A 57671-nucleotide genomic window follows, 5' to 3' on the forward strand; every position below is an offset into this window, starting at 1 on the left:
TTATTCTTTACAAAATGACCTATTAAAGGAATCTCAAATATAGTATAATTATTTAATGAAAAGATATTATTTAGTGGGGATCGCAGGAAAGGGAGCAGGGAACCTCGTTAGAACGTAAACGAAGATAGGTTTTTGATAAAGCAGAGTGAAAGGGTGAGGGCATGAGACAACAACGAAGACGGGAGCGTCAGAAACGCCAGCGGATCATTGTGGGGGTAAGTACAGCGTTGCTGGCAATCATACTTGGAGTGATTTATCTAGTGATTCAAGTGACAAGCATCCCCGAACAGCGTCATACAGCAGAAACGACAAAGGCAACAAAGCCAATGCAAGAAACGAGTAGTTCTACCGAAACAAAGCCAGCAGTAAAAACCATCACAGTGACAGCTAGTGGCGATATGCTTTATCATACACCTGTTTATTTAAGCGCTTACGATGGGAAGCGTTATGATTTTGACAATGATTTTGAGCAAGTCAAACCGCTGATTGCATCGGCGGACCTTGCTTTAGGTGATTTTGAAGGAACCATCAATCCTAATAAACCGCTTGGCGGTTTTCCCTTATTCAACGCCCCTATCGATGCCGTTGCCAGTATCAAAGACGCGGGCTTTGATGTGATTGATCTTGCCCATAACCATATTTTAGATACAGGGATCGAAGGAATCAAAACAACGGCGGCTGCTTTTCACGACCAAGGCTTGGCAACGATTGGTGTCACGGTCGACAATAGCGGAATCCTGGTCAAAGAAGTCAACGGGATCAAAGTTGCTCTCTTGGCCTATGCCTATGGCTTCAATGGCCTTGAAGAAAGCTTAACTCAAGCAGAGTATGACACCTATTTGAAAGACTTGTCGTTAGATAAAGTGGAAGCAGAGATCAAAGAAGCGGAAAGCTTGGCGGATATCACCATCGTGATGCCTCAGTCTGGTGTCGAGTATTCTTTAGAACCAACGGAAGAACAACAAACTGTTTATCGGAAGATGATCGATTTTGGTGCTGATATTATCTTCGGCGGCCATCCGCATGTAGCAGAACCAACCGAAATCATCGAAAAGGACGGTGAAAAGAAATTTATCATTTATTCAATGGGAAACTTATTGTCGAATCAACGTTATGAAACCGTCAATAACAACTATTGGACCGAACGAGGCGTTATCCCAGAAGTTGAAATCTCCAAAGAAGGGCAGCGGACCTATTTAAGCAAGATTGCCATGCATCCGACTTGGGTCTCCAAAGAACCGATCCCTGATCGTACCTATTATGATCCAGAATACGGCGTCTTGCAGGCCTTTGATTTTCAAGTCTACCTTGCCGAAAATTATCTGCCAGATGGGCAATATGCCAAAAATGTCCCTGAAGAAAAGCGCCAGCGGATCGAAACCGCCTACCATGAAATGCTGGAGCTGTTGGATTTGAAGTGGGAGTAGTGAGGGCAAGAAAGCAATCTGGCTAACAGGTTGCTTTTTTATTGGCTATCGAAGAGTATGAACCATGAAATGAAAGTCGATCTATTTTTTAAAACATGACACCAGATCACCATTTATGAACAAAAAATGACACCTCAAGCTGATAAAAATAAGTAATAATGTCAACATAAAGTATTCAGAAATCATTTCCAACTCATTTCTGAATAAATAAGAAAGGAAAGTAGGGTGTATCATGAGAATTATCATATTGACGAAAAATATATCATATGAGATTGATTTGCAGCGGGAGCTGCAGATTTTGAGCCATGAAGTGTTCGTGGGCAGAAGTACCGAAGAGGAGGAATGGTTGATAGAAAGTGCCAAGTTATTTGACTGTTTATTTGTCAGTGAAACAATTGCTGATCCAGAATTTTTATTGCTCAATCAGACATTGGCTCCTTATTATCAACAGCGGATCGTTCGAATCTTGCCAGGGAATGACGAACAAGAAATGATACTGGAAAAAGCGGAAAATGCGACCTATCTTAATCGGTCATTTGTCGAGTTGAGAGAATTTTTGGCGGCTTTGCCACCAAATACTCGCAAGTTAGAAAAGGCATCAGTAACGAAGGAATCGTTCCCTAAATTTCTTAGTCTGCAAGAACAGATCTTTTTCAATAATCTAGCAGAAGAGCAATTTATCAACCGAGAGGACCTTTGCTGGAAAATTTGGGGCAACGGCGGCACGAATTCCCGAAAATCGCAGCTATCGATTTTGGCGAAACGAATCAATGAGAAATTAGATGAATACGACTATACTGAAAAACGCGTCCGTACCGCTTGGGGCAAAGGATATATCTTGCAATAAAAAAGCTAAAAATGGGTTTAACTTTTTATGCCTGATAAATAGGCCTTCAGGTAAATTTGCCTATCTTGTAGAAACGACTCTGTGTTCAAAGCGAGTCGTTTTTTATATAAGTATATTAGCAATAAATGAAGAAGGTTATGGAAAAATATGATAATGCTTTTTTTTAGTGATAAAATAGAGATAATCAGTAATGGAAAGAAATACTGGGTAAATGAAAAAAGCATTTGTAGAAAATTGATGGAATACCTTTTGGAGGAGGAAATATCGTGAAGCAGGTTGAATGTGTGCTATTTGATTTAGATGGAACTTTATTGGATTCAAAAGAATGTAGTGTGAAGGCGACAAAAGCAGCTTTTAAAGAGATGGGACTCAAAGTACCCAGTGAAGTAGTCATTGAACATTATATGGGGATACCGATCGAAGAATCATTTTTTAAAATGTCTGAACAGCCATTAGATCAAGAAACCGCAACGGAATTGATTCGGATTTTCCGAGCCTATTACCAAACCTATGAAGAAAGTACCTTGAAAGTATTTCCAGAAATTCCCCATGTCTTAGAAATCTTAAACAAACGAAAGGTACCTTGTTTCGTCGTTTCAAGTAAGAAGACAGCGGTTGTCAAACGAAACCTAGCTGCTCAGGACCTTGTCGCGTTCTTTGAAGAAATCATCGGCTCTGATGCGGTGACCCACTACAAACCTCATCCCGAAGGAATCAATAAAGTCGTGGCACACTATCAATTTGACCCGACAAAGACGATCATGATAGGAGATGCTATTTTTGATATCCAAATGGGAAAAGCCGCGGGTGTCAAAACGATCGCCGTTACGTGGGGCAGCCACGATCCGAAAAAGCTTTCTGAAGAAAACCCAGATGCTTTGGTAGACGCGCCACGTGAGATTTTAGATTTTCTATATGCATGATCCTTTTTTGTGCTCACAGTGTAAGAGGACGTTTTAGCCTCGCTTATATCTTGGCATGATCCAAAAAGAAAGGACAGATCGTGCTTTTACAACATGCAATTTGAGAACTTTGACCAATGATCGAAACCAGCGATCATTGGTTTTTTGTGCTGTCGTGGGAATGAAGGCGCCACAGCATTGGTTAAAAGCATTCATTTCCATTCGTTCTTTTGGTTGATCGTGTAATCATCGGAAAATCACTGCAAATAGATTCCTTTTGATCTTTCTTCTTGTTGATACAGCAATGCTGGTACGCTGGATTTTTCTCTCTTATTCCTCTGCTAGAGCAAAAAGGAATTATAAGCTTGGAGAAACAAAAAACTATAATGAGAGTAACTGATTTTCTTAGATCATGCATTGGAGGTGAGCGCAGAAAGGGATGCCACCCAAGGATTTCATGTGATTTGAAATACTAGAAGATAAAGCCTTTGTTTTATGTGAAGGGATGTAAGGGCAACTAACGAGGATGGAAATCATTACGATCAAATGAGGGATCAATGCTATCATTGAAGAAAAGCCATGGATGGAAAGGAGTGATTCTGTGTTATCAGAAAAAATAAATGACCCGAAGGATTATCTGTCTTATTCAAAGGAAGTATTGTTAAGCGCTGGGGTACTGACAGCCTATCCGAAACTTTTTACTTATTATAAGGAACTTTGTGTTGACTTCGAAGACATTTACTATGATCGAACAAAGAACTTATTTGATACCTTTCGAGCGCTTCTGGCTGTGGACGCACAGATCCAAATTCTACTGGAACTTGTGACCAATACCAAAACTGACTTATGTCAAGAGCTGGGGATGAAGGAAGAGGAAATTATCAGTATGATCAAGCATGACAAACGGTACTATTATCGCGAGCTTACGGGTCATGCAACTAACCAACTACCTAAATGGGGGTTGATTTATTTAAGTGAAGAGTAAGCTACGCAAAGGATAAGTCACCTTAAAAGTGATCAAATGAAAGCCATTTGACGATCATCAAGGATAAAGGGCATCGAGAAAAAACGAGAGCGTGTTTATGTATGAGTCAGTAAAATAGTCTAGCGAGGTTATCTTGTGATTTGTTATACTAATAGCAAGCGGCTGATGGTGACATCTTGGATTCAGCAAATATGTTCATGTGAGCGTTTTATTGATTGGGTTAGGAAAGAAGGAATGAAATGACGAAGAAAATTGTCTTTTTAGATGTAGATGGAACATTGTGCGATGATGCGGGAAACGTACCAGAAAGTGCTCGCCAAGCGATCACAGCGGCACATAAGAAGGGGCATGAGTTTTTCTTGTGTACAGGTCGTTCAAAAGCCGAAATCACAGAAGATGTACTGGCACTGCCTTTAAGTGGAATGATTGGTGCCGGCGGCGGTTATTGCGAGGTGCACGATGAGGTGATTTTGCACAAAGTTTTTGAAAAGGAAGCCTTATTAAGACTGATCGATTTCTTAAAAGCAAACCAAATCGAGTATTACTTGGAATCGAATCAAGGATTATTTGCAAGTACCAATTTACGAAATCGGTTGATTGAGATCGTCTTAGCAGGTGAGCCTGTTGAAAGTGAAGCAGGAAAACAACGCGTTCAAACTATTCAGTGGTTCCTTGATTTACTGATTGAGGACGAAGCGAAAATCGATTACGATGACGTGAACAAAGTTTCCTTCATCAATCATTCCATTCCTTATGAACAGGTTCATGACCAATACCACGAACAATTCCAAATGATTCGCAGTACAGTTCCTGTTTTTGGCAAAGACAGTGGCGAGATCGGCATCAAGAATATCCACAAGAAAACAGCCATCGATTTTCTCTTGAACCATCTAGGGATCGATAACAAAGATACCTTGGCGTTTGGTGACGGCCATAATGATGTCGAAATGTTTGAAGCCGTTGCGACAGGAATTGCGATGGGCAATGCCTGTGAACAGCTATTGGCAGTAGCTGACGAGCTGACGGCTCGTCCAGAAGACGGCGGGATTGCGCAAGCACTCCAAAAGCACGGTCTGGTGTAACCACTAAGAAGCAGATGTCTGCACAATTCTTTTGTTTCCTAGAGGAATTGATCAGGAGTTGAGCGACGTTGTTAAAGTGACCTGTAAAACCAACGATTGACAAGGAGGCTGGGTAAATGAAGGAAACGACCTTTTTTTGTTATCTTGAACAAGCTTTGAAAAACCTGAAGGCGACAGAAGCCCTGCGTTTTAATATCGAAGGCGAAGTCAAGCGGCTGATGAAGGTGTACAGTGAAGCAGAAATTTGTGAGAAAGTAAAAGAGGATCCCTTTAAAAAGTAAGGACATTTTCTTATGAAACACAGCGAATAGAACAAACACCCAACCTCGTGAAAGGCACAAAAGCGATCAATGCTTCCTTTCAGGGAGGAATACTCAGGCAACTAGTTGTTGTATCAAAAAAGACTGATTTCAATTGAATCAGTCTTTTTCGTTTTTCTCAAGCAGTCAGATAAGCCACTAAAATAGCAAACAGGTCGAACAAGACATGTGTGCCCCAACTAGTCAGGATCGAGTTGCTCTTGATGGCAGCTTGGTTAAATAGCAAGCGCGCCACCCCTTGAATGAAAAGAATATGAACCAAGGTATGGAAAACATTGCCGTTGTCATAAGTGCTGTAATGAACCAAGCCAAAGATGATCGCGGAAAGGATGCTGGCAACTGGCAAGGTACATTTACTAGAAAAAATCGCTAAAAAGAAGATGGAAAAGAGTTCTTCTCCAAGTAACATGATTGGAATAACTAGCAGAGTCAACCACTGAAAGCCTTCGTTCACAGGGTTTCCGTGAAGATCCCACTTTAGTCCGTATTGCAAAACGAGAGAAACGAGAAAGCTGATCAGGATGTTTAAAAGAAAATACTTGCTGATCGTCTTCACTGGCGCGATGGGTTTTCCAAAGAGCTGCTTGACTGCTTCTTTACCGTAAACTAGCCGTAATGCCCAATAGCTGGCAATCGACAATGAGAAGATGCTGACGATGGCAGGGGCATACAAAAGACCGACCAAACCGATACCTGCGAGGACCGTTCCTAGTAAAGCGTTGTTCCATGAGATTTGTTTTCCTATAAGTTTGTTCATTTACTTTTCTCTCCTTATTAAGCTATAGAGCATGTACTATTTAGCTGTTTTCTCTGATTCTTCTGCTGTGTGTTTTTTGTGCCGTAATATAAGCGATAAGTACAACAATGAACGTTTTGGGTGATTTTCATATCATCGCTTCATTTGCGCCAATTCTTTGTACGGTACAAAAGATAGAGTAATCGATAACGAGTTTCTGAAACAAGATGGTCGTATATTTCGGACTTTTTTATGGTTGAGCAACTAAGTGATGGAGGATGCACAAGTACTAAGTTACTTCATTAAGAAAGGAAAACTGACTTCCAGATTCGATGGAATAATCGTCAACAAAGAAACGACATCGCTATGTTCTCTTGAAATCGACTAAAAATTCCAGAATATTTCGAAAAATACCATTGCTTATTTATGGCAAAACCATTAGTATTATTAGAAAAACTGATGGTGAATCGATGATAAAGCGTGACTTTAGCAGTGAGAAAGCCGAATCAGTGGCATGAAATAGGAGTGATAAGTGTGGAAGAGTTATGGAATGTATTAAAACCAGCCGAACAAGTCGAACTGAAATTAAGAAAATTGTATACGCAGCATCATTTTTCACCTTATCACTCGAACAATTTTGAAGAGTATCGCAACTATCAGCAAAGTGATCAGTTCTTGCGTGGTTCTTCCATCATCACGTTTACAGGCACGGATGGCAGGACGATGGCGCTAAAACCCGATGTCACCTTGTCGATTGCCAAAAATACACCTTCTGGAGAAGCGCGCAGAGTGTATTATGTGGAAGATGTCTATCGACAGGATCGTCAAGCAGGGGAATACCAAAAGATCGATCAAATCGGTTTGGAGCTCATTGACCAAATCACATGGGAAGATCAACTGGAGGTTGTAAAACTGGCTTGGGAAAGTTTGGCTCAGGTGGGAAAAGGGACCTTGGATCTGTCTCATATGGGGATTTTGGATGGCATCTGCCAACGCTTCCCCGAAGCGGATCGACAAAAGGTACTGCACTGCCTGCGGGACAAGAGTTCCCATGGCATGGATGCACTGACTGAAAAGGCTGGCTTGTCAGCAACAGAAGCTGAAAAATTGGCGAAACTGGTACGTTTGTCAGGTGATTTTGAAACCAAGTATCAAAAAGCCAAGGAGCTGATGGCTGATTATCCCCAAGCACAAGCTGGTTTAACAGAACTAAAACAACTGTATCAAGCATTGCAAAAAGAACAACTGTCAGCCTCCATTCGGATAAGGCTGGATTTTTCAATTTTAAATGATGCCGATTATTACAGTGGCTTGCTGTTTCAAGGATTCATCGAAGAAGCAAGAGAGACGATTTTATATGGCGGCCGTTATGATCGCTTGATGAGTCGCCAAGGCAAAGAGCAAGGGGCGATCGGTTTTGGTATGAAGCTCAATCATGTAGGGCAAAAGTTGCCGACTGACAACGAAAGTTCAGGCTATTTGAACATTGCGCTACCTAAAGGCCGCATGGGGGATGCCGTATACGATTTATTCACGAAAGCTGGAGTCGCTGCGCAAGGCGTCTTCAAAGACAATCGCCAACTAATTTTTTGTGATGAAGAAAACAAGCTGCGCTTTTTCTTAGTCAAGCCGAGCGATGTGGCGATCTATGTGGAGCACGGAGTGGCGGATATCGGTGTCGTAGGCAAAGATATTTTAATGGAAAGCAAGGCAGAAGTTATCGAATTTCTTGATTTGCATATGGGGGTCTGCCGTTTGGCAGTAGCAGCGCGTACGGATTTCGAGGAAGATTTCTCCCGCCCGCTGCGAGTCTCCACAAAATATCCGCAGATCACCCGCCAGTTTTATCAAGGATTAGGTCGCTCGGTGGAATTGATCCAACTGCATGGATCCATTGAATTGGCTCCTTTATTAGGTCTCTCCGATGTGATCGTTGACATCGTCGAAACGGGGACGACACTAAAAGAAAATGATTTAGAAGTGATCCAAGACATCGCGCCGTCTTCAGCGCGTTTAGTGATCAACCACGCCACGTGGCGTTTCAAGCAAGAACGCATTCAAACAGTGATTGAGAAGGTGAGGGAGCAATTATGAGAATTTTTTCGACCCAAAAAGATACGATCGAAACGATTGTGGCAAGGAAACAGTCGGAAACGAAGGATGTTTCAACCGTTGTTGCCCAAATCATTGCCCGTGTTCAGCAGCAAGGAGATCAGGCGTTGTTTCAATTAATTGAAGAAATCGATCAAGTGAGCTTGACTTCCTTAACCGTCAGTCTTGAGGAAGTTGAAACGGCTGTCCAAGCCGTCTCCCCTGAGCTGCTTGAGGTGATGGAACAGGCGAAAGAAAACATTTTGGCATTTCATCAAAAGCAAGTCCAGCAAGGCTTTGTCTTGACGAAGGAAAATGGCGTTGTGATGGGACAGCGGGTCTTGCCACTAGCAAAAGTCGGGGTCTACGTTCCTGGCGGCACAGCAGCTTATCCTAGTACGGTTTTGATGGATGTCCTGCCCGCAAAAATCGCCGGGGTCAAAAAAATCGTTATGATCACACCGACGGACAGCCAAGGAAAAGTTCCAGCTGCTATCTTAGCGGCAGCTTCCGTTGCTGGAGTGGATGAAATCTACAAAGTCGGTGGTGCCCATGGCGTAGCGGCATTGGCTTATGGGACAGAAACGATTCCCAAAGTCGACAAAATCGTCGGACCAGGAAATATTTATGTCGCCACAGCGAAAAAAATGGTGTACGGCGAAGTTGATATCGATATGATCGCAGGGCCCAGCGATGTGCTGATCATCGCCGATGCCAGCGCAAATCCTCGCTGGCTGGCAGCGGATCTTTTGGCACAAGCCGAGCATGATATCTTAGCGCAAGCCATCTTAGTCACAACAGAAGCAGCCTTGATTGAAGAAGTCCAAGTAGAGCTTGACTTGCAGCTGAAGGAACTGCCCCGCAAAGACATTGCTGCTGCGGCGCTTGAGTCTAGCGGAAAGCTGATTCTGGTCAATGATTTGACCGAAGCACTTACCATTGCCAATCAAATCGCCCCAGAACACCTTGAATTAGCAGTGGCAGATCCTTTTGCTTTGTTGGGACAAGTAGAAAATGCGGGCAGTGTCTTTTTAGGACATCATACACCAGAAGTGCTGGGAGATTATTTTGCTGGGCCAAATCATACCCTACCGACGGAAGGGACCGCCCGTTTTTACTCGCCGTTATCAGTGGATGATTTTATTAAGAAAAGCAGCTACTTGTATTACCCAGAAGCAGCCATGAAGGCGACTGGTCCAGCCGTAGCGTTGTTCGCAGAAACCGAAGACTTGATCGGCCATGCCCGTTCGATCAATGTACGAAGAGAGGGAGAAAAATGACCTTTTTACATCAAAAGTATCACAAGCTGACTCCTTATACACCGGGGGAACAAGTAGACGAGCAAGCCGTTATTAAACTGAACACCAATGAAAGTCCTTATCCGCCAGCACCAAGTGTTCAAGCGGCGGTTGCCGATGCCGCCCACAAGCTAAATCGTTACTCGGATATTGCTGCTGAAGTGGTGACAACCCCTCTGGCTGCCTATCTTGGCGTTACACCAGCCCAGCTGTTTCTCGGCAATGGCAGTGACGAAGTCTTGTCCTATCTCTTTCAAGGCTTCACGGAAAACGGCATCGCCTTTCCCGATGTGACCTATGGGTTTTATCAAGTGTATAGTGCCTTGTACCAAGTCGCTGCCACCGTTGTTCCGCTGCAAGAAGATTTCTCGATTGCGTTAACGGACTACGATTCGCTCAAAGGGACCGTCATTTTTGCCAATCCCAATGCGCCGACTGGGGTTTATCAAGAACAAAGCGAAATTTGTGCCTTTCTAAAACGGCATCCCGATCGCTTAGTGATTGTCGACGAGGCCTATATCGATTTTGGCGGCACTTCAATGGTTTCTTTGATCGATCAATACCCAAATCTCTTGGTTGTGGGGACGTTTTCGAAATCTCGGCAGCTGGCAGGGGCACGCTTAGGTTTTGCGGTTGCTAATGAAAGACTGATCCAAGACTTGAATCGGTTGAAATTTAGCTTGAATCCTTACAATGTCAATAGTTTGACCCAAGCCGCTGGTGCAGCCGTTTTACAAGAACAAGCGTATGTCGATGAGAAAATCCAAGCAACGATCCACGTGCGTGAGTGGAGCAAGCAAGCCCTAGCGAAACTCGGCTTTGAGCAGACCGACAGCCAAGGAAATTTTTTGTTTGCAAGGCACCCTGCGATTGCTGGTGAAGAGTTGTATCAGGCACTGAAAGAGCAGAAAATCTTCGTCCGCTGGTTTAATCAGCCCCGCATCAAAGAGTATTTACGGATCACGGTAGGAACGAAGGACCAGATGGAACGACTGATGACGGTGCTAACAACGATCATAGAAGAGGTGAAGGAATGAGAAAAGCAGAAGCTACCCGCAATACGACGGAAACCAAGATCCACCTGCAGTTGACGATCGATGGTACTGGTCAGCAATCAATCAAGACTGGTGTGGGGTTTTTAGACCACATGCTGGAATTATTTGTCCGCCACGGTCGCTTTGATTTGACGTTGGTTTGTGATGGCGATACAGAAGTAGATGCCCATCACACAACAGAAGACGTTGCCATCGCCATTGGCCGAGCGTTTTCAGAAAGTCTTGGGGAGCGACGAGGTATCAAACGCTATGGTAGTATGCTGCTGCCGATGGACGAAGCCTTAGTCATGACAGCGATCGATATTAGCGGTCGTGGCATGGCAGTCGTAGAGTTGGCGATACCGAGCGAAAAAATCGGGCAGCAGTTTGATACGGAATTGGTTGAAGAATTTTTCATTGCTTTTGCCCGTGAATTAGGTGCTACGATCCATCTCCATCAAATCGCTGGCAAAAACAGCCACCACATTGTGGAAGCTTGTTTTAAAGGCTTTGGGCGGGCTTTAGGTGAAGCAGTAGCGATCAATCAAGCAGCCCCAGATGAGATCCCTTCAACCAAAGGGACGATCCAGTGATTCATGAGGGGAAAATGATTACGTATCTTCCACACAGAGGGATGAGATAAGGAAAGGGGCGTATTATGTTAGCAATCATCGACTATGGGGTCGGCAATTTGTTCAGCTTGTCTCGTTCGCTGGATTATTTGGGGGTTGACTGCCAAATCACGCGTTCACTAGCAGAATTAAAAGCTGCCGACCGCATTCTTTTACCCGGCGTAGGCGCTTTTGGCGATGCCCGCCAAAAGTTGGCAGAGTTGTCGCTGATCGAACCGATCCAAGAATTGGCAGCAGCTGGCAAACCCTTTTTAGGCATTTGTTTAGGGATGCAGCTGTTGTTTGATAGCAGTGAGGAGTTTGGCACACATGCGGGGCTGGGTTTGATTCCAGGACGGATCGTTTCCATGCAAAGCGCCTTTGAAGAAGCCAAACAGAATCTGAAAGTGCCGCAGATTGGTTGGAATCGGCTGACTGTCAGAAAGGAAAGTCCTCTCGTCAGCGGGCTAGGGGAACAAGACTTTGTCTACTATGTCCACAGTTATTTTGCTACTGATTGCCAAGAGTATGTCATAGCAGACAGTGACTATGGTCTAGCAATTCCCGGTATCGTGCAAAAAGACAATGTCTTCGGCACTCAGTTTCACCCAGAAAAAAGTGGGGCTGTCGGGTTGAAGATTTTAAAAGCATTTACGGAGGTGCCGCTATGAAAATTTTTCCAGCAATTGATCTGTTAGATCAAAAAGTGGTCCGTTTGTACCAAGGAGACTATGAGCAAAAAGAAGTGTTTGGGGATGATCCAGTGGCATTTGCTCGTTCATTTGAAGAAGAAGGTGCCAACTATCTGCACCTCGTCGACTTAGATGGTGCCAAAGCTGGCAAACTCCATTACTTTGATGTCGCAAAAAAAATCGTCCAGCAAACCAATCTGTTTGTCGAAGTTGGCGGCGGGATTCGTGAGGAAGAAACGATCCAGCATTGTTTGGCAGCAGGCGTTCACCGGGTGATCCTCGGCACGATTGCCCAGAAAGACCCAGCATTCACAAAAGCGATGCTCAAGAAATACGGCAATAAGATCGCGATTGGGGTCGATGCCAAGGAAGAAAAAGTGGCCGTGGAAGGCTGGCTCGAGAAAACGGCAACAGACGCGTTTACTTTTTGCCAACAATTGGTGGAATGGGGCGCGCAAACGATCATCTTTACCGAAATCTCGCGTGACGGTACAGGAGAAGGCATCAATCTGCCGCTATACGAAAAACTCAATCAATTGGATTGCGACATCGTGGCTTCTGGCGGCGTGGCTTCATTGGCAGATATTAAAGGATTAAAACAGTTGGGCATCTCTGGCGTGATCGTCGGGAAATCCTTATATAACGGCAGTCTCCAATTGGCGGATGTCTTAGCAGCAGGGGAGGCAGAAGCATGATCGCCAAACGAATCATTCCTTGCCTTGATGTGCGAGATGGGCGAGTCGTGAAAGGGGTCAATTTTGCTGGCTTAAAAGATGTCAATGATCCAGTGACTTTGGCGCGCTTTTACAATGAACAAGGCGCCGATGAGCTGGTTTTTTATGACATTACTGCTTCTGCAGAAGAACGCGGCTTATTCACGGACATTTTGCAGCGCGTGGCGTCAGAAGTGTTTATCCCCTTGACGGTGGGCGGTGGCATCAATCAAGTAGCAGATTTTGAACGAGTCTTAAACTGTGGCGCCGACAAAGTCAGCGTCAATTCGGGGGCACTTCGCCGACCAGAGTTGATCGCAGAAGGTGCGAAACGCTATGGCAGCCAGTGCGTTGTTTTATCCGTTGATATTCGCCGAGTCGGTGAGAACTGGCATGTGTTTGCCAAAGGCGGACGGGAAGATACAGGCTTAGAAGCATTGGCATGGATTCGCCAAGCTGAGCAGTTAGGTGCTGGTGAACTAGTCATCAACAGCATGGATACCGATGGCGTGAAACAGGGGTTTGATTTAGACTTGCTGAAAGCTGTCAGCGAAATCACCAAATTACCGATCGTCGCATCGGGTGGTGCTGGCAAAAGTGCCGATTTTATCGAGCTGTTTCAATTGCCAAATATTGAAGCAGGGTTGGCGGCCTCAATTTTTCACTATGGCGAGGTAAAAATCCCGGCGCTGAAAAAACAATTACAGGCCGTCGATATTCCCGTACGAATCGTATAGCGTTGGCGTTTTGATAGGCAATAGAAGGAGTGGATAACATGGTGCAAGTACGATTTGATGAACAAGGATTGGTTCCAGTGATCGTGCAGGATGTGGAAACGAATGAAGTCTTGACCTTGGCTTATATGAACCAAGAAAGTTTGACCTTGACCTTGAAAGACCGATTGATGACCTTTTATTCCCGCAGTCGCCAAGAATTGTGGCGCAAAGGAGAAACCAGCGGCAATTACCAGCATTTAGTATCATTGACCGCAGATTGTGATCAAGATGCTTTAGTCGCCAAAGTAAAAAAAGACGGACCTGCTTGCCATACAGGCACAGAAAGCTGCTTTACAGAGGTGCTTTATGGTACAGAATCCTCTCCGACCATCGATGCGTTGTATGAGCTGATAAAAGGTCGTAAAGATACGCCGCAAGAAGGCAGCTATACCAGCTACTTGTTTGAAAAAGGCAGTGAGAAAATCTTAAAAAAAATCGGCGAGGAAGCAACCGAGGTCGTAATTGGGGCGATGAAGGAAGACCGTCAAGAAACCGTTTATGAGATTGCTGATTTGGCGTATCATACATTGGTTTTAATGGCAGAAATGGGGATTGATTTAGCGGCTATTCGCCAAGAGCTTGCCAAGCGTCATGTTGTGGATAAGAAAGTCAAACAAGAACGGATGCAATAACGGTCAGGATTTTTCAGTAGAAAGAAAGTAGCTGACGATAAAAAAGAAGCCCTTCAGCCATTGCTTGAAGGGCTTCGTAACCGTGGCGATAAAGTTGATCTGCTGGTTCTTTGAATGAGCACACAAAATGGCTATTTGTTTTCCAACTCTTCGATCAATTCTTTCATTTCCTTGATTTCTTTTTCCTGTGCGTCAATGATTTTTTCTGCAAGTTCTTTTACTCTTGGATCAGACAAATCGGCATTTTTACTGGTTAAAATCGCAATCGAATGATGGGGAATCATGGCTTTCATCCAGGCCGTATCTCCCACGGCGGTTTGGCTTCTGACCATAAACAGTGAACCAAAAAAGAGTACAACACTGACAACTAAAATTCCGATATTCATTTTCTTGTTGTCATACATCTTCCACATAAATAACAGCATGATGATCGCCATCATCGCGCCCATCATAAGTGCCATAAACAGTCGGGTTTGGCTGAAAAAGATATGATCGAGGGCGTAGACATTGAAATACATCATACAAAACATAATCACCGTCGATACCCCAATCATCACCAAAAATTTCCCGTATTTCTTCATTTCTTTCCTCTCCTTTTTGTATACAAAATAAAAACAATAAAGCAATCCAAAACATCATCGTAACAGATGCTTTTTTTTGTTTATTGTTTTGTTAGAATAAATTTACTCCCTAAATCAAGTATAGCGGAGGAAGTAGAATGAGAGAAGCGATATACATTTGAACGAAAACAATGGGTTCTTAGAGTAAAAAAGCGAAAACGGGATTACTCGTCTAGGTTTATTTGTTATAATCAACCTAAGAAATGGATGGTGTATAGAATGAATCACAATGATCGCTTGACGCGTTTACGCTATGCTTTGGATATCAAGGATACCGACATGGTGAAAATTTTTGAACTTGGCGGCGCTTCTTTCACAAAAGAAGAAGTAAAACAATTGTTGAAGAAAAAAGACCCTGAGACCTATGAGATTGAATGTACCAATGAAGCCTTTGAGCGTTTCTTAAATGGTTTGATTCGCTCGCAACGAGGAACAAAGCCAGATGCTGCAGAACCTGTCTTGGAGTTGAACAATGGCAATGTAAATAATTTGATGCTGAAGAAAATAAAAATCGCCCTTTCCCTAACAACAGATGAAATGCTGGACATTTTCCAGCAAGCGGGAGTCAAAGTTTCAAAAGGTGAATTAGGCGCCATTTTACGAAAAGAAGGCCATCGCAATTACAAGCCATGTTTAGACAAATATGCCCGCAACTTTTTAAAAGGATTGACGATCGAGTATCGGGATAACTAGTAAAAAATCAATAATAGGCTGAACTTACAATGGGCCGCCCAAAGAGATGCATGTTATGTGTCTCTTTTTTTGTGTAAATTCAAAAAACAATGTAAATCAGTGATTATAACGCTAACTGAGGCCAAACTTGGAGCATGAAGGAGCAGGTGAAGTGAGCGATCTGTTTGCTTGAATAACCTGTTTGTTAAAACCTGACAAGTTTGGTCATTTCTGATACAAATGTTGACGTGTTCAGAATGATGAACCATGTAATACTATCAAAATGAACAGGAGTATCCTGTGTCTAAAAGTTGTAATTAACAAGTCGTCACCATCATCAGAAGGGGAAGTTTGTCGATAGGTGAAAGATAGGAAAGCGTATCGTATTTAAACGAATATAAAAGGAGAATGTTATGAAAAGGAAATTTTGGGGCTATTTGTCATTGGCGATCTTGTTAAGTCAGCCTGTGTTGGCACCTTTGGCACAAGTTATGGCTGATGAACAGGAAACCATTCCATCAAACAAAGAAATAACGACATTAGGAACATTAGAAAAAGTGGAGGAGACTACTGAAACAGTCGATTCTTCTCGTATAAAAGAAGAAATCAACGGTGACACCACAAGTAACTCAGAATCGCAAGAAGTGGTTAATGATGATGAGAAAAGTGGCTCGACGGAGAGTACAGAAAAAAACCTCCCTGATTCAAGTGAAGACACAGCTAGCTCGGCAACTGAATCATCAGCGGAAATGAAAGAGGTATCTAATCGCAGCGTTTCATTAGACGCTTGGATGCCAGATAAGAATTTGCAAAATGAGGTAGCGAAAGGGTTAAACAAAACAGTTGATACAATCACTCAAGAAGATATGGTGAATCTAAAACAGTTAGATTTTTCTTCTTTAGCCAAAGACACAGTAGTCGATTTTACTGGTTTAGAATACGCTAGCAACTTGCAGGCGTTATATACGACATCTATTATTGCTACGAATGTTCCCAAAATCACTATGGCGGAAAATGCAACATTGTTTACCCGTCCTAATGTACTAGCACAGATTTTTCCAAAAGGATCTTTTTCAAATATCCACATAGGAAATTATGATGCCTATTTGACAGCCCAAGAATTAATTGGGGTTGGTCAATATCTTAGTGGATGGGTAACAGATTATCTGACGGTCTATGCAAGTAGCATGACGGATTTTTCTAAGTTAGAGCTATCTCCAGAACACCATCAAAATTCCCAACTATCTATTATGACTCAGGAGAAAATACTATTAGAGCCAATGCTAGTAAAAGATGGCCAATCTGATGTTCTTTATAAAGACCGTATGATGGTTGATACCCAAGGAAATGCGTTGCTCTCTTCTTTGTCCAACAAAAAGTATTCTTATTCGATTCGGGGGATAGATAAAAATGGCTATAGCTTTCCCTTATATGAAAATGATGGGTTTGAACTGACTGAAGAAGGAATTCAATTTAAAAATATTCCCGCCAATGTTGACTATTTGTCAATCACTTCTCTTGTTCCTAATCGTTTATCCACCGAGAGAGCTGCTAGTACAGGTACCATTCAATATTTAGTGAATTATCAAGTACCTGTGAAGTATGTGAATACTGCAGAAGATGTTACGGTCAAGTATCTTGACGAAAACGGACAGACGCTTGCACCAAATGTCACTTTATCAGGGTATGTAGGCGACCCCTTTACTACGGAAGAAAAGGATATCTCAGGTTATACACTGAAAGAGATCCAAGGGGATAGGATAGGGATCTTCAGTGATGTCGCGCAAGAAGTCGTTTATGTCTATGAACGTAGTGATGCAGCGCCAGTGACGGTCAAGTATGAAGATACAGAAGGCAATGAATTGGCAACACCAACCGTATTGAATGGCAAAGTAGGTTTGCCATATGAAAGTGAAGCCAAAGCGATCCCAGGCTGGTACGTTTCTCAAACACCAACTAACGCTAACGGGACTTACAGCGAAACGGCACAAGAAGTCGTCTATGTCTATGAACGTAGCGATGCAGCGCCAGTTACCGTGAAGTATGAAGATACAGAAGGCAATGAATTGGCAACACCAACCGTATTGAATGGTAAAGTAGGGTTACCCTATACAAGTGAAGCCAAAACGATCCCAGGCTGGTTTGTAGCTCAAACGCCAAGCAATGCTAATGGGACTTATAGTGAAACAGCTCAAGAAGTCGTTTATGTCTATGAACGTAGTGATGCAGCGCCAGTTACCGTGAAGTATGAAGATACAGAAGGCAATCAACTATCTACATCGACAATATTGAACGGCAAAGTAGGTTTGCCCTATACAAGTGAAGCCAAAACAATCAATGGCTGGTACGTTTCTCAAACACCAACTAACGCCAACGGGACTTACAGCGAAACGGCACAAGAAGTAATTTATGTCTATGAACGTAGTAATGCGGCACCAGTTACGGTCAAGTATGAAGATACAGAAGGCAATGAATTAGCAGCACCAACCGTAATGAATGGCAAAATAGGTCTGCCATATGAAAGTGAAGCCAAAGCAATCCCAGGCTGGTACGTTTCTCAAACACCAACTAACGCTAATGGGACTTACAGCGAAAAGGCACAAGAAGTCGTCTATGTCTATGAGCGAAGTGATGCAGCGCCAGTTACGGTCAAGTATGAAGATAAAGAAGGGAATCAACTATCTGCACCGACAGTATTGAGTGGAAAAATAGGTTTACCATATACAAGTAAAGCTAAAGCCATCCCAGACTGGTATGTTTCCCAAATGCCAACTAACGCTAACGGGACTTATAGTGAAAATGCGCAAGAAGTTACCTATGTCTATGAACGTAGTGATGCAGCACTGGTTATCGTAAGATATGAAGACATGGAAGGAAATCAATTAGCTGAACCAACGATCCTTAGTGGAAAAGTTGGCTTGTCTTATGAAAGCAACGCCAAAGAAATATCTGGCTGGCGGGTTTCAAAGACGCCTAAAAATGCAAAAGGTACCTTCAGTGCTGCCGTCCAAGAAGTTATTTATGTTTACAGTGCTGATAAAGAGAATGAGCCGGGAGAAGATTCAGGAAAAGATACACCAGAATCAGAAAACAAGACGCCGGAAGAAGAGAACGGGAATAGCTCAGGAAATAACAGCAAGCAAACAAACAAACAAACCAAATCAAAAAATAAGTTGCCTGCAACAGGAGAACAACTTACAGGTCAACGAATCATGGGCTTTTTGGGAGTCATCACTGTTCTGTTTTCTTTCGTAGTAATTTTGAGACGAAAAAGAAAAACTGAAAATTAAAAGCTTTTCAATAGAGAGGAAAGAGTATCCAGAATTGATTATTTTCTGGATACTCTTTGTTTAACCCTATTTAATTATGAGCGAGAATATGAGATTTTTATCAGTTATCTTTCGAATGTTACGTTCTTGAATTCATCATTCAATCCATCCCGATAGGCAATAGTCAAGACTAATTTTCCTGTTGTTTTGTCATAGTCTATCACGTTTAGTTCTAGAGAGAAGTTCTTAACATTGGCATCAATATAAGAAACAATTTCTTTTTCTTCCTCACCGATTTTTATCGAAAGTGTACTTTCTCCTAATAAATTCGCCTCCTCCAGAGCTGTTTTGGCTGAGCGTATTTCAGGCTGATAGAAGACAGTGTTTGTTTGAGTTAAATAGGTTCTATTTATTCGCAACGGAACGGTGATCTTTCCAAAGTCATTTGAGACAACGATCCCAGCTTTATTACTAGGGGAGAAAAAGACAGCGAGACCTATTATAATTAGAACGAGAATACTAGCAACACTTGACCATACTATTTTTTTTGATATTTTCATTGATTTCAGTTCATTCAGCGAAGCATGAACACCTGTCCCCCCATTCTTTTTAAATAATGTAAGAAGTTAGCTTGATTATGGCGAAGATACTTTAAAAATAACTGTACTAATTTTCAACTTTATATAAGCGTAATTGATAGAAAGTAAAAGCTTTTGGAATTGTTGAAATGCTCAAAGGCTACCTAACTATTCGATTGTAAATACTCCTAAAAACCGACTCTCTTATTATCGTAGCAAAATATACGTTTTTTTACTTTTATTATTATAAAATAATTTTTTGATAAATTGCGGTTTGGACTGTTTTGTCGTCTTAAACCAGCTGTTAGAAAGAGCAATGCTCTCCAGATGCAGTAACTCGTAGTTCTAAGTAGTTGTAGCCATGCTTTTGCTTATCCTAAATGATTCAGAAGGTGATAGTTTCAGAGACAACTTCTTATAAAATGAAATAAGTAATCAATGAGTTCACACTGAATGAAAATAGATCGTGAAAGGAGTATAATTACCTTAAAAATAAAGTTAAGAGGTATTATTATGTATAAATTTCTTTTAACTAAATTAGACCAAGATGTTTATGAATTGTTTGCGCATTTTTTTGAGCAGGCGGTGGAGCGTGAAAAACTAAATGACCTTGCTGAAAAGACTAACTTATCAAAACGAAGAATCGTCTTAGTTTTTGAGCGAGCACTCGATTTGCAAAAGGCGTATCCTTATTTTGAGATTGCGTTGCATGAAGGTAGAGAGATGACGCTTTATTTTGCGCCGAATTTTCTTTTGTCTAAGCTTTATTCGGTCATGCTAGCAGAAAGCATGCCATTTCAAATTTTAGACAGACTCTTCAGTGATAAATATGTGTCGCTGGAAGAAACCGCCCAACAACATTATGTCAGCAATCGCACGGTTCAAAGAAAACTAAAGGAAGTAGAAACGATTCTTGAAAATTATCACATTCGATTGAACCTAAAAAGAAAACCGCTTTTTGTGGGCGAAGAATACCGCATTCGGCATTTTTTCCACATCATGTATTGGCAGATCTATGATGCAACGAACGCGCGTTATAGTGGATTGACGAAACAAAGTGTCAGTACATTGAAGAAAAAGTTGACAAGTTATCCCAGTTTTTATCGCGGGATTGATCAGGAGAAATTTGTGCAATTGCTGGCATTGAGTATTTATCGTTTTAAAAGAGGCTTTCCTGTAAAAGAGATTCCTCAAGAGATGAGGGAGATGAGGCATCTGACGATTTCCTTTGAAGAATTTAAAGAAGAGCTGATCAAGCCATTGCTAAGAAACAATTTGATTCTAAATGGGCTTCCAGAAACAGAATTTCTCTTCTTGTATTATATGTTTTCTGTCATGACGACGTACTTACCTGAAGAGATTCCTAGTCAGCTAACAATTGGGGCTTATTTTTCTCCTCAAGCCATCGCTGCAGCAAGGCTATTTGCGGAAAACGCTCAGAAAGTTTTTCTCGTTTCTGAAAGCAATATTGATTATTTGTTGGTCAATGCCTTGAATATTCATTCGGTTTCGCTTCTTTTTGCATCGAAAAATAAGATCGATGCCTTTGGAAAAAGCACCACGGACAAAGATTATCGCCGTGTCTTTCCTAAGATTTTTCCGCTTGTTCAGGAGATGTACCAATCGTTAGCGCAACAATCACCAATTTTTGCAACCATGTATGAAGCGAACAATCGCTTGCTTTTTCAATATAGTATGCTTCTTTCTCTGGTAGCGAAAATTGATCGTTCTACGGTTCGTATTTTTCACGAATCAAAATTCGGAAAAATCCAAGAAATCAGACAAAAGGAACGATTGAAACGCTGGTTCGGTTACACACTTTCATTTGTTTCCGAAAATCCCGATTTTGTCGTGACAGATTACCCCGTCAATCGGCAAGCTTTTATTGACCAAAACCCCAACGTCCAATTTTTTAAATGGAATAGTTTTCCAACGGGGGATCGCTGGCTTGAACTGATTGAAGCAGTTGAAAAGTTCCAGAATGAGTTTAGTCAAAAACATACGTAAAACTGTGAATTTCACAGTATGAAAAAAAGGGGGATTCTCAAAACCAGAGAATCCTCCCTTTTTATAGTGGGAAGCGAAAAGTTTTGCACAGCGTTTCTCAGATTTCCTATGTAGTTTGTCAATCGCTCAATCGGCTCTTGGGCTTGTTTACTTTTATGAAACTAAAATTGATACGATCCAACCCGAAGGTATCTAACAGGACTTTATTTGCTTCTAACAAACAAATGATTGGCGTCTCCTTTCCTAAAAAACATGTAATAATGCAGGCATAAAGATCTCGGTCAACAGAAACGTTTTACGAAAAAGCGAAGGGAAAAAAAAGTGTTCGAATCCTCTATTTAACGTAATGCTAGTGATTTCAGCCTAAAGGTCGATTTCCTTTCAATATTTCCATAGAGTACGCATCGACGTATTCGTTACAACGATAAACATATAAACAGGATTTTACATAAGATTCACCAATCAATAGAACAGGAGGGCTAAAGATGGAGTCAGCATTTAAGATCCATTCAATGGAAGAATATTTAAACTTCTACATGGAAGAAACGGAGCGGCTTTTTTTCAAGGAAGAGTTTCCAGAACTCAAAGAAAAGATTCTTGCCAATTGCTTCGAAATCAAACGAGCGATCCAAGAAATCAATCACGAGAACTTTTTTGAACAGTATGCGAGAATCAATACATTAGAAGCAGAGATTTTGATTATTTTGGAATGCAGTGAATTGCGGGGGAGTGACAATGTGGTCCCTTTTGCTGAAGCAGAAATTTTGCAAGTGGCGAAACAAGATAGCAAAACCTATTTTAAAGAAAGATGTGGACTGACATTGATCGCGCCTACGCCCCATTCATTGCATTTTTCCGTGGAGTAGTTTAAGTATCAACAAAGATCATTCGTGAGAAAAAAGTGTTGTAGGAAGTTTGAAGGGAGACTCCATTAAGGTTTGTGCAGGAGTAATTGTTTTACCAAAAGAAAAGGCTGCAGTCTTTTTATGCAACTTTGGAGGCACTGTGGAAAAAAGCTGTACCTTTGATATAAATTCATTTAACAAATAAGTGGAGGTCACAAATGAATGCAATAGAAAAAAGGATCCAGTTTATTGTCGAAGCTGACAAGCTTAAATCCATCCTTAGACAATCGACACTAATCTATGATAGAAACCAACGAGAAAATGATGCAGAGCACACCTGGCATTTGACATTATGTGCACTATTGCTTGCAGAACATGTCGCAACCGAAGGGCAAGTGGATTTGTTGCGAGTACTCAAAATGTTAATTATTCATGACATGGTAGAAATCGAAGCAGGTGATACCTATTGTTATGATGAAGCTGGGTACCTGGATAAAGTACAGCGAGAACGGGAAGCAGCTACAAGTTTATTTTCTACATTACCGAGTGAACAATATGATGAATTTATGGCTTTGTGAGAAGAGTTTGAGGAAATGGCAACCGTAGAAGCAAAATATGCATCGGCTATCGATAGGTTACAGCCTGTCTTGCAGATATACTACTTTGACGGGAATACCTGGATAGAAAATAACATTGATGTTGAACGCGAATTAAAACGAAACGAGGTCATCAAAGAAATTATGCCAGAAGTTTGGGACTATGTTAGAAAACTTATAGATGATGCCGTAAATAAAGGCTGGCTGAAGCAATAAAGAAAAAATCAATAAGCTGTTAAATATGAGCCAAAGTAGAAGAGCATCATAAAATGAACACTAAATGTACTAGAAGAGAAGGAATGGGTATGAGTATCGGGGAAGCAGGGTATATTTTTACAAAGTATTTTATCGTAACAGTGTCTATTCTTACATCAATATATGGGGGCTATTGGGTATACTATGCCTTTGTCCAAACGAAAGATGAACAAGAAAAAGCGCTTGTTTGCTACACGGCAGCAAAAGCATTCGGTGTCACTGCCCTATTGTTTTTCCTCTATTATCTTTTACAGCTGATCGTAAAAGCCGCAAATGTAAAGCAGCTGACAAGGCTTTGGCAGATTCTTCATTTTGGAAGTCGTGATGAGTTTTCTGTAGGAATGGCTCTTTCCATCATGATGGTAGTCCTAGGAGTTTTTCTTTTGGTTGAAAAACGAAACATTCATTTGCGGTAATCATTGAATTTCCTGTGTTTTGGCAAAACATAGGCATAGAAGTTTTTTTTATAAAAGTAGTGAAAAAAATGGCTCAAACGCAAAAGGAGTAAAGAAGAAAATGATAAAACGTTACGATATTAATGAGGAATGGGCGCTTTCGGGCGTGATCGAAGCAGGAAATTTTGTTTTTGTTGGCTATTGCGTGGGAAATATTGGCGAGCCGATCGAAAAGCAGATTGTAGGAGCACTGAAGCAATTAGAAGAGCGATTAAAATTGGTGGATTTGGCACTAGCAGATGTGGTAAAGATGGATGTACTTTTCAAAAATATTTTTGATATTCCGATTATGGAAAAGATTTTAAAAGAAACCTTCCATGGGAAATTTCCTGTTAGAAAATCGATTCAGACAGAATTTGCTCATTCTGGCGAGGTGGGGATTCTTTTTCAAATTGATGCGATAGCTTTTAAGGGATAGTGCGATAAAGAGAGCATTTTAGAAAAACGGAACGTTTCTTTATGGTTACCTATCGGCAAAAGTAATGGTAAGCCAGTGTTTTCTTGAATAACGGTGTTGCTTACGCTTCATTGATTAAAAAGCAGACAAAGCAAAAGGGGGCTGAGGAATCAGTCCTCTTTTTTTAATCTAACACATCTTTTTTAGAATCACAGAACTCCCATCAGTGTGGTAAGTTATTGAGAAGAAAGAGTTAAAAATAGAGTGTAGTCTGACAATAACGTGTTATTTATTGTATTTTGTATACACTTTTAGCGATCGCCCCCTTCATATTCCTTTATTTTCTTTTTATAAAATAGGACTTTTTTTGTATTTTTCAAGCCGTTTATTGTCGTGTCCTGATCCGAGAACCATGTAATAATGCAGGCATAAGGAATGAGAACAACGAACGTATTACATAGAAGTAAGAAGTAGTTGTCAACGGGCAGCTTTTTTGCATTGGGGAGAGTATCGCTGCGCTTATTCACTTAAATTGAAAGAGGGAACAGTAATGAAAAAATCAGCGAAGCAAGAACTATTGTCGCGTCTTCTTGTTAGTTCGTCAGTGTTTATTTTGGGAAGCCCAATTGTCACACAAGCAGTTGTTAGCATCCCTGCTGCGGCCGAAACAATCAGCACTTCAGAGATAGAGGAAGCAACACTGAGTACGAGTGAGAATCTTTCTGAACAGCAAGTTTCCGAACCAGCAGTAACGGAGGAAACGACCACTTCTGAAACGGGTGGCAAAGAAAAAGCAGTTGAACAAGAAACAGTCGAGACAACTCAAGTAGAAGAAACGGAACCTGATCAGCGAACAGAACAGTCTGCAGAAAATGCCAGTACAGAAGAAGACACAGAAAATAGTATGGCGGTTGATGAGAGTCAGGAAGTAAAGTCTGCGCTAGCAGAGAATATATTGTGGACGGGCATGTGGGGGACTGCGCCAGCAACCTTAGATATTGAAGGGGTTTTGACTGTAGGAGCAGGTACATTGACAACTGCGGTGGATCAAGTGATTCCATTAACGGAAGAACTTAAAAATATGGTCATAAAAAAAGTTGTTCTCACAGCGCCAGTCATTTTGCCAGCCGATGTGGCAGGTTTGTTTGAGAGTTACTCCCACTACGGCACCGTGCCCTCTCAATTGAATGAGATTGTGGGACTGACTTATCTTGATACGAGTCAAGCAACCACGATGAATAGTATGTTTTATGGTTATAGCGGATCTACATTAGATTTATCGAATTTTGATAGCACCGGTGTCATAAATTCTTTAGGTGCCGGGATGAACCAGTTTTTAGCAAATGTACGCTATCTAAGAGAATTAAAATTAGGACCAAAATTCAGTTTTGTTGGGTGGAATAATTGGCCAGGCAATTCCTATCCGGTGAACTTGGTTGACCCGAGTGGGATGTACGGATTCCATTCAAGTTATTATACCGGTTACTGGCAAAATGTAGGGATAGGTACCGTAGATGCGCCATATGGTGAACACATATTGAAGTCAGAGGAACTAGTGTTGACCTATGATGGCGCGACGATGGCTGATACCTATGTATGGCAGCCTTGGTTTATTGAAGCCGCACCAGTTACGGTCAATTACTTAGATGAAGATGGTAATGAATTATTGCCGCCTAATGTACTGACTGGCGGAAATATTGGCGATACAGTTGAAGTTGTTCCTGAAGATATTCCTCACTATATATTGAAGGAAGTCCACGGTGATGAGAAGGTTGTCTTTAGTAATGTTCCGCAAACGGTCACGTATATCTATAGTCCTAAAATAGAAAGCAATGAGGAAAGAAAAATTGTCGCACGAATCATTCACTATTTGCATGAAGACGGTACGGAAGTTGCTCCAGATCACGTAGATACAGTTGAATTTACTCGAGAAGTGACAACGAATCTAGCCACTGGCGAAGAAACATTCGGTGAATGGCAAGCAAGAGATGATGATACAACCTTTGACTTAGTCAAGAGTCCAGAGATAGCCAACTACTTTACAGATAGGGAATTTATCGATGAAGTCATGGACGTAAAGGCCGATTCAGAAGATATTGAAGAATTTGTCATGTACTCGCCAAAGATGGTGGAATCTACGGAAACCAAAGAAGTCAAGAGAATGATTCATTATGTGTATGAAGACGGCAAAGAAGCAGCCCCAGACAATGTAGACACAGTCACCTTTACACGAACAGTGACAACGAATGAAGCAACAGGTGACAAAACTTTTGGTCAATGGCAAACTAAAGATGATGATACGACGTTTGATGAAGTGTTAAGTCCAGCAATTGACAAATACAATGCAGACCAAAAAACGGTTGAGAAAGTCATTGAGTTGACTGCAGAATCAGAAGATCTTGAACTAACTGTCACTTATTCGCCAAACATGATCGAATCTACGGAAACCAAAGAAGTGAACCAAACGATCCATTATGTTTATGAGGACGGTAAAGAAGCCGCACCAGACAAAGTCGACACGGTCACCTTTACACGCACAGTGACAACGAATGAAGCAACAGGTGACAAAACTTTTGGAGAATGGCAAGCCAAAGATGATGATACGACATTTGACGAAGTGAAAAGCCCTGAAATCAAGAACTATCACGCAGACAAAACAAGCATAGATGAAGTCAAAGGTTTGACAGCCGACACCAAAGACCGCGAATTGACCGTTACTTACTCGCCAAATATGACTGAGTCAACAGAAACTAAAGAGGTCAAGCAAACGATCCATTATGTGTATGAAGATGGCAAAGAAGCCGCCCCAGACAAAGTAGACACGGTCACGTTCACACGCACAGTGACAACGAATGAAGCAACAGGAAAAAATACCTATGGTCAATGGCAAGCCAAAGATGATGACACGACGTTTGATGAAGTGTCAAGTCCTGAAATCAAGAACTATCACGCAGACAAAACAAGCATTGATAAAGTCACAGGTTTGACAGCAGAGGACAAAAATCGTGAATTGACCGTCACTTACTTACCAAACATGATCGAATCTAGAGAAGCTAAAGAGGTCAAGCAAACGATCCATTATGTTTATGAAGACGGCAAAGAAGCCGCCCCAGACAAACTAGACACGGTCACCTTTACACGGACAGTGACAACGAATGAAGCAACAGGGGAAAATACCTATGGAGAATGGCAAGCCAAAGATGATGATACGACGTTTGATGAAGTACAAAGTCCTGAAATTGACAAATACAATGCAGACCAAAAAACGGTTGATAAAGTCATTGAGTTGACTGCAGAATCAGAAGATCGCGAAGTGACTGTCACTTATTCGCCAAACATGATCGAATCTACGGAAATCAAAGAGGTCAAGCAAACGATCCATTATGTGTACGAAGACGGCAAAGAAGCCGCCCCAGACAAAGTAGACATGGTCACTTTTACACGCACAGTAACAACGAATGAAGCAACAGGTGACAAAACTTTTGGAGAATGGCAAGCCAAAACAAGCATAGATGAAGTCACAGGTTTGACAGCCGACACCAAAGACCGCGAAGTAACTGTCACTTATTCGCCAAATATGACTGAGTCTACAGAAACCAAAAAAGTGAACCAAACGATCCATTATGTTTATGAGGACGGCAAAGAAGCCGCCCCAGACAAAGTAGACACGGTCACTTTCACACGCACAGTCATTACCAATGAAGCAACAGGAAAAAATACCTATGGTGAATGGCAAGCGAAAAACAATGACACGACCTTTGATGCGGTGAAAAGCAAGAATATTGATGGCTACACGGCAGATCTTACGACGGTCAAAGAACAAACAGGATTGACTGTGGAAGATGAAGATAGGGAACTGATTGTGACGTATATAAAAAATGCAACCGATCCAACCAATCCGACAGATCCATCAAAAGAGCCAGGTAACACACCAAATGATCAGACAAAACCAGAAGCTACGACACCGTCTACTGATAAGAAACCAACGACTAAAGTACCAGAAACAACAAAAACAGCAACTAGTGAAAAAATTCTTCCGAAAACAGGTGAACAAGCAACGCCTTACGGTTTGTATGGAGGAGTGGCATTGGTTGTCGCATCACTATTAGGTCTCTTTATGAAACGCTCAAAAAGAAAGAGTGAGTAAGAAGGATCGAAGAAACGCTTGAAGAAGCTTTGATCGAGTGTTGCTTATACTAAATTAGAGGTAGGAAACTGCAAACAATTTTCGAATGTGACGATTGTTTGCAGTTTTTCTGCTTTCCTTCTGCGAATAAAAAGTGAGTGATTTATGAACAGGTACTGATCACAGAAAAAAAACTCGGTTCCCATCTTAAAGGGACCGAGTTTGTTTTTTATAAAAATTGTTTTCTATACTGATAAACCAAACTCAGCCCACTCACTATAAAAGCCAGAGCATACTTGTAAAGGAAAAACTGATTCCACATGTAATCTTTTGGAAAGAGAATGTCTAAAAAGACGATCGTTAGCAGCATCGCATTCACGGAGATGTAATAAATTTTTTGCGAATGTTCATCTTCTTTGCCAATTTTTTTAGTGTAAACATAAACCAAAGCAATGCCAAAAATCAGTAAAAGCATACCGATACCTAGCAATAGGTTCCAGTTGGCATTAGAATATTCTGCCCAAGTTTTCAGACGGTAAAATAATGCGCTGGGAATATCTGAAAGTGATTTAATGACCATATTTCCTCTCTCCTTCTGTATAAGTAAATAAATCTGTGATGTCCACTTGAAAAACGTTCGCTAGACGATAGGCTAATAAAAGCGTTGGCGTATAGTTGCCTTTTTCCATGACAAAAATCGTTTGTTTTGAAACACCTACTTTGTCCGCAAGTTCTTGCTGAGTAAGCCTAGCTAACACCCGATATTCATATACTTTATTAGCAATAGAGTCGCCAAAATCTTCCTTCAAACGATCACCTCCCAAAACCATTGTAAACCATAGTTATATAAAAGTAAAGTTTAATTATACTAAAGCTAACTATATCTATACTGAAACTGAATGAATTGCCATAAAATAGCCGCCAGAAGTGAACTGACGGCTGTTTTTTTAGATATCATCAATGTCCGCTGGTAAACTTGATGCCCAAAATCCCGACTATTAATAAAGCAACGAACACCCAAGTCAGAAGGGATAGCTGGTCTTTGAAGAACACGACCCCGACAATGATCGAACCAACTGCGCCTATCCCTGTCCAAACGGGGTAAGCAATACTTAATGGTAAGTTTTTTACCGCTAAAGCCAGGAAGCCAAAGCTGAAAATCATTCTGAGTAGTGTAGAGAGACTATACCAAAAGTGGGTAAACCCATTACTTAGCTTCATAGTCGAAGCCCATACCACTTCAAAAAAACCGCCTAAAAATAAATACATCCATGTCATATACTTTTTCCTCCTCAAAAAAAATAAGCATCCAGTAAACTCTTCAAGGACCTAATGAGTTTACCAAACACTTCTATCACCCGGTGGTGGTTTGGATATTGAATTAATGTAACAATAATAAAATCTTAGCTGAAAAGGGTGGGATTGTCAAACTCTCCCTTTTCAGCTAAGATTTTCATTTACTAACCATTGCTTGCATGCATTTCACAAAAGTTAGAATCAACAAAAGGAGCTGGATTCCCCAGCTCCTTTTATAATTGCTTTATACAGCTCAAAAAGTGGTGATAGTCACTTTTTTGCAGGATTGCTTGTTGAATATCTTCACGATCCATCAACTCTAATAAAAGACTATAGATTTCTTCGGTATCTTCATATTCGTCTTTTTGAATCGCAAAGAGAAAGACGAATTTAACCAAATCACCATTTCCCCAATCAACGCCATCAGGAATGATCGCCACTGAAACGGCTGAGCGTTTTGCCATCAATGTCATGGGGTGGGGGATAGCAAGCCACTCGTTAATATTGGTCTGATTAATTGCTTCTCGTTTTTTCACACTGTCATAAAAATCTTGGGGCACAAAATCTTTTTGATACAATTGCTGCGCCATTTTTTTTAGTAAGGTTTCTTTATCTACATGATTTTCATGAAGAAAAAATGCTTTATGAAACAATGAATAGATGCCGTCTTTTGTTTCGCTGAGCGTTTCAATAAACGGTTCGATTTTGTCAATTTCTTTATCTAGCTTGGCCATGTTGATATAAATAGAAGGAACCGAGAACTGTTCTAATGGAACGGTTGTGATCACAAAATCAATCAAAGAAAGATCATATTGTTGTAGCTCGACGTAGGAAAAGCGATCAACGACTTCGATCGTTTCTTGATAGTGCTTGATAATTTTTGCTTCAATAATACGACTCATGGCTCGACCCGTTCCGCAAACAAGGATGACGCGATGTTTATGATGATTTCTGATAGAACTCCTTTCCATAGCACCTGCGATGTGCAAAGCAATATAGCCGATCTCATCAGGAGAAAAATAAAAACCGTGTTTCAGGCTTACCGTTTCTAAATGAGTCAAACATAAATCATAAGCCTGTGGAAAAGATTTTCTGATCGTTGCCAGCAATGGATTGCTACGGCGTGCATCCATTAGATTCATGTTGATAAAGCCCTCAATATGAGATGTCAAATCTTCTATTAGCATCTTGTCTGTCTCTAACGCATAGTTTGACGTCTGTTTGATCGCAGTTAATAATTCTTCCACAATGGCTTTCGCAGTTTTCGTGGAAGACTCGCTTGCATCGCCTGTTTCAACTAAACGTGGTGCATTCATCGCAAGATAGTAAATGAAGTATTGTTTTTCTCCAGCAGTCAATTGTATATCAAATGCATGATCGATTTCTTCTAAGAAGTGACTAACAACTTTCTGGGCGTCTTCTTTGAGCGCGGGCACGTGCAAGGGAAATTCGTTGATCTGATGGCCAGCTATAAAGCGACTGATTGCTAAAGCAAAATGAGAAAGAATGTTTTTATGATAGTAGTCAGAGTCTAACAAGTCTAAGGGCGCCAGATGATTTAATGACAATTCTTGCAAGCGGGTCAGATCAATCGTATCAAACAACTCAAGTTCCATTTCCGTAAAGCCCACCAAATACTCTTGGAGATCTTTTTCAATCAACAGATCACTGATTGCTTGGCGTTTGGCGAATTCGTTACCCAAGACTTCAAAGCCAATATTTGGACGATTTACTATTTTTAATTGATAGGTCGCTAAATTGTCTCGAGCCGTTTTTAAGTATGAGTAAAAGGTGTTTTTACTAATAAATAATCGATCGAGAAAATCATCTAGGGATAAAGGGTTTTCATTCTTAAATAAAAGGAAAAGTAGATAGGTTTGTCGTTCTTCACTAGTCGTTAGGAAGGACTCTGTGGTCGACATATTTTCAGTCCACCAGTCATGAAATCGTTCTTTTGAACCAATAGACAACAAATAGCCTTGTCCTCGGATTAACTTGATGGAGGCACCCACATTTGTTAACAAATCATTCAAATTTGCAATGTCGGTCCGAACCGTTCGCTCAGAAATCGAGAAGCTTTTCGTTAACTCCTTCATTGGTAGCGGCGCCGTTTGTCTAGTTAATACTTCCATTAGATCATCTAATCGTTGATAAGCAAGTTTTGACACTTGTTTCACCTCCGTGCTCTTTCTCATCATACAATAGAAAGAATAAGAATGAAATGCTTCACCAGTACCGAAAGTTTCCAGAAGAGTTGGCAATCATTTTGGAAAACGCTTTACTAATGATTGCCGCTTGAATTGGAAATTTGTTGTGTTTACATGGTGAATCAGAAACCGTAAATTAAACGTGTACAGAAAATAAACCACACGAATTACGCTAATGGTTTCATAATAAAGGAAAGGAGCAGATGAGATGGATTTTCAGGAAAAAAATATTCTCTTGAATGTGGCTGTTACATCAAAAGAAGAACTGTTTCACGTAATTGCGCATCATGCCTATGAATCAGGGATCGTTACCAATGCAGCAGATACATGTGAGGCATTCATTGAACGGGAAGCACAATATTCAACCGGCTTACAAGAAGGCTTTGCTATTCCACATGCAAAAGCTGAACCGGTTTTGGAACCGACCGTTTTGTTTATTCGTTTAGAGCAAGCCATCGAATGGGAAACTTTCGATGATTCGGCAGTCAAAAATGTGTTTGCTTTGATGGTCCCTAAAAAAGATGAAGGAACGGTGCATCTGCAAATGCTGAGTCGTCTAGCAACCGCATTGCTTGAAGAGACATTCATCCAGCAGATTCAACAATCAGAAGACAAAGCTTATTTAGCAGAATTGATCAAAAAGGAAATGATGGGAGAGAAAATTATATGAAAATAGTAGGAATTTCCGCCTGTCCAGCTGGATTGGCACATACACCGATGGCGGCAAAAGCTTTAGAAAAAGCTGGTGCGAAACTTGGCTATGAGGTCAAGATCGAACAGCAAGGCTCATTAGGGCAAGTCAATGAGATCACTGCAGCCGAAGCAAAAGAAGCAGATTTCTTGCTTTTAGCGACTGACCAAAAAGTTGTTGGGATGGAACGGTTTGAAGGAAAACCGCAAATTCGAGTAAATATCAATACGTGTATCAAAGCACCGGAAGCGGTGCTGAAGAAATGTGTCGCTGCTGTTGAACAAAGAAACGCAAACTAAAGGAAAGAGGCAAGGATGATGAAAAGAGTTCTAGCAGATTTAAAAGGCCACTTGATGAGTGGAATTAGTTTTGTACTGCCATTGATTATTGGTGCTTCACTGGTTGTTGCCATTCCGAAAATGATTGCTCTTGGTATGGGGATCACAAGCTTAGATCCTTATGCTGACACGGAAGGCTTTAAACATGCGCTTTATTTGATTGAACAAGTAGGGTGGGCAGGAATCGGCTTGATCAATACTGTCTTGGCTGGTTTTATCGCGTACTCTGTTGGAGATAAGGCTGCGCTAGGTGCCGGCTTTATCGGTGGTGCAGTCGCTTCTAGCACCAATGCTGGGTTTTTAGGGGCAGTTATTGCTGGGTTCTTAGCAGGATACTTAGTGAAGTGGGCGAAAGAACATATCAAATTACCGGAGTCGTTTGCTGGGGTGATGCCGCTGGTAATTTTACCCTTGATTGCTACATTGTCTGTAGCAATCGTCATGGGCGCCTTACTCTCTGAGCCATTGGCGTGGATCAATACTAGTTTGGTTGAATGGATCCGAACCATGATTGAAAATGACGTTAACAAAATTTTACTGGCAGTCATCATGGGGGCAATGATTGGCTCTGACTTAGGGGGACCTGTAAACAAAGCTGCTTGGATGGCAGGAAATGTGTTACTAGCGGAAGGGGTCTTTTTGCCAGCTATCATCGTGAATGTTGCGATTTGTGCGGTACCATTTGGATATGCCTTAGCAACTTTGTTCCACAAAAATCGATTCAACAAAGAGCTACTGGATGCTGGGCGTAATAACTTTATTATGGGGTTCATCGGAATCACAGAAGGAGCAATTCCTTTTACATTAGTCAATCCATTACGGCTTGTGCCGATCAACATGTTGGGAGGAGCAATCGCTTCTGGTTTGGGGATCGCATTAGGAATGTATGACAAAATGCCGCCAGTTGGGGGAATATACGGCTTCTTCACTGTTGGAAACGGTTGGGCGTATTTGATTGGACTATTTGCAGGAGCAGCCTTCATCGGTTTTGTCGCGCCTTTATTCGTGAATTTCAATAAGCAAGAAGAACAAACAGAAGATATTGCCCTCGATGATATTGAAGTGAGCTTTGAAAATTAAGCAACAAGGCTGATTAGCTAAATAGTAGCAAAAGAAAAGGCACGAGCAGGTGATTTTTCAAGAACGCTTTAAGGCATCTGACAATGTCAAGACTTGGGGAAGAAAACGAGAGTATTTGAAGAGAATCGATTTTCAAAATTCGAAGTATTTGTGTAAGAATCAAATTATGTGTACCAGATGGTAAAAAAATTGAGAAAAATTAATAGGCACGAACGACACCCATCGTTACGTGCCTTTTCTAATCACGGGAGAGGAATGATTGAATGAACAAAACAGTACATGTCGTACCCCACAGTCATTGGGATCGCGAATGGTATTTTACGACGAGTCGCTCGAAAATCTATTTGATGCACGATCTAAAAAACGTCATTGAACAACTAGAAAAGGATGATCCTTATGAAAGTTTTATCTTAGATGGACAGGCTTCTCTGTTAGATGATTACTTGAAATGGCGTCCGCAGGACAAAGAAAGGATTCAACAACTTGTTCAACAAGGGAAGTTGATCATTGGTCCATGGTACACACAAACCGATCAATTAGTGATTTCGGGAGAAAGCATTGTTCGAAATATGTTATATGGCATGAAAATTTGTGAAGCATTCGGAACCTACATGAATGTCGGCTATGTGCCAGATTCTTTCGGACAAGCAGCTAGTATGCCGCAAATCTATCGTGAGTTTGGTATCACTGACACGATGTTTTGGCGCGGTGTCAGTGATGACGATGTTAAATGCACAGAGTACAAATGGCGTGGAGAAGATGGTTCTGTGGTCAATGTTTATCAGATCCCAAGTGGGTACTACATTGGCGGTGCCATTCCTGAGCGAGAAGTAGAATTAGCAAAGTTCTTACATCAAGAACCGTTTAAAACGACTTGGGGACGCAGTGCAACGGATCAAGTGTATTTTCCAAATGGTTTCGATCAAGCACCAGTTAGAGAAAATCTTCCAGAATTGGTTGATCGAATGAATCAACTGTATCAGGATGAGTATGTGTTACAATTTTCAACGATCGAAAAATACATTGCTGCGGTCAAAGCACGCCATCCTGAGTTGGAAGAAATCGCTGGTGAACTGATCAACGGCAAATTGATGCGAATCCACAAAACGATTTTTTCTTCACGTCCTGATTTGAAGGCGATGAACACCCAGATCCAACATTACTTAGTCAATGTCATGGAGCCTATCTTAACCATGGCTATGCAATTAGGATTTGAGTACCCCGTAGAAACAGTCATAGAGATTTGGAAGTTAATGTTTGAAAATGCGGCGCATGATTCGATTGGTTCTTGTGTTTCTGATACGACCAACGAAGATATCTATATGCGCTATAAGCAAGCGCGAGATATTTCTATGAATCTTGTCGAATTGACGTTACGACAGATTTCTACTGCAATCAACAACCCACAAGCAAAAGAAATTACTTTTACGCTTTTCAATACCTATGACACAAAACGTAATGGGGTGATCGAAGCAGAGGTTTATTTGCCGCAAAAAGAGTTTGCGATCCTTGACCAGTCAGGTCAGGCGTTACCTTATACGATTTTAGAGCTTACCGACCAAACGGAGTATGTGTTGAATCAGGGGAACATATTAGATCCAGTCAAGGAGATCTATTTGCCGGAGAAAGTCTATAAAGCAAAAATTGCCATAGAAACGACTGACGTGCCGAGTATGGGGTATACCCAGCTGACGATTGATTTAAAAGGTGATACAAGCGCACCATTGCAGGAGATTACAACCAATACGATCGAAAATGAGTACTATCAGATCACTGTCAATAGCAATGGTTCGTTGGATATTCTAGATAAAACCAATCAAGTACTTTATCAAAATCAAGGGATTATTGAAGAAAATGGCGACGATGGTGATTCATTCAATTATTCACCACCTGTGAAAGATTTTGTGATTTCATCAATTGATGCGCAACCAACGATCTCGATTCTGCAATCAGCAATCTACCAAAAGATTGATGTGGCATTCACCCTGAGGGTTCCGAAGGATTTAGCTGAACGTGCAGAAAAGAAGATCTCGGCTTCACTGCCGATCCAATTGACGATCGTGTTAAAAAAACAATCGCAACAAATTGATTTCAAATTAACGGTTGAAAATCAACAAGTGGATAGCCATCGGGTATGTGTGCTATTTGATACCGGAATTGCCTCGAAATTTTCGCTGGCTGACCAACAGTTTGGTACATTGCAGCGTCCGGTTATGTTTGAAAAAGAAATGGCCCTTTGGGAAGCCAATAAAGAGCAATGGAATGAGCAACCGATCGCCATAGAAACGTGTCAATCGTTTGTCAGTTTATTCGATGCATCCCATGGCGTAGCAGTAATGCCTCAGGGTGTACGTGAATATGAGATCGTGGGGGAAGCGTTTGATACGATTCGCTTAACGATTTTCCGAACCTATGGCTTCATGGGGAAAGAGAATCTACTGTATCGTCCAGGGCGTGCTTCAGGAGAATCAGTGATTGCGACACCAGCTGCGCAGTGTCACAAAACGATGCATTTTGATTTTTCTGTTGCTTACTTTGCGCAAGGATTTGATCAAGCAAATGTTGCGCAACGTGCCAAACAAGCAGTAACACCGATCACGCTTTATCAATCCGCAGAATTCCTGAATTCCCGATTGATTTTTACTTTAGGGCCGGTTGAACCAACCTTACCGGCAAACTATAGTCTTTTTGAGATCAATGGCAATTTGACCCTAAGTGTATTGAAAAAAGCCGAAGCTCGTCCAGGTTATATTTTGCGTCTATACAATGGGCTTTTAGATGAAGTTGGACACGCGACGATCACATTTAACCATCCAGTGAACGTAGTAGAAACAGTCGATTTAAAAGAAGCTACAAAAGAAGCACTTCTTGTGGAAAAGAATGTAGTCACTCTTGAAAAGATAGGCCATGCAAAATTTGTGACATTGTATGTAGAATAATTGCTAGTGATCGAGAGTAAGGATATTCAAGTGCAGAGTTGAAGAAAATTCATAGTGAAAAGGTCAACCTCCCGTATACATTTTAACCAGATGTGTATGGGAGGTAGGTTTTATTTTTGACTATTTTTATCAGTTTTTGTTGAGAGTCTATCAATTCACAGCAATGAAAGGCAAAGAATTTTCTCAGCCACAGCTTTTCCTAAAATTTCCCCTCCAGTTTGAGAAAAATGCAGATGATCCCCCGAATCAAATGCAGAAGCTAATCTCGTTTTATCAGAAGGATCTCTTACCATATCATTGATATCGATCGTATTTGCTTGAGTCATTATCCATTGATTAAACGCAGTTCGGATAGCTTCTTTTTCCTCGGTCCAACTCGGCTTTCCTTGGTTGTAAGAATAGTTAAAAGGGGGAAGCGTGAGGGGAACAAACGGAATGTCTGCTTTTTTTGCCAGATTTATTAGAACTTTGTATTGTTGGATCAACTCTTCTTTGATAGGTAATTCTGAAAGCGGTGAGCCAGTTCCTGGGTGAAACAAGTCATTTAACCCAATCAATGAAACAATCAAATCTGGCTTTTGATCCACGACATCTGCTTGGAACCTGTCGATTCCTGCAACACCAAAGCTGTCTTTCCAACGAGAAATCCCTGAACCAGCATGTGTCAGACGATTGCCTGATATGCCAGCATTAAAGCTTGTTGCAATCAGACCACGTTTGTTTAGATTGTCGATGACACTATCACTAAAATATCCTTGATTCGTCAAAGAGTCGCCAAAAAAAGCAATGACTTTTGCATCAACTTTCGTTTCTAGAGCAACTGAAGTAATCCCAAAAATAAAGTTATTGGTTTCTCTTATATTCGAATGGACTACTTGATCAGATAGTAAGTTTGCCGAGGAAGATACTCGATTGATCTCGTTGGAGAATAATGCCTCTATCAGAATATCGGCTCCTTTGGTTACTGAAAAATCAATGTCATCTGTCCATAAAGTGGATCCAGCTGGGACAATGAATTGTGGTCGATTATCTAAGGTAATAACATTGGATTGTTGGTTTCCCGGATTACTACTGATTTTTATCGACTCTACGTTTAAATCAAAAGAATCATAGCGGTTACAAAGTTCGAGTGCTAATCGTTGTCCAGAAAGCGGCTGCTTGATTCTTAAACGTAATTTACGTCCATTAGGAGAAAAGTTTAGTACTTGGTAATTAGAAAATACTTGATGCCAAATTATTTTTTTCATCATATATCACCTTACAGTTCATCTGCAGCTTTCATTTTATCATTGAAACCAAAAAGCCAAGTCAAAAGAAAGGATAGCAAAAATGTTCCTATATGAGAGAGTAGATAAGCATAGAAGTTTTTATCGATCCCTGCAACCGGGTTGATAAAAGAGGCAAATCCTATAACCCCACCTGCGAATCCATAGTTGACCAAGTGAAGGAAACCTGCTAGAGCACCACCAAAAATATTTGAAAGGGTCACGAGATAGAAGACTTTTTTGTATTTTAGTAGAATACCATAGATTGCAGGTTCGCCAACACCGCATATTTGTGAAAGAGTGGCAGCAAAGGCAACTTGTTTTAGTTGAGCTTTTTTTGTTTTCAATGCGATTGAGCATGTTGCACCCGCAATACCCATCATCAATACAGACGAGAAGGCATTCATCATACTAAATCCGTTAACAGTTAAATCGTTGACGATGATCGGAATCAATGGCCAATGCATGCCGAAGACCACTAAGACTGGAAAAAGTGCGCAATAGACTGCTCCGCCAATAATCGTGTTAAAGTCAAAAATGGTACTAATTCCGAATGCTAGCCCATCACTAATAATCGTTATGATTGGTCCGATGATAAGAAGAACGGCTAAGCTTAGTACCAGAACTTCAACGATTGGTGACACAATGGAAGAAATCACGAGAGGAACAATTTTCTTTAAAAACTTTTCAACATACGTTGCTAACCAAGCAGCGACCAGAATAGGGAAAACCGAAGCTGTATAATTCATAATGGGGAATTCTATGCCAAAAATAGCGACCTTCGCAGCTGTACTTGAAGCAATAGTGACTATATTTGGATGAATGAGTATCGCACCCACGACTGCCAGAACAATAGGATTCACCTTTAATTTTTGAGCTGCAGTAAAACCTAAGATGACAGGTAAAAAATAAAAAATGCCATCTGCAATCGTGCTAATCAATAGATAAGATTGCGAACTATCTTGTAATAAACCAAACGTCACCAACGAAGCTTGTAATCCTTTGATTATTCCAGCTCCTGCAAGAAGACCGATGACGGGCATCATTGAACCTGTAATTATGCCAATAAACTGATTGAAGCCATTTCGAAATAGCTGAAGAAAATCACTATTGGAATCATTTTCCACCACTCCCTCTGTAGAATCAAAGACTTGATCATTGTTTAACTGGCGCATTACTTCCTCGTAAATAGCATTTACTTTGTTTCCAACAACCACCTGATATTGTCCTTGAGCTTCTACTACGCCCATTACATCATCCAACTCTTTTATCTTAGTTGTATCGGCTTTCTCTTTGTCCACTAGATAGAAACGAACACGTGTAATGCAGTGGATCACATTTTTGATATTATTTTTTCCACCAACGTACTCAATCATGTACTCCGCTAACTGTTTGTCACTCATACTAAAACCTCCTCATTTCTTTTAACCGGTTACGCTCATTTTAAATTTGTTTAAACAAATAATCAAGCATTTGTTTAAACAAATTTAAGTTTTTTGTATAGGTAGAATGATATCATGTTATAATTAACTGAAAGAGTGAGGTGGAACTATGTTGAATAAGTTTCGGGATATATATGACACTTTGAAAAATGAAATTAATGAGGGACTCTATAACGATACAATGGTTTTACCGACCGAAATGGCGTTAATTGAGCGATTTGGTACTAGTAGAAATACAGTTCGCAGAGCGATTCAACTGCTTAATGAAGATGGATTGGTTTATAGTGTGAAAGGAAGAGGGGTAGTTATTCTTGAAAGAATCGAGATTGACAAGAAGTCTTTCAAGGTAGGAAATTTTCAAGGATTGAAGGCACTATCCGCAGATACTGAGGTCGAAAAAAAAACAATTGTGCAAGAATTTCACGAGTTGACTGTTGATGATTCATTAGCAAAAAAAATTTCATTTCCGGTTGGTGAAAGAGTATACCTTGTGAAACGATTACGCCTCATTGATGGGAAAGCGATGATGTCAGATACGAGTTATTTCAAAAAAAGTATCGTTAAGGGTCTTAATGAGAAAATCATAGCCGGATCAATCTACGACCATATCAAACAAAACTTAGATTTTAAAATCGCTGCATCAAAGTCTATAATGAAAGTTGAATCTGCAAAAGATTCTGACTTTAAAGAATTAGCTTTAGGAAAAAATAATTGTGTGGGAATATTGGAAAATGCGGTCTATAATGATATGGGAAAATTATTCGAATATACGACAATCAGGTATATTCCTAACGAATATGCACTCATTTCATTTGATCAAAATTAAAAACTGGTTTAGCTAAATAACATAAAAGATCATAGCAAAGGGATTTCTAGTACATTGTCTGTATACTTTTTTTCTATTGCACTTGTACAAATCAACTAGCTGTCATTTATTTCTAAGTTGATAAATGAATGTGAGTTATCTAAAACAAGACCGAATAAAAAGCCAAAAGACGGGAGAATACTATGAAAATTAGAGCCGCAGCATTGTCTGATCGTAAAGAACTAGCTCACTTATCGAAGGTACTAGGCTATCCAATCGAAGAAGAAGTATTGATCGAAGGTCTAAAGAGAATCTTAGCTGAGGAGGATCATCTCTTGCTTGTTGCCGAAATAAAGGGTAAAGCAGTTGGGATGATTGAAGCACAGCCGTATTCAACAGTTTATTCTGCTGGGCAATTTTTTAATGTCCTAGGTTTGGTAGTGGATGATCAAGTGCAAAAGCAAGGCGTTGGTGGGAAACTACTGTCGGCAATTGAAGAAGAAGCCCGACAGCGAGGAATGCAAGGCATTCGATTAAATTCGAATGTTAAACGCCATGCTGCTCACAGGTTTTATGAAAATCATGGCTACCACAGCAGTCATGAACAGAAACGGTTTATCAAGGAATTATAAAAATAAAAAGACGCTGAAGGAGTGACAAACGACTCTTCAGCGTCTTTTTTGTATCCACTTTAATTGATTCAATTATGGAATCAATGCCAACAACAGCCGTTTAATCTCCTCATAAACCTCTCCGGTTTCCGGCGTCACACGCTGACGATTCTGAATGATAAAAAGATCACGATAGCGGTACTCTGGATCAAGTTCCTGCCAGGGCAAGTCTTCTGGTAATGAAAGTTTCGAAATGATCGATTTGCCGATGTTTTGTTTTAGTAGGGACAAAATCACTTCGCTATTATTGGCTTTGATGATTTGCGGATGCAGGTGCTGTGCGTACAGATAGGTTTCGTTAATGTAGTACATCCCCGAGTCGTTTTCTCGCAAGACCCAAAAATCAGAAGCGAGGTTGCCTGCTAACACCAATTCATCGCGATAAACGAATTCTTTTTGGATCAATGGCGAAACGATTGATTTTTCGATCAGGCCGATATGGGCTTTGTTTGATTCGACGGCATCGATCACTTCTTGCGAATTCATGATTTTGATTTCAAAGGCAAACGTTGGAAATTCTGCAATCAGCTGTGCCATGATGCTGGGCAGTAAGTAAACGGCGGTGGTATTCGAACAAGCGAGCACACACGCTGTTTTAAAATTTTTGGTGTCTTTGGCTTGCGAAAAAATAGTGGACAAAGAGCGGAGGGACTCGACCACACGAGGATACAAAAACTCCGCTTGGCTAGTGGGTAAAATCAATTGTTTTCCTTTACGTTCAAAAAGTTTGAAGCCAAGTTCCGCCTCTAATCGTTGGATTTGCAAGGAGATCGTTGGCTGAGTTTTATAGAGCTGTTTGGCGGCAAGACTAAAGTTTCTCGTTTCATAAACAACAATGAAGGTTTTGAGCAATTCAATCATTTTGCGGACTCCTTTATTATTAATAAAATTTATAATTAGTATTTAAAAGAACAATTTTACAAATAGTTATCAGGTGATTATAGTATAAGTGTAGAGAAAAAAGAAAGCAAATTTAATTGAAATTTTCATACATTAAGAAAGGATGAGTTGATGAAAACATCGATCCAGCATTTTTTACATTCATTGCCAATCCCGATTTGTGGCTTGATTTTAGGCACTGTGTCTTTGGGGAATTTATTGTATTCAGAAGGAATGGAGACGGTTGGAAATGGGTTTTGCACCCTTGGTATTTTCATCATGGGGATCTTCCTTCTGAAAGTATGCTTTACATTTAAGCACACGATGTCAGAGTTGCAAAACCCAATCGTTGCTTCGGTGGCGCCGACCTTTACGATGGCGCTGATGGTGATTTCCACTGTTTTTGAACGGGTCATTCCCAATGCAGTGGTGAATGATCTGCTCTGGTGGGGGGCTATCGGCTTACATTTTGCTTTAATGATCTATTTTGTTGTCGTGCATATTTTGCCTGTCGACCTTTCGCTGGAATACATTTATCCAAGCTGGTTTATTACCTTCGTCGGGATTGGCGTAATTCCCAATACTTCTGCTGTCTTTTTTAAAGAGCTAGGAGAAGTGATTGTCTGGATCGCATTGGTATTGTATTTTGCGCTTTTGCCGATTATTTTAAAGCGAATCGTCCATCAAAAGCTGACGGAACGTGCGGCAGTTCCTTTGATCACGATTTTAACAGCGCCAGGTTCTCTTTGCTTAGCAGGTTACCTTTCCGTATTTGAACAAGGCTCTGCTTGGTTTGTCGCCTTTATGCTGTTATTGTCACAAACGATTTATTTCTGTGTCGTCGCTTATATGAAAAACATGCTGGCAGTCGGCTTTTACCCAAGCTATGCGGCATTTACGTTTCCTCTTGTGATTTCGGCAACTGCTATGTTCAAATCAGCGCTGTTTTTTGCGAATCACCCGCTGATATTTGGGTTTCTACAAGCCTTAACGATTATTGAAACAAGCTTTGCCGTGATTATCGTCAGCTATGTGTTAGGAAAATATGCTGTTCATTTGTATCAGCAAACCAAAGCGCTGATTGCCGGTCATAGTTATTAAGGAAACACAAAAAATCATCCATTTTTTGAGAAAATGCGTACTCTACGCAAAAAAATAGCACAAGTATTTGAAAAGAAAGGGAAGGGATCGCACATGAAAAGTACAAGCAGAAAAGTTGTCGTTGTCGGAACAGGTTTCGTTGGAACGAGCATTGCGTATTCCATGATCAATCAAGGACTGATCAATGAATTGGTCTTGATCGATGTCAATCGGGACAAAGCAGAAGGAGAAGCCCTCGATTTGTTAGACGGTATGTCATGGGGACAAGAAAACATCAAAGTTTGGGCGGGAGAGTACTCGGAATGTAAAGATGCTGATATCGTCGTTATTACTGCAGGGGTCAACCAAAAGCCAGGACAAACACGGCTTGAATTGATCGATGTGAACGCCGAAATTATGGCAAGCGTCACAAAACAAGTGATGGCTTCAGGCTTTGATGGCGTGCTTGTCATCGCTTCAAACCCAGTCGATGTCTTAACTTATCAAGCATGGCGTGTGTCAGGGTTGCCAGCCAATCGTGTCGTTGGTACGGGAACGACCCTCGATACCACAAGACTTCGAAAAGAAGTGGCGGCAAAATTAGCCATCGATCCACGGAATATTCATGGGTATATCATTGGGGAACACGGTGATTCGGAAGTCGCTGTCTGGTCCCATACAACGATCGGTGGGCAACCGATCGTAGAATTGATCAAGCAAAAGGATCGTTTGACCGTTGCCGATCTAGCGGTTCTTTCTGAACGAGTAAAAAATGCTGCCTATGAAATCATCGATCGAAAACAAGCAACTTTTTACGGGATAGGGATGAGTGTCGCAAGAATCGTTCGAGCGATCTTAAATGATGAGCAAGCGATTCTGCCGGTGTCTTCCTACCTTGATGGGGAATATGGCATCAATAATTTATTCACAGGTGTTCCTGCAGTCGTGGACCAAAACGGCGTCCGCGAAATTATTGAATTGACGCTTACCCCTGAGGAAAAACGGCAGTTTGATACTTCGTGTCATCAGTTACGAGCAGTAATTTCCACAATTGGACAAAGCAAGGTCAGCTGATCTTTAGAATACTATTAATGAAATCCTCGTGTTCGTTTTTGCCAAAGCATGGTTCGACTATTTACGGTCGGCCATGCTTTTTTTACATCTAGCCAAGAATGTTAAAAGGAAATGGCGTATTTTACGCGAAACGGCCACTATTCAACTCTCTTTTTTCTCACTCCTTTAAAAAAAACATCCTCAGTGAATGACAGAAAAAGAGTGATCGATCAACCTTACAAACTTTCCGAGTGGTGAAAAGTGACAAAGTGTCACCTTGTGTGGTATTCTTCAAAAAGTGACACTTTGTCAACATTTGGAAAACAGGAGGAAAGAGCAATGTTTCTGGCTATAAAAGAAATGCGTTATTCAAAATTAAGATATGGGCTGATCGTAGGAATCATGTTTTTGATCGCCTATGTTGTTTTTATATTGTCTGGCTTAGCTACCGGACTTAACTGGGATTTTAAAAAGGCCATCGTCGACTGGGATTCATCCGCGATCGTTTTATCAGAAGATGCGAATGACACATTTGCGGCTTCGCAATTGACGAGAGGGGATCTAGACCGTGTAGCAGGGACTCAAAAAGCCCCGATTGGTTTATATAGCAGTGTCATCACGGTCAACGATGAACAAGTCAATGTGACTGTTTTTGGTACACAAGACGATGCGTTCTTGTTACCAGAAGTCTTAGAGGGCAAGCTGTTTTCAAAAGAAAATGAGATCACGATTTCAGAAAACTTAGCAGAAGAAGGTATTAAGGTCGGGGATCAAGTGAAAATCGGGCGTTCAGATGAAACCTTCAAAGTCGTTGGGATCACCCCAGAAACGTCTTATACGGTCTCACCAGTGATCTATACTTCCCTCGATACTTGGACGAAAATGAAGTTTGCTAATCAACCATTTGCATCTGACAAGGAGCAGCCCATCAATATCATTGTGACCAAATCAAGTGATCCGAAAGTCGATAACCAAGAAGGAACCCAGCTCAAAGTGTTGGCAACGGAAGACTTTATTGAAAAGCTTCCTGGATTTTCTGCCCAAAACTTGACATTAAACGCCATGATCTACTTCTTGTTTGTTGTTGCAACGGCAATCGTGGGGATTTTCATGTATGTGATCACCCTGCAAAAAACGGCGATTTTTGGTGTGATGAAAGCCCAAGGCATTCGGACCAGCTTTATTGCCAAATCAATTATTGCGCAAGCATTTATGGTCGGTGTGATCGGGGTAGCCCTAGCCTTTGCGGCGGCATACGGCACCAGCTTGTTTTTACCAGATGCCATGCCATTTTTCTTTGAATTAAAGCAATGGCTGCTTTATAGCGGCATCTTGATTCTCGTGGCAGTTCTAGGCGGCTTATTCTCCATTCGGACGGTCACAAAAGTCGATCCAATCACGGCAATAGGAGGGTAACAAAGATGAAAGACATTTTAGTAATGAAGGATATTATAAAAAAATTTGGCAAGCAGCATACCGAAGTAACGGCATTAAAAGGACTGAATTTTCATGTTCAAGAAGGGGAGTTTGTCAGTATCATCGGCCCTTCTGGTTCAGGAAAAAGTACCTTTTTGACCATCGCTGGAGGCTTACAAAGTCCAACATCGGGAGAGATCATCATCAACCAGGTGAACTTTTCCCAATTAAATGAAAAGCAACGAGGAAAGTTGCGTTTTAAAGAGATTGGGTTTATCTTGCAAAGCTCGAATTTGATCCCTTTTCTAACGGTAAAGGAACAATTTTATTTGGTCGACAAAGTTTCAAGAAAAGCCAAGGAAAAGGAACGGATTGATGAATTGCTTGCTTCATTAGATATTCTCGATCTTCAAGACAAGTTTCCCCGCGATTTATCTGGTGGGGAACGTCAACGAGTAGCAATCGGCAGGGCGTTGTTTAATGACCCAAGCTTGATTTTGGCGGATGAACCAACTGCCAGTTTAGACACCGATCATGCGTATGAAGTCGTGAAGTTATTGGTGAAAGAAGCGCATGAGAAAAAGAAAGCGACAGTCATGGTCACTCACGACGAGCGAATGATCCAATGGAGTGATCGCATTTTCCGAATGGAAGATGGCAATCTGATCGAACAAAACGCCCCGTCAAGAGAAACTGCACAAGTCTGAGTGGAAAAGTAGAGGGATTTGTTTATAATAGAGGGAGTAGATTGCGAATGATGGAGGAGAATCCCTTGCCAAGTACAACATTTTTTCATTTAAAACAAGAGAAAAAAGAAAAAATCGATGCCGTGCTTTTAGAAGAATTCTTCAGCAAGCACATCAGTCAAGTCAAGGTCTCTGCCATCGTCGAAAAGTCGCACATTTCTAGAGGGGCGTTTTACAAGTACTTTCAAAACTTAGAAGATGCCTATGACTATGCGATCGCCGACTATTCAAACCAAATCCATTCCGCGATTTTTACGTTTATCAATCGCAACAAAAATGATTTTTTCAAAGGGATCGAAGAATACTTGGCTTGGTGCAGTCAATGGTCACCTGAAGATGATCATTGGAAAATGATCCACTTATGTACCCAAAGCAATGCCTGGACGAAGCGCGATGCGATCCCTGACGATTCGCCCATGATTCGTCAGTGGTTGGAGCTGTTGGAAGAAAATCGCTTTACGATCCATGATACGCAAGAAGCCGTCAGTTTCCTTTACTTTATTATGGCGGTCGTGATGGATAGTCTGACAGATTTTATTTCGAATGAATGGACTGCAAAAGAGCTGATCAAAGATTTTCGCTATAAGGTGCAATGGATCAAGTATGGAATCAAAGAGCACAATGAAGAAGAATGAACGCTTCGGCAAGAGGATGGACCAAATACCGCGAGCGGCGGAAAAGTTCATATATAAGGAAAGAGGTGCCCGACAACTGAAATAGTTGTCGGACACCTCTTTTTTGAGGGAATGATTATTTTTTATTTACACGTTTCGCAATGATCGGCAAGATCAAGCCAATCAAAAGAAAGGCGATTGGCGTAATGATATTTAAGGCCAATTGGAAGAACCAAGCTTGCGGATCTGCCGCATAATCAAGTTTAGGAACCATCCCTAAAATGCAGGCAAAGGCCGTGAACAAGAAGCACCATAAGCCGATCCCAAAGCCAACCTTGGTGTTTTTCACGAATTTATAATCGGAAGTAAAGCGATTGGCGTGTTTGTTGACTAGCATAAAGGCTAAGAAGACCCATAAGTAACGCAATGGCATGACAACTGAATTCAAGTTCAGCAACCAACGATACAGTTCGGTCATATTGCCGATTCCTAGTGCTGGAATGATGATCAAAATGCTGACTAGGACACCTGTCATAATATACCCATTTACTGGTGTTCCTTTTTTGTTTAGTTTTGCTAAGCCATTTGGTACAAATTCTGAATCAGCATCAGACAATAATATTTTCAATGGGGCATCAATTGAAAATGCCAACGCAGAAATTTGCGCCAACGCATTGGCGATGGAATAAAGAATGACAAAGAAGTTGCCGATTCCGTAGAAGTTTCCTAGTCGTTGAAAGGCTTCATAAGCGCCGTTGACCATCAAATCTTCTGGAATATGGTTGGCATCAAAAAGCATCCCCATAGCAATCGAGCCGAGCAAGGCACATAACGCCACCATACCGGCTAAAAAGATCATGCCTTTTGGAAATTCTTTGGCAGGATTTTTTGTGTTATTTACGTAAGGCGAGATTTTTTCACAGCCACCTACTGCAAATACCAGCATCGAGATCGTGGTTAAATAGGTAAAGTCAAATTTAGGGATATAGGTTGAAACAGATGACATGTTTGGTGTAGCAATTTCAGCACCAGTCATTGCTGGAGCAGTGACTGCTAAAAGAATAAAAAGAATCGACATCACGAACATGGCTGTTCCGGCGATGTTCCCAATCATTTTTAAGGTCGTCAATCCTTTAGAGGCAATCCATAAAAAGAATAGAAAAATAGCTAAACAAATCAACGAGACTTCCATGGAGCCCATCGTTGATACAAATGTACCATTTCCTTTAAATAACCAACTTAATGATACTAAGATTCCTTGGGGTTTTTGTGCCAAATAAGGCACGTGAACGACCCAATAAGTCCAAGCAGCAAAAAAAGCCAACCGCTTTGTTGAGGTTTCTTTGATCCATGAGGAAACCCCACCACTTGACTCTTTGAAGGTCGATCCTAACTGACCAACACTTAATGCATAGGGTACAAAATAAAGAGCCATAATTAATAGCCACGAAACAACAACAGTCAATCCTTGTTGAGCGTAGTTGTTTACAACATTTCCCAGTCCCCAAACAGAGACGAACGCCATCAGCGCAATATTATACCAGCGTAATTGTTTCTCATTCATCGCTTTCTCCTTCTTAAAATGATTTTTCTGACTGGTTAAAATAGAGCGTTTTATGAAATTTAGTGAGAAAAAAATTTCTTTCCATAAGCGCTTGATCACGATCAAGTTTCTTATGCATTTTTTCACAAATGTCAAAGGTCAAATTGAATAAAAAAATTTCATTTGCTTCTTTTATCCAGTCGTTGATTTTCCATAGTTAGGATAAACCTCTGAATTCTTTTGGTCAAGAAAAATTAAATTGTTATTTAAAAAAAATAATAAATTTCTGATGATTGAAAAAGCAAACATCATCATTCATTAATAATCTGAAAGAAATCCAACTACATTTAGTCAAGGGCATGGATGAAAGAGGGAGTGTTTCATTTAAATGAATGGACGTACAAAGATGGAAGAAACCCTTTCGAAAGGCTTTTCGCTGGTACTTTTTGGATTGATATTTAAGCAAAGAAAGTAGGAGAGTAGTCGTAGTTTTTTTGGTTTTCTAAGAAAAATTTTACGCGAACATTCTTTCAAAGAAACACGAAAACAAAGTTAGCCGAATGCTTCGTTCCATCGAAATCACTCGTTTTTTTTCGCCAACTTATAGGAGGTGGGTGTTATTCGCTCAAATACTGGCCATAAAAGCAGATAAAAGACGAAGTTTCCGCTGGCATGGAAGAAATCGAACAGTAGTCCTTGAAGGTAATAGGCAAGAAACGAAGGAAACTGATAAAGCCAAACTTCCATCAACGAAACGATCAAGCCATAAAGAAGTCCGCAAAGAAAGGCAAAGAAAGCTTGCAAGAAGCGGTTTTTCTTGATGATCGGTATTTTTCCAATCTGATGAAAAAGAACGATGGTGACAGTAAGTGCAGCCAATTGACTGATCGTCCAGGGACCCATGCCTAGATAGATATTTGTTCCGAGCAAACTTAATAAGGCAATCATCAACGCATCAGATAAACGGTAAGAAAAAGCCACTAAAAATAAAAGGGCACTCATAGGCTGAACGTTAGGGATAAAGACAAAAACTAACCGTCCAACGATACAAGCCGCAGTGATTAGTGCTAAATGAGAAATTCTTTGGATGGAGAGTATCTTGGTTTGGGGAGGAAGCATGAAAATCGCCGTCTTTCTAATTGATAATCATTCTCATTATACATGGAAAATAATAAAATTCAAGATTGAAATACACATTATATAGTACGATAATAAAAAACGAGTACAATATGTTGTGTTTTAGAAGGCGAGGGAAAGAAATGGAATACAAAAAACAAACGATTGAGAAATTGAACGAGGATATCAAGTTGTTCCAAGAAGTTTCGGCGATCACACCGGATATGACCAAAACATTTGAGGGAATCGCTCGTTTGATTATGTTGGATCGTTACTCATTCAAGGATCAAACCCATCTAACATTGCGTAAGGATGATTTGGTGATTTTGACAACGAAAGCTGATCCTAAATATCCTGCGCGAGGAATCGGTGTTGTGAAAGCAATCGATGGGGAACTAGTCTCTATCGAAGTGGAAGAGGCCTATCGCTCAGCGTTAGAAGATATTGATGAACAAGCCAATGGACTTGTTAAAAGAAGAAAAAGTGACATTGAAAAACCGTTAGAACTCTTTTTTGAGCAAGTGGCGCATCGTGTAGCCAAAGGGATTTCTGCCAACGAGTCCCATGACCAGGAGCGCTTCTTTGAGGCGTTTTACCAACAAATCGTGGCGCAAAACCTAATTCCCGCAGGCAGAGTACTTTATGGAGCAGGAACAAATTCTCAAGTTACCTACTTCAATTGCTTTGTGATGCCTTTCATCCATGATTCCCGAAAAGGGATTGCTGTTCATCGACAAGAAGTTATGGAAATCATGAGTCGAGGTGGCGGGGTTGGAACCAATGGGTCGACCTTGCGACCAAAATCAAGTGTGGTCCACGGTGTCAGTGGTCGGTCTTCTGGGGCAGTTTCTTGGTTGAATGATTTGGCAAACTTGACGAACCTTGTCGAACAAGGAGGTAGCCGCCGTGGAGCGCAGATGATTATGATGGCAGATTGGCATCCAGATATTTTTGCGTTTATTCTTTCTAAAATTCAAAATCCTGCTGTATTGCTTCACCTAAAAAAAACAATCACAAATGCGACGATCAAACAACTGATCAATGAAAAACTGCAATTTGACCCTCTGACAAAAATGGAAGAAAGAATGTTCACCTATCTAGCACAACTGCCTGAATCGTCAGATAAGGAACATAATGACATGATCCAAAAGGCAAAAGAAAAATTGCGCATAGGTGGCAGCTATACGGTGAAAGAAAGTGATTTCTTAACTGGCGCGAATATCTCAGTCTGCTTGACAGAAGAATTCATGGAAGCAGTGAAGACAGATGGGTGGTATGAGCTACGCTTTCCAGATATCGACAATTATTCAGAAGCAGAGATGGCGCAATATGATGCAAAGTGGGCGGAAGTCGGGGATGTGCGAGAATGGGCAGCTGCTGGCCATAAAGTCAAAACCTATCAAAGGATCAAAGCTCGTGAGTTATGGGAGTTGATTACTTTTTGTGCAACGTATTCTGCTGAGCCTGGTATTTTCTTTATCGATAATGTCAACAAGATGACGAATGCTACAGCATACGGACAAAAAGTCGTGGCAACCAATCCGTGCGGTGAACAGCCCCTAACCCCTTATGCCGTCTGTAACTTGGCAGCCATCAATCTCGCAAACATGGCGGATCGCCAAAAGGGCACCGTTGATTTTGCCAAACTAAAAGAAACCGTGAAAACAGCAGTTCGTTTCCAAGACAATGTTATTGACGTAACGCCTTACTTTTTTGACAAAAATGAGCAGCAGGCGAAAGGGGAAAGACGTGTTGGATTAGGGATCATGGGCTTGGCAGATTTATTGATCTACTGCGGGAAAAAATACGGATCGGCAGAAGGAAATCAATTCGTTGATCAAATTTTCGAGGCAATGGCAGTCACTGCCTATGAGGCATCCATTGAATTGGCGAAAGAAAAAGGCAGTTTTCCCTTCCTGATTGGAAAAAATGACCAAGAGACGCAAGCGTTGCGGAAGAAATTTATCGATACAGGATACATGAAAAAAATGCCAGCGCACATCCGCGAAGGCGTGCTGCGATTCGGTATTCGCAACTCTCATCTTTTGACTGTTGCGCCAACAGGATCGACAGGCACGATGACGGGAGTTTCAACTGGTTTAGAACCTTACTACTCCTTTTCTTATTTTAGAAGCGGTCGACTAGGTAAGTTTATTGAAATCAATGCGGAAATCGTTGACGAATACCTGATGGATCATCCTGAACGAACCAAAGCGGAGTTGCCGGCATGGTTCATTTCCGCTATGGAGTTGACGCCCGAAGAGCATGTCGGTGTGCAATGCACCATTCAACGCTGGGTGGATAGCTCCATTTCAAAAACGGTCAATGCACCAAAAGGATATACAGTAAGCCAAGTAGCCAAGGTTTATCGAGATCTTTATGAAGGAGGAGCCAAAGGAGGGACCGTCTATGTAGACGGCAGCCGAGATTCACAAGTACTTACCTTAGAAGCGGTTGAAAATGAGCTGACCGCACAAGTTGAACCGCTACCTGTCGTTCAAGTAGATGAACCCGTCGCCTCTGGTGAAATCTGTCCCATCTGCCATGAAGGAACCATTGAGGAAATCGGTGGCTGTAGTACCTGCACAAACTGTAAAATCCAATTAAAATGCGGGCTCTAAGAAAAAACGAGAGTGATAAAATAATTCTTATCCGCATACTGGATAGAAAAACGATTAGTATTTTGACTATTGGAGAGGAAGAAATAGATGAAAAAAGTATTTGTCGTATTCATGCTAGTGAGCACACTACTCGTCGCTACAGGATGCCAACAGGCAAGTGTAACGCCAGAAAGCACGCAGCAAAGTTCCTTGAAGCAAGAACAAGGAACAGCTACGATCGTCATCCAAAATCAAGAAGCTGTGACCTCAAAAGAAATAACGTTCCGAGAAAATGAGTCGCTGCTGGAAGTAATGAAAGAAAACTTTGCGATTAAAGAAAAAGATGGCTTTATCACCTCGATTGACGGCATCAGTCAAGATCAAAAAGCCAATCTATTTTGGGTCTATACCGTCAATGACGAAATGACCGATAAAGGGGCACAAGCGTTGTTTTTAAAGAACAATGACACCATCACATTTGATTTGAAAGCATTCTGAGTTGTTTGATTCTAAGGATCTTTATTGGTGCAAAAGAACTTGCCCATAAAGATCTTTATCTATACAGATAGACTCTTGCGTTGATTTTGGAGGCAGTTTTGCATTCAAGTTCTCTTCAAGAGTCTATTCTTGTTTTTCTATCATAGTTTGGAGTGGTGGCTTATTTTATTTTAAAATTGGAATAATAGAAATAAAGATACCATTACATACATAAGTTTTAGCCATGATGTTTCTTTCGTATTTTGGCTTTCGTTCCTATTTTTTGTAGAAAATAATTTTTTTATAGTAGAGTGGAAATGGACAAAAATTTGATTTATCCGTTAGCTTAAGTGGCTAACGCTTCTATTCTCTAATATATGTATATGGTTTTACTTACTATTTTTCTTGCGATTGTTTCCCAATCTGCTTGTTGTTCATAAAAACAATGTTATCATTGTATCATCAGATGTGGGTGGCGAACAGTGGTCTAAAACATGAGCGTTGATTACAAATAAGGTTTTTTCGTTCTCTCTGTTTATTGATCAGAAAAGGTAGGAGGAGAATAATGGTTGAGGTACTTTTGATGTGTGGCGTTAGTGGTGCAGGCAAAACCACTTACTCAAAACAAAAAGAGCAAGAAGGCTATGTAAGATTAGCAATAGATGAATTGATTTGGGAAGACTATGGCGTTTATGGTGTTGATTACCCTTCGGAGAAATATGCAAAAGTTTCTTCATTATCTTCAGTTAAATTGAAAGAGCTTACAGTAAAGGCTGTTCAAGAAGGAAAAAACGTAGTTGTCGATTCTAGTTTTTGGGCTAAAAGTCACCGAGACGCCTATAGAGAACTACTGGCAGCATATGATGTGACGATTAAAGTAATCTATCTAAAAGCTGATTATGATACTTTACGAAAACGATTAGCGATCAGAAATAAAGTCCAAACTGCAAATTCCGCTTTTCCTATTACAGAAGAAATCCTTCAACAGTTTTTTTCAGGATTCGAAGAACCGGTAAATGAAGATGAGGTAGTGATCGAGCAAAAGAATATATGAAGTAGCATCAAAACGTTTTTTACTCTTTTTCAATACAGTTAGTCTTATTACTGTGCAGGACACGAAGGACAGTCATGGCAGAAGCAAAATAGTGATTGGCAATTTCTTTTCTTGTTGCATTCTTCGATTAATAAACGGATCAAAAAGCAAGCCGCTGAAGACAAAATGACTATGACAGCTGTTAAAGACCAAGAATCAATACATGAAACCGCCCATTGGATAAATAGGACGGCAAACAGTAAGCACCTTGAGCAATCGAAACCACAAGTTAAGGCTCAAAAAACGATTACTACAAGACTTGAAGATTTGTAAGAAAAATTAAAGATATTCTTCCTCTTTATTTACGTACGTTAGAACGTACGCTATAATATACTTAAGATATTTAAAGAAAAGGAGGAGAAAACATGGAAGTAATTACACCAACAAATGCAAGAAAAAACCTTTATGGAATCATTAAACATGTTGTGGCTGACAGTCAACCTGTAGAAATTGCGAGTACAAAAGAGGAAGAAAGCGTCATTATGATTAGTAAGAGCGATTGGAACTCCTTACAAGAAACGCTCTACTTACAAAATGTGGGCGTACTTGATCGGATCAAACACTTTGAGAATGAAGAAAGTGAAGACTTAGGTGAAATTGATTGGGATACAATGTAAAGATCAAAAAGAATGCTCGCAAAGATTTGCCTAAATTGAAGAGTGTCAATCTAACTAGTAAGTTTGATGAACTGATCAAAGTCATTAAGGAAAATCCTTTTCAAACACCGCCACCTTACGAAAAATTAACAGGATTACCTTACTATTCAAGACGTCTCAATATCAAACACAGGTTGGTATACAGCGTGGAGGAAGAGAGTAAAACGATCACGATTCTCTCTGTTTGGTCACATTATGAACGTGGACTATGATATGATAAACTATTTCGACTCTTTGTCAATAAGAACTGATGAGTCGTACAAAATAAAATCTGGGTCAGAATGAATAGCATTCTGGCTCAGATTTTTTGTTATCTTACTTTGATTAATTGATTGATCAAGAAGATTCTAATTCTCGTATTCTCAAATGATTTAAATCCGTAGAATGCTCGTTTCGTGATCGGTAAATGAGTCATCGTTTGAGTAAGGAAGACCGTCGTATTGAGATGCCTTCTTCATCGCTCAAAAGTTTTTGAAGTTTTACACAGACCTCTTCGAATAAGAAATCCTCTTATCAAAAAAAATTCCTTTATTTTCAAGATGATAAGTATAAACAAAAAAATGGAACAGCATAAATGTTTTCGAAATGCTTTCGCACCAACATTTACCTGTTCCGTGGGTTTGGCACCCAATGGGCCGTGAGGGGCTCGAACCCGCGACCCGCTGATTAAGAGTTAAATAATTGATAGTTTTATTTAGTTTGAAAATGCTTTGGATATGTTGAATTTTAATAGGTATACCAAGGTTTTGAAATGTTTTTTAACACTAAAAAGCATAAACAAATATAAGTTAATAAAGAAAAAAATTAGAAGAATTCAAGAAAAACGTTGGCTTTATGGAAAACAAATCTAACAAATAAAGTGCTATAGAAAAACAATTTGAAAAGAATTATAAAAACTAAATTTAGCGAATATGAATATAGCGATGAATTGAGACAGATTATCAAATCTGTCTTTTTTTATTGCAACTAACTAAAAGGAGTGTACTTATGAGTAAAGTAAAAAAATTAATGACTACTCTCATGCTGTTTCTGACTTTGAGTGGTACGATCGTTGAACCTGTATCTGTGTTGGCAGAAACAGTGAACACGGTTGAGACACAAGAAGTACAAGAAGACACTACTGCAACTGAAGTAGTAGAATCGGCCACAGAAGAAGCAGAAACCAGCACCACTTCCTCCGATCAATCGACAAATACGAAGACTGATCAACAGGAAAAAATCGGAGAGAGTCAAAATGCAAATGATATATTGTATATAGATAATCATCTATATAAGGAGGGTCGAAAGAATGAATTATGAATCTCTTTCATTAGTATTAAAATCTCTAGCGGATCCAAATCGCATGAAAATAGTAGATGTGCTTTCTTGCGGCAGTTTATGTGCATGTGATTTACTTGAATATTTTGATTTTACACAACCTACACTCTCTCATCATATGAAAGTACTTGAAAAAGCGGGTGTTGTTTGTGTAAGTAAAAAAGGACAATGGCACCATTATTCGTTGAGGGAAGAATTTGTTGTAGAATTTATGGAATCTATTTAACAATTACTTGTAAATAATGAAGGCAACTGTGTATGTAAAGTAAAAGAAGGATCTAAAATAGGGGGAAAGTAAAAATGAAACCAAAAGGTAAATCTGAAGGGTTGGGTTTTTTTGAAAAGTATTTAACTCTGTGGGTAATATTGTGCATGATTGTCGGCGTGTTGATTGGACAATTTGCGCCAGCTATCCCTGATACATTAAGTCAATTTGAGTATTTTCAGGTCTCAATTCCAACGGCTATTTTGATATGGTTGATGATTTATCCTATGATGTTAAAAATTGATTTTACCAGTATTGTTCGTGCTGCTAAAAAACCTAAGGGATTAGTTATCACGTGCGTTACTAATTGGCTTATTAAACCGTTTACGATGTATGGCATTTCAGCACTCTTTTTTTATGTGATTTTCCAACAATTGATTCCAATAGAACTAGCAAAAGAATACGTCGCTGGTGCAGTTATTCTAGGAGCAGCACCATGTACAGCGATGGTTTTTGTGTGGAGCTACCTAACAAAAGGTGACTCTGCCTATACTTTGGTTCAAGTCGCAATCAACGATTTAATTATCCTAGTATTATTTGCACCTATTGTTGCTTTCTTGTTAGGTGTTGATAATGTAAGTGTCCCCTTAGCTACTTTATTACTGTCTACTGTTCTTTTTGTAGTTGTTCCATTGTTTTTAGGCTTCATTACTCGAGTGTTGATCATAAAAAAAAGAGGTTTAACCTATTTTGAAAATGTCTTCTTGAAGAAATTTGATTCAGTGACGATTATTGGTTTATTACTAACTCTGATCATTATCTTCTCCTTCCAAGGTGAAAGAATTATTGCTAATCCATTGCATATTTTATTGATTGCAATTCCTTTAACGATTCAAACGATTTTAATATTTACAATTGCTTATAGTTGGGCAAGATTTTGGAAGTTGCCACATAATATTGCTTCTCCTGCTGGAATGATAGGAGCAAGTAACTTTTTTGAGTTGGCAGTAGCGGTATCAATATCACTTTTTGGATTACAGTCGGGAGCAACTTTAGCAACAGTCGTAGGCGTACTTGTGGAAGTGCCAGTTATGTTACTTTTAGTTAAGGTTTCTAATAAAACAAAAGACTGGTTCATAAATCCGGAATCTTTGAGTGAAATCAAGAACGTATAAAGGATAGGTGTGGAGAAATGAAAATCATCATTATTGGATCTGTCGCTGCTGGAACAAGTGTCGCTGCAAAAGCAAGAAGAAATACGGAAGATGCAGAGATTGTTTTGTATGATAAAGATATGGATGTGTCTTACGCAGTTTGTGGGATTCCATATGCAGTGGGGGGAGAAGTGGAAAACTTTGATGAACTGACGCCTCGTAATGCTGAATGGTTTAAAAAAAGGTACGACGTAGATATTCATACCTCTCATGAAATAACTCAGGTTGACTATGATAAAAAATTGGTGCACGGAATCAATCTAATTACAAAAAAATCATTTACCAATAATTTTGATGTTTTAGTGTTGGCCACAGGATCGGTTTATAATACCCCAGAAATATTTGTTAATAGACATTTTGAGAATGTTTTTCAGGTGAAAAATATTTCGAGTGGGAAAAGTATCAAGAAGTTTGTAGATGAAAACGAGCCAAAAAAAGCAGTTGTCATTGGTGCTGGATATATTGGTTTAGAAATGGCCGAGCAGTTACAGAGACTAGGTCTTGAGGTCTCGTTACTTCAACGAAGTAAATATCCCATGTCCCATTTAGACTGGGACATGTCTTCAAGAATCATTAATGAAATGAAAAGGAAAAACATTGCCTTTTTCCCTGAAGAAACCGTCAGAAAAGTTAACGGTGATGGTAGTCTGAAGTCTATTGAAACGGCTAAAGGAACTATCTTTTCGGCAGATATTTTTGTATTAGCTACCGGAGTAAAGCCGAACACCGCATTAGCAAAATCCATGGGAATTAAATTAGGAATTACCGGAGCTATAGAAGTAAACGATAAGTTAGAAACCAATTTTCCAAATGTTTATGCTGTAGGTGATATTGCAGAAAGTTTTGATCGCATAACTAGGCGACCAATTTATCGACCTTTAGCTTCAACAGCCAATAAAATGGGAAGGATCGCAGGAGATGTTATTACAGGTGGCAATCTACGACACAAGGGAATCTTAGGA

At 40.5% G+C, this 57671-nt stretch carries 53 protein-coding genes and 1 pseudogene (1 of these 54 running past the window's edge); 42 read left to right on the forward strand and 12 right to left on the reverse strand.

What is annotated here, in order from left to right:
• The first annotated feature begins 161 nt into the window (after window positions 1-161).
• The 6 genes from IGJ44_RS03225 (at window position 162) to IGJ44_RS03250 (ending at window position 5524) form a co-directional block, all read left to right on the forward strand.
• Window positions 162-1427 (forward strand): CapA family protein, encoded by a 1266-nt coding sequence (locus IGJ44_RS03225; protein ID WP_167827219.1) that lies wholly within the window; start codon window positions 162-164, stop codon window positions 1425-1427.
• Window positions 1428-1659: 232 nt separating this feature from the next.
• Complete coding sequence (locus IGJ44_RS03230; RefSeq protein WP_005225192.1) at window positions 1660-2274, forward strand: hypothetical protein; 615 nt, start codon at window positions 1660-1662, stop codon at window positions 2272-2274.
• A gap of 266 nt (window positions 2275-2540) precedes the next feature.
• Window positions 2541-3197 carry an HAD family hydrolase gene (locus tag IGJ44_RS03235; RefSeq protein ID WP_074536366.1) on the forward strand — a complete coding sequence of 219 codons (657 nt, stop codon included), beginning with the start codon at window positions 2541-2543 and terminating at the stop codon, window positions 3195-3197.
• A gap of 580 nt (window positions 3198-3777) precedes the next feature.
• Window positions 3778-4161 carry a DUF7006 family protein gene (locus IGJ44_RS03240; protein WP_413131487.1) on the forward strand — a complete coding sequence of 128 codons (384 nt, stop codon included), beginning with the start codon at window positions 3778-3780 and terminating at the stop codon, window positions 4159-4161.
• Between the two features lie 239 nt (window positions 4162-4400).
• Entirely contained in the window at window positions 4401-5243 is an 843-nt protein-coding gene (locus IGJ44_RS03245; RefSeq protein WP_074536368.1) for a Cof-type HAD-IIB family hydrolase, read from the forward strand.
• Window positions 5244-5359: 116 nt separating this feature from the next.
• A complete protein-coding gene (locus tag IGJ44_RS03250; protein WP_164888623.1) occupies window positions 5360-5524 on the forward strand; it encodes a hypothetical protein in 165 nt (54 codons plus the stop codon).
• A 157-nt stretch (window positions 5525-5681) separates the two neighbouring features.
• Here IGJ44_RS03250 and IGJ44_RS03255 read toward each other — a convergent pair whose 3' ends face one another.
• Window positions 5682-6320 (reverse strand): CPBP family glutamic-type intramembrane protease, encoded by a 639-nt coding sequence (locus tag IGJ44_RS03255; RefSeq protein WP_074536369.1) that lies wholly within the window; start codon window positions 6318-6320, stop codon window positions 5682-5684.
• 513 nt (window positions 6321-6833) lie between these two features.
• On the opposite strand from IGJ44_RS03255, the gene hisG reads away from it, so the two are divergent.
• The 8 genes from hisG to hisIE all read left to right on the forward strand — a co-directional run bounded on the left by hisG (window position 6834) and on the right by hisIE (window position 14146).
• Window positions 6834-8393, forward strand: coding sequence for an ATP phosphoribosyltransferase (hisG, locus tag IGJ44_RS03260; RefSeq protein WP_074536370.1), 1560 nt, complete (start codon window positions 6834-6836; stop codon window positions 8391-8393).
• Window positions 8390-9670, forward strand: a complete 1281-nt coding sequence (gene hisD / locus IGJ44_RS03265; protein ID WP_167827218.1) for a histidinol dehydrogenase — start codon at window positions 8390-8392, stop codon at window positions 9668-9670. The genes hisG and hisD overlap by 4 nt, the downstream gene beginning before the upstream one ends.
• Window positions 9667-10725, forward strand: a complete 1059-nt coding sequence (gene hisC / locus IGJ44_RS03270) for a histidinol-phosphate transaminase (protein ID WP_167827217.1) — start codon at window positions 9667-9669, stop codon at window positions 10723-10725. The genes hisD and hisC overlap by 4 nt, the downstream gene beginning before the upstream one ends.
• Window positions 10722-11315: an imidazoleglycerol-phosphate dehydratase HisB gene (gene hisB / locus IGJ44_RS03275; protein WP_061053828.1), complete on the forward strand. Its 594-nt coding sequence runs from the start codon at window positions 10722-10724 to the stop codon at window positions 11313-11315. Before hisC ends, hisB begins: the two co-directional genes overlap by 4 nt.
• Window positions 11316-11380: 65 nt before the next feature.
• Window positions 11381-12004 (forward strand): imidazole glycerol phosphate synthase subunit HisH, encoded by a 624-nt coding sequence (hisH, locus tag IGJ44_RS03280; protein ID WP_074536373.1) that lies wholly within the window; start codon window positions 11381-11383, stop codon window positions 12002-12004.
• Window positions 12001-12720, forward strand: coding sequence for a 1-(5-phosphoribosyl)-5-[(5-phosphoribosylamino)methylideneamino]imidazole-4-carboxamide isomerase (gene hisA / locus IGJ44_RS03285; RefSeq protein WP_015509107.1), 720 nt, complete (start codon window positions 12001-12003; stop codon window positions 12718-12720). Before hisH ends, hisA begins: the two co-directional genes overlap by 4 nt.
• Complete coding sequence (gene hisF, locus IGJ44_RS03290) at window positions 12717-13475, forward strand: imidazole glycerol phosphate synthase subunit HisF (protein ID WP_167827216.1); 759 nt, start codon at window positions 12717-12719, stop codon at window positions 13473-13475. Before hisA ends, hisF begins: the two co-directional genes overlap by 4 nt.
• A 38-nt stretch (window positions 13476-13513) precedes the next feature.
• Window positions 13514-14146 (forward strand): bifunctional phosphoribosyl-AMP cyclohydrolase/phosphoribosyl-ATP diphosphatase HisIE, encoded by a 633-nt coding sequence (gene hisIE, locus IGJ44_RS03295; RefSeq protein WP_010747556.1) that lies wholly within the window; start codon window positions 13514-13516, stop codon window positions 14144-14146.
• Window positions 14147-14277: 131 nt separating this feature from the next.
• Here hisIE and IGJ44_RS03300 read toward each other — a convergent pair whose 3' ends face one another.
• Window positions 14278-14727, reverse strand: coding sequence for a DUF305 domain-containing protein (locus tag IGJ44_RS03300; RefSeq protein ID WP_005225207.1), 450 nt, complete (start codon window positions 14725-14727; stop codon window positions 14278-14280).
• Between the two features lie 258 nt (window positions 14728-14985).
• Here IGJ44_RS03300 and IGJ44_RS03305 point away from each other — a divergent pair, with 258 nt between their 5' ends.
• Window positions 14986-15459, forward strand: coding sequence for a DUF1456 family protein (locus tag IGJ44_RS03305; RefSeq protein ID WP_074536375.1), 474 nt, complete (start codon window positions 14986-14988; stop codon window positions 15457-15459).
• 392 nt (window positions 15460-15851) lie between these two features.
• On the forward strand, window positions 15852-18728 hold the full coding sequence (locus IGJ44_RS03310; RefSeq protein ID WP_167823077.1) for a MucBP domain-containing protein: 2877 nt from the start codon (window positions 15852-15854) through the stop codon (window positions 18726-18728).
• A 104-nt stretch (window positions 18729-18832) separates the two neighbouring features.
• Here the strand turns inward: IGJ44_RS03310 and IGJ44_RS03315 are convergent, their stop codons facing one another.
• Window positions 18833-19267: a hypothetical protein gene (locus IGJ44_RS03315; RefSeq protein ID WP_167827215.1), complete on the reverse strand. Its 435-nt coding sequence runs from the start codon at window positions 19265-19267 to the stop codon at window positions 18833-18835.
• A 531-nt stretch (window positions 19268-19798) separates the two neighbouring features.
• On the opposite strand from IGJ44_RS03315, the gene IGJ44_RS03320 reads away from it, so the two are divergent.
• The 6 genes and pseudogenes from IGJ44_RS03320 (at window position 19799) to IGJ44_RS03345 (ending at window position 27987) form a co-directional block, all read left to right on the forward strand.
• On the forward strand, window positions 19799-21292 hold the full coding sequence (locus IGJ44_RS03320; RefSeq protein ID WP_086294614.1) for a helix-turn-helix domain-containing protein: 1494 nt from the start codon (window positions 19799-19801) through the stop codon (window positions 21290-21292).
• Window positions 21293-21777: 485 nt separating this feature from the next.
• Complete coding sequence (locus tag IGJ44_RS03325) at window positions 21778-22158, forward strand: DUF7006 family protein (RefSeq protein WP_005225213.1); 381 nt, start codon at window positions 21778-21780, stop codon at window positions 22156-22158.
• Between the two features lie 197 nt (window positions 22159-22355).
• Window positions 22356-22949, forward strand: a pseudogene (locus tag IGJ44_RS03330) (HD domain-containing protein).
• Window positions 22950-23038: 89 nt separating this feature from the next.
• Entirely contained in the window at window positions 23039-23404 is a 366-nt protein-coding gene (locus IGJ44_RS03335) for a hypothetical protein (RefSeq protein ID WP_074536376.1), read from the forward strand.
• Window positions 23405-23504: 100 nt separating this feature from the next.
• Window positions 23505-23861: a RidA family protein gene (locus IGJ44_RS03340; protein ID WP_015509114.1), complete on the forward strand. Its 357-nt coding sequence runs from the start codon at window positions 23505-23507 to the stop codon at window positions 23859-23861.
• Between the two features lie 529 nt (window positions 23862-24390).
• The gene (locus IGJ44_RS03345) at window positions 24391-27987 is read left to right on the forward strand and encodes a mucin-binding protein (RefSeq protein ID WP_430606117.1); all 3597 of its coding nucleotides are present in this window, start codon (window positions 24391-24393) and stop codon (window positions 27985-27987) included.
• Window positions 27988-28195: 208 nt separating this feature from the next.
• Here IGJ44_RS03345 and IGJ44_RS03350 read toward each other — a convergent pair whose 3' ends face one another.
• The 4 genes from IGJ44_RS03350 to IGJ44_RS03365 all read right to left on the reverse strand — a co-directional run bounded on the left by IGJ44_RS03350 (window position 28196) and on the right by IGJ44_RS03365 (window position 31430).
• The gene (locus IGJ44_RS03350; RefSeq protein WP_016610497.1) at window positions 28196-28546 is read right to left on the reverse strand and encodes a hypothetical protein; all 351 of its coding nucleotides are present in this window, start codon (window positions 28544-28546) and stop codon (window positions 28196-28198) included.
• Complete coding sequence (locus IGJ44_RS03355) at window positions 28536-28775, reverse strand: helix-turn-helix transcriptional regulator (protein ID WP_015509117.1); 240 nt, start codon at window positions 28773-28775, stop codon at window positions 28536-28538. Before IGJ44_RS03355 ends, IGJ44_RS03350 begins: the two co-directional genes overlap by 11 nt.
• Window positions 28776-28923: 148 nt before the next feature.
• Window positions 28924-29244 (reverse strand): DMT family transporter, encoded by a 321-nt coding sequence (locus IGJ44_RS03360; protein ID WP_167827213.1) that lies wholly within the window; start codon window positions 29242-29244, stop codon window positions 28924-28926.
• A 251-nt stretch (window positions 29245-29495) separates the two neighbouring features.
• Window positions 29496-31430 carry a BglG family transcription antiterminator gene (locus IGJ44_RS03365; RefSeq protein WP_430606120.1) on the reverse strand — a complete coding sequence of 645 codons (1935 nt, stop codon included), beginning with the start codon at window positions 31428-31430 and terminating at the stop codon, window positions 29496-29498.
• A gap of 247 nt (window positions 31431-31677) precedes the next feature.
• Here IGJ44_RS03365 and IGJ44_RS03370 point away from each other — a divergent pair, with 247 nt between their 5' ends.
• The 4 genes from IGJ44_RS03370 to mngB all read left to right on the forward strand — a co-directional run bounded on the left by IGJ44_RS03370 (window position 31678) and on the right by mngB (window position 36517).
• The gene (locus IGJ44_RS03370; protein ID WP_005237428.1) at window positions 31678-32139 is read left to right on the forward strand and encodes a PTS sugar transporter subunit IIA; all 462 of its coding nucleotides are present in this window, start codon (window positions 31678-31680) and stop codon (window positions 32137-32139) included.
• Complete coding sequence (locus tag IGJ44_RS03375; RefSeq protein ID WP_005237427.1) at window positions 32136-32459, forward strand: PTS fructose transporter subunit IIB; 324 nt, start codon at window positions 32136-32138, stop codon at window positions 32457-32459. The genes IGJ44_RS03370 and IGJ44_RS03375 overlap by 4 nt, the downstream gene beginning before the upstream one ends.
• Window positions 32460-32477: 18 nt before the next feature.
• Entirely contained in the window at window positions 32478-33578 is a 1101-nt protein-coding gene (locus IGJ44_RS03380) for a PTS fructose transporter subunit IIC (protein ID WP_167827211.1), read from the forward strand.
• A gap of 263 nt (window positions 33579-33841) precedes the next feature.
• Complete coding sequence (mngB, locus tag IGJ44_RS03385) at window positions 33842-36517, forward strand: mannosylglycerate hydrolase (protein ID WP_430606123.1); 2676 nt, start codon at window positions 33842-33844, stop codon at window positions 36515-36517.
• A 155-nt stretch (window positions 36518-36672) separates the two neighbouring features.
• Here the strand turns inward: mngB and IGJ44_RS03390 are convergent, their stop codons facing one another.
• On the reverse strand, window positions 36673-37764 hold the full coding sequence (locus IGJ44_RS03390) for a GDSL-type esterase/lipase family protein (protein ID WP_240934902.1): 1092 nt from the start codon (window positions 37762-37764) through the stop codon (window positions 36673-36675).
• Window positions 37765-37775: 11 nt separating this feature from the next.
• Window positions 37776-39185, reverse strand: a complete 1410-nt coding sequence (locus IGJ44_RS03395) for a PTS transporter subunit EIIC (protein ID WP_016613049.1) — start codon at window positions 39183-39185, stop codon at window positions 37776-37778.
• A gap of 148 nt (window positions 39186-39333) precedes the next feature.
• On the opposite strand from IGJ44_RS03395, the gene IGJ44_RS03400 reads away from it, so the two are divergent.
• Together IGJ44_RS03400 and IGJ44_RS03405 are read left to right on the forward strand one after the other, a co-directional pair.
• Window positions 39334-40050, forward strand: coding sequence for a GntR family transcriptional regulator (locus IGJ44_RS03400; RefSeq protein ID WP_167827208.1), 717 nt, complete (start codon window positions 39334-39336; stop codon window positions 40048-40050).
• A 182-nt stretch (window positions 40051-40232) separates the two neighbouring features.
• Window positions 40233-40661, forward strand: a complete 429-nt coding sequence (locus tag IGJ44_RS03405) for a GNAT family N-acetyltransferase (RefSeq protein WP_167827207.1) — start codon at window positions 40233-40235, stop codon at window positions 40659-40661.
• A 72-nt stretch (window positions 40662-40733) separates the two neighbouring features.
• On the opposite strand, the gene IGJ44_RS03410 is transcribed toward IGJ44_RS03405, so the two are convergent.
• On the reverse strand, window positions 40734-41561 hold the full coding sequence (locus IGJ44_RS03410; protein WP_016610507.1) for a LysR family transcriptional regulator: 828 nt from the start codon (window positions 41559-41561) through the stop codon (window positions 40734-40736).
• A 150-nt stretch (window positions 41562-41711) separates the two neighbouring features.
• Here IGJ44_RS03410 and IGJ44_RS03415 point away from each other — a divergent pair, with 150 nt between their 5' ends.
• From IGJ44_RS03415 to IGJ44_RS03435, 5 genes are all read left to right on the forward strand, one after another.
• Window positions 41712-42680, forward strand: coding sequence for a TDT family transporter (locus tag IGJ44_RS03415; protein WP_167827206.1), 969 nt, complete (start codon window positions 41712-41714; stop codon window positions 42678-42680).
• A gap of 93 nt (window positions 42681-42773) precedes the next feature.
• The gene (locus IGJ44_RS03420; RefSeq protein ID WP_167827205.1) at window positions 42774-43733 is read left to right on the forward strand and encodes an L-lactate dehydrogenase; all 960 of its coding nucleotides are present in this window, start codon (window positions 42774-42776) and stop codon (window positions 43731-43733) included.
• 318 nt (window positions 43734-44051) lie between these two features.
• Window positions 44052-45128: an ABC transporter permease gene (locus IGJ44_RS03425; protein WP_123834059.1), complete on the forward strand. Its 1077-nt coding sequence runs from the start codon at window positions 44052-44054 to the stop codon at window positions 45126-45128.
• Window positions 45129-45133: 5 nt separating this feature from the next.
• Window positions 45134-45835 (forward strand): ABC transporter ATP-binding protein, encoded by a 702-nt coding sequence (locus IGJ44_RS03430; RefSeq protein WP_086294630.1) that lies wholly within the window; start codon window positions 45134-45136, stop codon window positions 45833-45835.
• 47 nt (window positions 45836-45882) lie between these two features.
• Window positions 45883-46509, forward strand: a complete 627-nt coding sequence (locus IGJ44_RS03435) for a TetR family transcriptional regulator (RefSeq protein WP_167827203.1) — start codon at window positions 45883-45885, stop codon at window positions 46507-46509.
• Window positions 46510-46624: 115 nt separating this feature from the next.
• Here the strand turns inward: IGJ44_RS03435 and IGJ44_RS03440 are convergent, their stop codons facing one another.
• Together IGJ44_RS03440 and IGJ44_RS03445 are read right to left on the reverse strand one after the other, a co-directional pair.
• Window positions 46625-48052 carry an APC family permease gene (locus tag IGJ44_RS03440; protein ID WP_167827202.1) on the reverse strand — a complete coding sequence of 476 codons (1428 nt, stop codon included), beginning with the start codon at window positions 48050-48052 and terminating at the stop codon, window positions 46625-46627.
• 558 nt (window positions 48053-48610) lie between these two features.
• Window positions 48611-49150: a hypothetical protein gene (locus IGJ44_RS03445; protein ID WP_430606128.1), complete on the reverse strand. Its 540-nt coding sequence runs from the start codon at window positions 49148-49150 to the stop codon at window positions 48611-48613.
• Window positions 49151-49290: 140 nt separating this feature from the next.
• Between IGJ44_RS03445 and IGJ44_RS03450 the strand changes: the two genes are divergently transcribed.
• The 9 genes from IGJ44_RS03450 to IGJ44_RS03490 all read left to right on the forward strand — a co-directional run.
• Window positions 49291-51768: a vitamin B12-dependent ribonucleotide reductase gene (locus tag IGJ44_RS03450; RefSeq protein WP_430606129.1), complete on the forward strand. Its 2478-nt coding sequence runs from the start codon at window positions 49291-49293 to the stop codon at window positions 51766-51768.
• Between the two features lie 87 nt (window positions 51769-51855).
• Window positions 51856-52245 carry a DUF4430 domain-containing protein gene (locus IGJ44_RS03455; protein WP_167827199.1) on the forward strand — a complete coding sequence of 130 codons (390 nt, stop codon included), beginning with the start codon at window positions 51856-51858 and terminating at the stop codon, window positions 52243-52245.
• Between the two features lie 544 nt (window positions 52246-52789).
• Window positions 52790-53278, forward strand: coding sequence for an AAA family ATPase (locus IGJ44_RS03460; protein ID WP_167827198.1), 489 nt, complete (start codon window positions 52790-52792; stop codon window positions 53276-53278).
• Between the two features lie 404 nt (window positions 53279-53682).
• Entirely contained in the window at window positions 53683-53934 is a 252-nt protein-coding gene (locus IGJ44_RS03465) for a type II toxin-antitoxin system Phd/YefM family antitoxin (protein WP_074536393.1), read from the forward strand.
• Window positions 53919-54185 (forward strand): Txe/YoeB family addiction module toxin, encoded by a 267-nt coding sequence (locus IGJ44_RS03470; RefSeq protein WP_128487801.1) that lies wholly within the window; start codon window positions 53919-53921, stop codon window positions 54183-54185. Before IGJ44_RS03465 ends, IGJ44_RS03470 begins: the two co-directional genes overlap by 16 nt.
• A gap of 775 nt (window positions 54186-54960) precedes the next feature.
• Window positions 54961-55272, forward strand: a complete 312-nt coding sequence (locus tag IGJ44_RS03475) for a hypothetical protein (protein WP_430606132.1) — start codon at window positions 54961-54963, stop codon at window positions 55270-55272.
• Entirely contained in the window at window positions 55262-55516 is a 255-nt protein-coding gene (locus tag IGJ44_RS03480; RefSeq protein WP_208788621.1) for an ArsR/SmtB family transcription factor, read from the forward strand. The genes IGJ44_RS03475 and IGJ44_RS03480 overlap by 11 nt, the downstream gene beginning before the upstream one ends.
• 74 nt (window positions 55517-55590) lie before the next feature.
• Window positions 55591-56670 carry an ACR3 family arsenite efflux transporter gene (gene arsB, locus IGJ44_RS03485; RefSeq protein ID WP_218193595.1) on the forward strand — a complete coding sequence of 360 codons (1080 nt, stop codon included), beginning with the start codon at window positions 55591-55593 and terminating at the stop codon, window positions 56668-56670.
• Between the two features lie 17 nt (window positions 56671-56687).
• On the forward strand, window positions 56688-57671 hold the 5' portion of the coding sequence (locus IGJ44_RS03490; RefSeq protein ID WP_218193596.1) for an FAD-dependent oxidoreductase. It continues 684 nt past the right edge of the window; 984 of the gene's 1668 nt are visible here — the first part of the coding sequence; the start codon lies at window positions 56688-56690; its stop codon lies off the right edge, out of view.

Origin of the sequence: Enterococcus sp. DIV1368d (assembly GCF_050542975.1) — a bacterium.
GTDB lineage: Bacteria > Bacillota > Bacilli > Lactobacillales > Enterococcaceae > Enterococcus_D > Enterococcus_D casseliflavus.

What these genes read in the sequence shown, in the direction of transcription:
- IGJ44_RS03225 (WP_167827219.1), top strand. Translation starts at nt 162, where the DNA reads ATGAGACAACAACGAAGACGGGAGCGTCAGAAACGCCAGCGGATCATT.
- IGJ44_RS03230 (WP_005225192.1), top strand. Translation starts at nt 1,660, where the DNA reads ATGAGAATTATCATATTGACGAAAAATATATCATATGAGATTGATTTG.
- IGJ44_RS03245 (WP_074536368.1), top strand. Translation starts at nt 4,401, where the DNA reads ATGACGAAGAAAATTGTCTTTTTAGATGTAGATGGAACATTGTGCGAT.
- IGJ44_RS03250 (WP_164888623.1), top strand. Translation starts at nt 5,360, where the DNA reads ATGAAGGAAACGACCTTTTTTTGTTATCTTGAACAAGCTTTGAAAAAC.
- IGJ44_RS03255 (WP_074536369.1), bottom strand. Translation starts at nt 6,320, where the DNA reads ATGAACAAACTTATAGGAAAACAAATCTCATGGAACAACGCTTTACTA.
- hisD (WP_167827218.1), top strand. Translation starts at nt 8,390, where the DNA reads ATGAGAATTTTTTCGACCCAAAAAGATACGATCGAAACGATTGTGGCA.
- hisC (WP_167827217.1), top strand. Translation starts at nt 9,667, where the DNA reads ATGACCTTTTTACATCAAAAGTATCACAAGCTGACTCCTTATACACCG.
- hisB (WP_061053828.1), top strand. Translation starts at nt 10,722, where the DNA reads ATGAGAAAAGCAGAAGCTACCCGCAATACGACGGAAACCAAGATCCAC.
- hisH (WP_074536373.1), top strand. Translation starts at nt 11,381, where the DNA reads ATGTTAGCAATCATCGACTATGGGGTCGGCAATTTGTTCAGCTTGTCT.
- hisA (WP_015509107.1), top strand. Translation starts at nt 12,001, where the DNA reads ATGAAAATTTTTCCAGCAATTGATCTGTTAGATCAAAAAGTGGTCCGT.
- hisF (WP_167827216.1), top strand. Translation starts at nt 12,717, where the DNA reads ATGATCGCCAAACGAATCATTCCTTGCCTTGATGTGCGAGATGGGCGA.
- hisIE (WP_010747556.1), top strand. Translation starts at nt 13,514, where the DNA reads ATGGTGCAAGTACGATTTGATGAACAAGGATTGGTTCCAGTGATCGTG.
- IGJ44_RS03300 (WP_005225207.1), bottom strand. Translation starts at nt 14,727, where the DNA reads ATGAAGAAATACGGGAAATTTTTGGTGATGATTGGGGTATCGACGGTG.
- IGJ44_RS03305 (WP_074536375.1), top strand. Translation starts at nt 14,986, where the DNA reads ATGAATCACAATGATCGCTTGACGCGTTTACGCTATGCTTTGGATATC.
- IGJ44_RS03310 (WP_167823077.1), top strand. Translation starts at nt 15,852, where the DNA reads ATGAAAAGGAAATTTTGGGGCTATTTGTCATTGGCGATCTTGTTAAGT.
- IGJ44_RS03315 (WP_167827215.1), bottom strand. Translation starts at nt 19,267, where the DNA reads ATGAAAATATCAAAAAAAATAGTATGGTCAAGTGTTGCTAGTATTCTC.
- IGJ44_RS03320 (WP_086294614.1), top strand. Translation starts at nt 19,799, where the DNA reads ATGTATAAATTTCTTTTAACTAAATTAGACCAAGATGTTTATGAATTG.
- IGJ44_RS03325 (WP_005225213.1), top strand. Translation starts at nt 21,778, where the DNA reads ATGGAGTCAGCATTTAAGATCCATTCAATGGAAGAATATTTAAACTTC.
- IGJ44_RS03335 (WP_074536376.1), top strand. Translation starts at nt 23,039, where the DNA reads ATGAGTATCGGGGAAGCAGGGTATATTTTTACAAAGTATTTTATCGTA.
- IGJ44_RS03340 (WP_015509114.1), top strand. Translation starts at nt 23,505, where the DNA reads ATGATAAAACGTTACGATATTAATGAGGAATGGGCGCTTTCGGGCGTG.
- IGJ44_RS03345 (WP_430606117.1), top strand. Translation starts at nt 24,391, where the DNA reads ATGAAAAAATCAGCGAAGCAAGAACTATTGTCGCGTCTTCTTGTTAGT.
- IGJ44_RS03350 (WP_016610497.1), bottom strand. Translation starts at nt 28,546, where the DNA reads ATGGTCATTAAATCACTTTCAGATATTCCCAGCGCATTATTTTACCGT.
- IGJ44_RS03360 (WP_167827213.1), bottom strand. Translation starts at nt 29,244, where the DNA reads ATGACATGGATGTATTTATTTTTAGGCGGTTTTTTTGAAGTGGTATGG.
- IGJ44_RS03370 (WP_005237428.1), top strand. Translation starts at nt 31,678, where the DNA reads ATGGATTTTCAGGAAAAAAATATTCTCTTGAATGTGGCTGTTACATCA.
- IGJ44_RS03375 (WP_005237427.1), top strand. Translation starts at nt 32,136, where the DNA reads ATGAAAATAGTAGGAATTTCCGCCTGTCCAGCTGGATTGGCACATACA.
- IGJ44_RS03380 (WP_167827211.1), top strand. Translation starts at nt 32,478, where the DNA reads ATGAAAAGAGTTCTAGCAGATTTAAAAGGCCACTTGATGAGTGGAATT.
- mngB (WP_430606123.1), top strand. Translation starts at nt 33,842, where the DNA reads ATGAACAAAACAGTACATGTCGTACCCCACAGTCATTGGGATCGCGAA.
- IGJ44_RS03390 (WP_240934902.1), bottom strand. Translation starts at nt 37,764, where the DNA reads ATGAAAAAAATAATTTGGCATCAAGTATTTTCTAATTACCAAGTACTA.
- IGJ44_RS03395 (WP_016613049.1), bottom strand. Translation starts at nt 39,185, where the DNA reads ATGAGTGACAAACAGTTAGCGGAGTACATGATTGAGTACGTTGGTGGA.
- IGJ44_RS03400 (WP_167827208.1), top strand. Translation starts at nt 39,334, where the DNA reads ATGTTGAATAAGTTTCGGGATATATATGACACTTTGAAAAATGAAATT.
- IGJ44_RS03405 (WP_167827207.1), top strand. Translation starts at nt 40,233, where the DNA reads ATGAAAATTAGAGCCGCAGCATTGTCTGATCGTAAAGAACTAGCTCAC.
- IGJ44_RS03410 (WP_016610507.1), bottom strand. Translation starts at nt 41,561, where the DNA reads ATGATTGAATTGCTCAAAACCTTCATTGTTGTTTATGAAACGAGAAAC.
- IGJ44_RS03415 (WP_167827206.1), top strand. Translation starts at nt 41,712, where the DNA reads ATGAAAACATCGATCCAGCATTTTTTACATTCATTGCCAATCCCGATT.
- IGJ44_RS03420 (WP_167827205.1), top strand. Translation starts at nt 42,774, where the DNA reads ATGAAAAGTACAAGCAGAAAAGTTGTCGTTGTCGGAACAGGTTTCGTT.
- IGJ44_RS03425 (WP_123834059.1), top strand. Translation starts at nt 44,052, where the DNA reads ATGTTTCTGGCTATAAAAGAAATGCGTTATTCAAAATTAAGATATGGG.
- IGJ44_RS03430 (WP_086294630.1), top strand. Translation starts at nt 45,134, where the DNA reads ATGAAAGACATTTTAGTAATGAAGGATATTATAAAAAAATTTGGCAAG.
- IGJ44_RS03435 (WP_167827203.1), top strand. Translation starts at nt 45,883, where the DNA reads ATGATGGAGGAGAATCCCTTGCCAAGTACAACATTTTTTCATTTAAAA.
- IGJ44_RS03440 (WP_167827202.1), bottom strand. Translation starts at nt 48,052, where the DNA reads ATGAATGAGAAACAATTACGCTGGTATAATATTGCGCTGATGGCGTTC.
- IGJ44_RS03445 (WP_430606128.1), bottom strand. Translation starts at nt 49,150, where the DNA reads ATGCTTCCTCCCCAAACCAAGATACTCTCCATCCAAAGAATTTCTCAT.
- IGJ44_RS03450 (WP_430606129.1), top strand. Translation starts at nt 49,291, where the DNA reads ATGGAATACAAAAAACAAACGATTGAGAAATTGAACGAGGATATCAAG.
- IGJ44_RS03455 (WP_167827199.1), top strand. Translation starts at nt 51,856, where the DNA reads ATGAAAAAAGTATTTGTCGTATTCATGCTAGTGAGCACACTACTCGTC.
- IGJ44_RS03460 (WP_167827198.1), top strand. Translation starts at nt 52,790, where the DNA reads ATGGTTGAGGTACTTTTGATGTGTGGCGTTAGTGGTGCAGGCAAAACC.
- IGJ44_RS03465 (WP_074536393.1), top strand. Translation starts at nt 53,683, where the DNA reads ATGGAAGTAATTACACCAACAAATGCAAGAAAAAACCTTTATGGAATC.
- IGJ44_RS03475 (WP_430606132.1), top strand. Translation starts at nt 54,961, where the DNA reads ATGAGTAAAGTAAAAAAATTAATGACTACTCTCATGCTGTTTCTGACT.
- IGJ44_RS03480 (WP_208788621.1), top strand. Translation starts at nt 55,262, where the DNA reads ATGAATTATGAATCTCTTTCATTAGTATTAAAATCTCTAGCGGATCCA.
- arsB (WP_218193595.1), top strand. Translation starts at nt 55,591, where the DNA reads ATGAAACCAAAAGGTAAATCTGAAGGGTTGGGTTTTTTTGAAAAGTAT.